Source organism: Thalassolituus sp. ST750PaO-4 (assembly GCF_020320405.1).
Taxonomy (GTDB): Bacteria; Pseudomonadota; Gammaproteobacteria; order Pseudomonadales; family Oceanobacteraceae; genus Venatoribacter; species Venatoribacter alkanivorans.
The window spans coordinates 474,091-521,385 of the sequence record NZ_JABVCB010000008.1 but is presented as its reverse complement, the minus strand read 5'-3'; the positions used below and the strand labels follow the sequence as shown (position 1 = coordinate 521,385).

General features: G+C 52.6%; 43 protein-coding genes and 1 tRNA gene (1 of these 44 only partly in view). 19 read left to right on the top strand and 25 right to left on the bottom strand.

All coding sequences use genetic code 11. The features are described 5' to 3' along the window. The 10 genes from HUF18_RS11915 to hemA form a co-directional block, all read right to left on the bottom strand. On the bottom strand, positions 1-1,995 hold a 1,995-nt coding region (locus HUF18_RS11915; RefSeq protein ID WP_225692342.1), incomplete at its 3' end, for an Ig-like domain-containing protein. Positions 1,996-2,068: 73 nt separating this feature from the next. Beyond that, positions 2,069-2,647: a phage tail protein gene (locus HUF18_RS11910; protein WP_225692341.1), complete on the bottom strand. Its 579-nt coding sequence runs from the start codon at positions 2,645-2,647 to the stop codon at positions 2,069-2,071. A 15-nt stretch (positions 2,648-2,662) separates the two neighbouring features. Further along, a complete protein-coding gene (locus HUF18_RS11905) occupies positions 2,663-3,241 on the bottom strand; it encodes a phage tail protein (protein ID WP_225692340.1) in 579 nt (192 codons plus the stop codon). Further along, positions 3,201-4,190: a methionyl-tRNA formyltransferase gene (locus HUF18_RS11900; RefSeq protein WP_225692339.1), complete on the bottom strand. Its 990-nt coding sequence runs from the start codon at positions 4,188-4,190 to the stop codon at positions 3,201-3,203. Before HUF18_RS11900 ends, HUF18_RS11905 begins: the two co-directional genes overlap by 41 nt. Then, the gene (locus HUF18_RS11895; RefSeq protein WP_225692338.1) at positions 4,187-5,413 is read right to left on the bottom strand and encodes a class I SAM-dependent methyltransferase; all 1,227 of its coding nucleotides are present in this window, start codon (positions 5,411-5,413) and stop codon (positions 4,187-4,189) included. Before HUF18_RS11895 ends, HUF18_RS11900 begins: the two co-directional genes overlap by 4 nt. A gap of 272 nt (positions 5,414-5,685) precedes the next feature. After that, the gene (locus HUF18_RS11890) at positions 5,686-6,966 is read right to left on the bottom strand and encodes an NAD(P)/FAD-dependent oxidoreductase (protein ID WP_225692337.1); all 1,281 of its coding nucleotides are present in this window, start codon (positions 6,964-6,966) and stop codon (positions 5,686-5,688) included. Positions 6,967-7,165: 199 nt separating this feature from the next. Beyond that, positions 7,166-7,942, bottom strand: coding sequence for a HesA/MoeB/ThiF family protein (locus HUF18_RS11885; protein WP_225692336.1), 777 nt, complete (start codon positions 7,940-7,942; stop codon positions 7,166-7,168). After that, a complete protein-coding gene (prmC, locus tag HUF18_RS11880) occupies positions 7,943-8,812 on the bottom strand; it encodes a peptide chain release factor N(5)-glutamine methyltransferase (RefSeq protein WP_274704267.1) in 870 nt (289 codons plus the stop codon). Continuing rightward, positions 8,812-9,897: a peptide chain release factor 1 gene (prfA, locus tag HUF18_RS11875; RefSeq protein WP_145469545.1), complete on the bottom strand. Its 1,086-nt coding sequence runs from the start codon at positions 9,895-9,897 to the stop codon at positions 8,812-8,814. Before prfA ends, prmC begins: the two co-directional genes overlap by 1 nt. A 3-nt stretch (positions 9,898-9,900) precedes the next feature. Then, positions 9,901-11,187, bottom strand: a complete 1,287-nt coding sequence (gene hemA / locus HUF18_RS11870; RefSeq protein ID WP_225692335.1) for a glutamyl-tRNA reductase — start codon at positions 11,185-11,187, stop codon at positions 9,901-9,903. A 264-nt stretch (positions 11,188-11,451) separates the two neighbouring features. On the opposite strand from hemA, the gene HUF18_RS11865 reads away from it, so the two are divergent. The 12 genes from HUF18_RS11865 (at position 11,452) to HUF18_RS11810 (ending at position 23,719) form a co-directional block, all read left to right on the top strand. Further along, entirely contained in the window at positions 11,452-13,305 is a 1,854-nt protein-coding gene (locus HUF18_RS11865; RefSeq protein ID WP_145469547.1) for a tetratricopeptide repeat protein, read from the top strand. A gap of 11 nt (positions 13,306-13,316) precedes the next feature. Beyond that, positions 13,317-13,910 (top strand): lipoprotein insertase outer membrane protein LolB, encoded by a 594-nt coding sequence (lolB, locus tag HUF18_RS11860; protein ID WP_145469548.1) that lies wholly within the window; start codon positions 13,317-13,319, stop codon positions 13,908-13,910. After that, positions 13,903-14,784, top strand: a complete 882-nt coding sequence (gene ispE / locus HUF18_RS11855) for a 4-(cytidine 5'-diphospho)-2-C-methyl-D-erythritol kinase (RefSeq protein ID WP_145469549.1) — start codon at positions 13,903-13,905, stop codon at positions 14,782-14,784. The genes lolB and ispE overlap by 8 nt, the downstream gene beginning before the upstream one ends. Positions 14,785-14,791: 7 nt before the next feature. Beyond that, positions 14,792-14,866, top strand: a tRNA-Gln gene (locus HUF18_RS11850). Between the two features lie 47 nt (positions 14,867-14,913). Beyond that, positions 14,914-15,855, top strand: coding sequence for a ribose-phosphate pyrophosphokinase (locus HUF18_RS11845; RefSeq protein ID WP_145469550.1), 942 nt, complete (start codon positions 14,914-14,916; stop codon positions 15,853-15,855). 91 nt (positions 15,856-15,946) lie between these two features. After that, the gene (locus HUF18_RS11840; protein ID WP_186435951.1) at positions 15,947-16,573 is read left to right on the top strand and encodes a 50S ribosomal protein L25/general stress protein Ctc; all 627 of its coding nucleotides are present in this window, start codon (positions 15,947-15,949) and stop codon (positions 16,571-16,573) included. A gap of 78 nt (positions 16,574-16,651) precedes the next feature. Further along, a complete protein-coding gene (gene pth, locus HUF18_RS11835; protein WP_225692334.1) occupies positions 16,652-17,239 on the top strand; it encodes an aminoacyl-tRNA hydrolase in 588 nt (195 codons plus the stop codon). Positions 17,240-17,296: 57 nt separating this feature from the next. Then, a complete protein-coding gene (gene ychF, locus HUF18_RS11830) occupies positions 17,297-18,388 on the top strand; it encodes a redox-regulated ATPase YchF (protein WP_145469553.1) in 1,092 nt (363 codons plus the stop codon). Between the two features lie 194 nt (positions 18,389-18,582). Next, a complete protein-coding gene (locus tag HUF18_RS11825) occupies positions 18,583-21,393 on the top strand; it encodes a PKD domain-containing protein (protein ID WP_225692333.1) in 2,811 nt (936 codons plus the stop codon). Between the two features lie 144 nt (positions 21,394-21,537). After that, positions 21,538-22,788, top strand: coding sequence for a multidrug effflux MFS transporter (locus HUF18_RS11820; protein ID WP_225692332.1), 1,251 nt, complete (start codon positions 21,538-21,540; stop codon positions 22,786-22,788). 70 nt (positions 22,789-22,858) lie between these two features. After that, positions 22,859-23,452 (top strand): TetR/AcrR family transcriptional regulator, encoded by a 594-nt coding sequence (locus tag HUF18_RS11815; RefSeq protein WP_225692331.1) that lies wholly within the window; start codon positions 22,859-22,861, stop codon positions 23,450-23,452. A 102-nt stretch (positions 23,453-23,554) separates the two neighbouring features. Then, positions 23,555-23,719: a hypothetical protein gene (locus HUF18_RS11810; protein ID WP_186435952.1), complete on the top strand. Its 165-nt coding sequence runs from the start codon at positions 23,555-23,557 to the stop codon at positions 23,717-23,719. Between the two features lie 26 nt (positions 23,720-23,745). Here the strand turns inward: HUF18_RS11810 and HUF18_RS11805 are convergent, their stop codons facing one another. After that, positions 23,746-24,342, bottom strand: coding sequence for a hypothetical protein (locus HUF18_RS11805; protein ID WP_145469557.1), 597 nt, complete (start codon positions 24,340-24,342; stop codon positions 23,746-23,748). A gap of 265 nt (positions 24,343-24,607) precedes the next feature. On the opposite strand from HUF18_RS11805, the gene HUF18_RS11800 reads away from it, so the two are divergent. Continuing rightward, positions 24,608-25,555, top strand: a complete 948-nt coding sequence (locus tag HUF18_RS11800; protein WP_225692330.1) for a hypothetical protein — start codon at positions 24,608-24,610, stop codon at positions 25,553-25,555. An 81-nt stretch (positions 25,556-25,636) separates the two neighbouring features. On the opposite strand, the gene HUF18_RS11795 is transcribed toward HUF18_RS11800, so the two are convergent. Next, the gene (locus HUF18_RS11795; protein WP_225692329.1) at positions 25,637-25,981 is read right to left on the bottom strand and encodes a DUF1820 family protein; all 345 of its coding nucleotides are present in this window, start codon (positions 25,979-25,981) and stop codon (positions 25,637-25,639) included. 181 nt (positions 25,982-26,162) lie between these two features. Here HUF18_RS11795 and miaB point away from each other — a divergent pair, with 181 nt between their 5' ends. The 5 genes from miaB (at position 26,163) to lnt (ending at position 31,596) form a co-directional block, all read left to right on the top strand. Continuing rightward, positions 26,163-27,512: a tRNA (N6-isopentenyl adenosine(37)-C2)-methylthiotransferase MiaB gene (miaB, locus tag HUF18_RS11790; protein WP_145469560.1), complete on the top strand. Its 1,350-nt coding sequence runs from the start codon at positions 26,163-26,165 to the stop codon at positions 27,510-27,512. A 71-nt stretch (positions 27,513-27,583) separates the two neighbouring features. Next, complete coding sequence (locus HUF18_RS11785) at positions 27,584-28,693, top strand: PhoH family protein (protein ID WP_436317749.1); 1,110 nt, start codon at positions 27,584-27,586, stop codon at positions 28,691-28,693. Then, positions 28,690-29,169 (top strand): rRNA maturation RNase YbeY, encoded by a 480-nt coding sequence (ybeY, locus tag HUF18_RS11780; RefSeq protein WP_225692328.1) that lies wholly within the window; start codon positions 28,690-28,692, stop codon positions 29,167-29,169. The genes HUF18_RS11785 and ybeY overlap by 4 nt, the downstream gene beginning before the upstream one ends. Continuing rightward, positions 29,166-30,008, top strand: coding sequence for an HlyC/CorC family transporter (locus HUF18_RS11775; RefSeq protein ID WP_145469563.1), 843 nt, complete (start codon positions 29,166-29,168; stop codon positions 30,006-30,008). The genes ybeY and HUF18_RS11775 overlap by 4 nt, the downstream gene beginning before the upstream one ends. A 43-nt stretch (positions 30,009-30,051) precedes the next feature. Then, entirely contained in the window at positions 30,052-31,596 is a 1,545-nt protein-coding gene (gene lnt / locus HUF18_RS11770; RefSeq protein WP_225692327.1) for an apolipoprotein N-acyltransferase, read from the top strand. Here lnt and HUF18_RS11765 read toward each other — a convergent pair. Further along, a complete protein-coding gene (locus tag HUF18_RS11765) occupies positions 31,537-32,340 on the bottom strand; it encodes a FadR/GntR family transcriptional regulator (protein ID WP_225692326.1) in 804 nt (267 codons plus the stop codon). The two genes, lnt and HUF18_RS11765, sit on opposite strands and share 60 nt — an antisense overlap. 315 nt (positions 32,341-32,655) lie before the next feature. On the opposite strand from HUF18_RS11765, the gene HUF18_RS11760 reads away from it, so the two are divergent. Continuing rightward, positions 32,656-33,021, top strand: a complete 366-nt coding sequence (locus HUF18_RS11760; protein WP_225692325.1) for a DUF6164 family protein — start codon at positions 32,656-32,658, stop codon at positions 33,019-33,021. A gap of 10 nt (positions 33,022-33,031) precedes the next feature. On the opposite strand, the gene mutT is transcribed toward HUF18_RS11760, so the two are convergent. The 12 genes from mutT to ftsW all read right to left on the bottom strand — a co-directional run. Next, positions 33,032-33,442 (bottom strand): 8-oxo-dGTP diphosphatase MutT, encoded by a 411-nt coding sequence (mutT, locus tag HUF18_RS11755; protein WP_225692324.1) that lies wholly within the window; start codon positions 33,440-33,442, stop codon positions 33,032-33,034. Next, positions 33,442-34,659, bottom strand: a complete 1,218-nt coding sequence (gene argJ, locus HUF18_RS11750) for a bifunctional glutamate N-acetyltransferase/amino-acid acetyltransferase ArgJ (RefSeq protein ID WP_225692323.1) — start codon at positions 34,657-34,659, stop codon at positions 33,442-33,444. Before argJ ends, mutT begins: the two co-directional genes overlap by 1 nt. 28 nt (positions 34,660-34,687) lie before the next feature. After that, positions 34,688-37,423: a preprotein translocase subunit SecA gene (gene secA, locus HUF18_RS11745; RefSeq protein WP_225692322.1), complete on the bottom strand. Its 2,736-nt coding sequence runs from the start codon at positions 37,421-37,423 to the stop codon at positions 34,688-34,690. 99 nt (positions 37,424-37,522) lie between these two features. Further along, the gene (locus tag HUF18_RS11740) at positions 37,523-38,449 is read right to left on the bottom strand and encodes a M23 family metallopeptidase (protein ID WP_145469570.1); all 927 of its coding nucleotides are present in this window, start codon (positions 38,447-38,449) and stop codon (positions 37,523-37,525) included. A 163-nt stretch (positions 38,450-38,612) separates the two neighbouring features. Next, positions 38,613-39,521, bottom strand: coding sequence for a UDP-3-O-acyl-N-acetylglucosamine deacetylase (gene lpxC, locus HUF18_RS11735; RefSeq protein ID WP_145469571.1), 909 nt, complete (start codon positions 39,519-39,521; stop codon positions 38,613-38,615). Positions 39,522-39,613: 92 nt separating this feature from the next. After that, positions 39,614-40,777: a cell division protein FtsZ gene (ftsZ, locus tag HUF18_RS11730; protein WP_225692350.1), complete on the bottom strand. Its 1,164-nt coding sequence runs from the start codon at positions 40,775-40,777 to the stop codon at positions 39,614-39,616. A gap of 61 nt (positions 40,778-40,838) precedes the next feature. Next, positions 40,839-42,074, bottom strand: coding sequence for a cell division protein FtsA (gene ftsA / locus HUF18_RS11725; RefSeq protein WP_225692349.1), 1,236 nt, complete (start codon positions 42,072-42,074; stop codon positions 40,839-40,841). After that, entirely contained in the window at positions 42,074-42,832 is a 759-nt protein-coding gene (locus HUF18_RS11720) for a cell division protein FtsQ/DivIB (RefSeq protein WP_225692321.1), read from the bottom strand. Before HUF18_RS11720 ends, ftsA begins: the two co-directional genes overlap by 1 nt. Continuing rightward, positions 42,825-43,751 carry a D-alanine--D-alanine ligase gene (locus HUF18_RS11715; RefSeq protein ID WP_225692320.1) on the bottom strand — a complete coding sequence of 309 codons (927 nt, stop codon included), beginning with the start codon at positions 43,749-43,751 and terminating at the stop codon, positions 42,825-42,827. The genes HUF18_RS11720 and HUF18_RS11715 overlap by 8 nt, the downstream gene beginning before the upstream one ends. Beyond that, positions 43,748-45,157, bottom strand: a complete 1,410-nt coding sequence (murC, locus tag HUF18_RS11710; RefSeq protein WP_225692348.1) for a UDP-N-acetylmuramate--L-alanine ligase — start codon at positions 45,155-45,157, stop codon at positions 43,748-43,750. Before murC ends, HUF18_RS11715 begins: the two co-directional genes overlap by 4 nt. 34 nt (positions 45,158-45,191) lie before the next feature. Then, complete coding sequence (murG, locus tag HUF18_RS11705; protein WP_225692319.1) at positions 45,192-46,274, bottom strand: undecaprenyldiphospho-muramoylpentapeptide beta-N-acetylglucosaminyltransferase; 1,083 nt, start codon at positions 46,272-46,274, stop codon at positions 45,192-45,194. Then, a protein-coding gene (gene ftsW / locus HUF18_RS11700; protein ID WP_225692318.1) for a putative lipid II flippase FtsW crosses the window boundary here: on the bottom strand, positions 46,271-47,295 show its 3' portion. It continues 136 nt past the right edge of the window; only the last 1,025 of its 1,161 coding nucleotides appear in the window; its start codon lies beyond the right edge, outside the window; its stop codon occupies positions 46,271-46,273. The genes murG and ftsW overlap by 4 nt, the downstream gene beginning before the upstream one ends.

Below are 47,295 nucleotides of genomic sequence, written 5' to 3'. Positions count from 1 at the left end.
ACTGATAGCCACTGTCGGGGCTGTGCCGTCATAAGTAACTGCCAGCTGAGTCGCCGCCGTGTTGTTATTGCCAACGCCATCCTGGGCAACAGAGCCTGCAACATCCACCGTTACCGAACCATCTGCAGTTGGCGTAATTAACGCGGTATAAACCGATGCACTGGTCGCACTGAATGCACTGACGGAGGCATTACCGGCAACAATGTCGCTAACCGTAAAACCGGTAACATTTTCACTGAAGGTAAAGGTCGCGGTAAACGGAGCATTAATACTGCCGCTGGCACCGCTGATAGCCACTGTCGGGGCTGTGCCGTCATAAGTAACTGCCAGCTGAGTCGCCGCCGTGTTGTTATTGCCAACACCATCCTGAGCAACAGAGCCTGCAACATCTACTGTTACTGCGCCATCCGTGGTTGGCGTAATTAACGCGGTATAAACCGATGCACTGGTCGCACTGAACGCACTGACGGAGGCATTACCGGCAACAATCTCGCCAACGGTAAAGCCGGTAACATCTTCACTAAAGGTGAAAGTTGCGGTAAAAGCCGCATTGATAGTGCCACTGGCCCCGGATATAGCAACGGAAGGAATTGTCTGATCATTATCAACAATGGTTATCGTCTGTTGCTGCGTGCCGGATTCAGTGCCATTACTGACCGTCGAAATATCGACGATAATTGTTTCGTTAACTTCTTCTGTTGCATCTTCGCTGATACTCAGCGCTGAGGTTTTCGTCGTATTTCCTGTGGTAATCACAAGACTGCTGATCTGGGTATAGTCAACACCACTGGTTGCTGTTCCTGAGTAAATCAGATTAACCGTAATATCCTGATTAAAAGCATGACTGGCGGTTGCAGTTAAATTAACACTGCCGGCAGATTCTGCGGGACTCGTACTGCTGGCTGATAAGGTGATGGATGGGTAGGCTGTTACTGTCAGCGTGGTTGTATAAAAACCCGCACTGTAGGCCGTACCATCATTAACATCAAAAGTGAAACTGGAAGATGAACCTGTAGTGTTCAGATATTTAAGATAACCGGCATCAATATTGGCTTTACTGACCGGCGATCCATTACTCAGAGCGGATTCACCACCATTAATCGTATTGCTGCCATCACTGTCAAGCCAGAGACTTCCCTGCGCAGGAACAGTGACAATACGAATATGATTTAAAGGATCACCATCAGTGTCGGAATATGAAAAATCCGACGTTGAAAAAGCATAAGGTGTTCCCTGATAAACGGGGCTCGCAGTAAAGCTTGCAGCTGTTGGAGCGTTATTGGTAGAAAATAACGAGCCGGTAAAAGTATCCGGAAGATTGCTGGGATAACTTGGGTTATTAGCGAACGTCCAGTTTGCACTGTTATATATTTGAGTTAAACAATCGCTAAGTGTTGAATTACATATCGTTGATCCTTTGGCTGTATCGTAATAACCTTCTTCTTCTCTTATCAATGCAGTCAACCCATCGCTTAGACCAGTCCCATCCAGAGTAATCCCACTCGCTATTCTTCCATAAAATGCCAAAAATCCGCCTGTAGGATCACGTTCAGAGCCTAGATAAGCATAAAGTTGATCAGGGGGATTCATACCAAAACCATCATTAGTCTTTTGTACACTTCCCTTATTAGCAGATACAGGATAAGCAGGCAGACCTGCTCCTGGATTTTCAGGTTCATCTGCTACGTTAATAATTTTTATAACAGTCCCCCTGCTAATAGTAGAACCCGTATCATTTGTCCATTTGACAGCGCCTTCACTAATCAAAGATGAAAATGCAGTACCGTTCCACTCGTCATCATCAAAAAATATCGAAGTGTTATCAGGGCAATCATCAAGCAAAAGGAAAGTAATTCCTTCATCTCGAATAGCGGAAGATTCCTGAGCATTATATGCAAGAATCGCAATATCGCCCGGAGAGTTAATCACACCATCCTGGGTTGCGGCTGAAGCAACTAACGGCAAAAAAAACAGTAAAAATAAAAATTGCTTCATACCAATCTCCATTCGTTATTCAGATTTCCTTACGTGCAAAAAATACCGGACCGGTTTATCGGTCCGGTATTCATCAACCACGCGAAGGAAATATCCCTTGTGTACAGATAATGTAGCTGATTGCCAGTGATGGTTGCATATTATTGAACGACTGGTTGCCGCCCATTAAGCCGGTTTCTACCTGCAGGCCCGCAACAGGCAGCGGGCTACCTGAGTACATAGCGTTGGCTGTCGGTGCACTGGCATAAACATCTTCACCACTGTTAGTAAGAACACCAGCCCCCGGACTGACTTCATCTGCTTCACCTGTCTCAGTATTAACAGGCACCACAACATGACCGGCACTTTGCACAATCACCGCGTGGTTGTGAGAAGGCAGATTCAGACTGGTAAGGGTTACTGTTTCAGTACCAAAGTGCTGCCCAGTCGCACGCGGGGTCAAACCAGGACCGACACCAGTACCCAGCGCACAACGACCACGTAAGTCGGGCAAAGCAAAAGTCGTCCGGCCATCGCCACCGTACATAGTGCCGATAATAGAAAACAGTGCAGTATTGCTTGAAATAGCAATCAACTGGCCACCACAAAATGACCAGGCTCGCGGAGCCCAGTTAGCGCCGAACTGGGTAACGGTTGCAATTGTTCCTTCCATTTTTATTCTCCTTGATTAGCTTCGGGATGGGTAAATACCAAACATGCAAATGATGGCGGGCAGTGCCAGAGAAGGCTGCATATTATTGAACTCTTTCCCTGCTCCGGTGTTGGTCGCCACGGCTTCAAGACCATAAACCGCCAGCGGGCTGCCGGAATAAACAGCATTCATACTTGCGGAGCTGGCATAAATATCTTCTCCATTATTCGCCAGAACACCACTGCCCGGATTGGCTTCATCTGCCTCACCTGAAGCTGTATTAACCGGAATTCCGATATGCCCGGCGTGATCAACACGCACCGGATGATTGTGTGCTGGCATATGGGCAATGGTGAGAGTTACATCCTCACTCCCGACCCACTCTCCGATTCTGCGATCACTTAAACCCGGACCATGCCCGGTACCTATGGACGTCCGGCCCGACAGGTTTGGCAAAGAAAAACTTGTGCGCCCATCACCACCAAAATTCGTACCGAGCAATGAAAACAGAGCATCATACTGACTGATCGCCAGTAATTGCCCCTGACAATATGCCCAGTTTCTGGGGGCAAAATTACCGGCAAAGTTCGTTATATTGGCTATTGTTCCTTCCATCCTGCTTCTCCCGTTTTGTTATTGGATAACTGTCAAAGCTTTGTCCGGCCTGAAGTTGATAACGCTCAGCGAAGCGCAGTCCACTGAATATCCCTGCCGATAAATAAATAACATCAAGGCGTAATACACCATCGTGACAGGCAACCAATAAACCTTCCGGTTCACCGATGTGCACAATGGTTCCTGCTTCTAACCCATAGGATGGATGCCTGACCGGAGTTGCCTCCAGCAAGTACAACACCTCCTGATTAAAACTGAAAGCTGCCCCACCCAGGTTTGGGTTACAGGCACGGGCAAGATTAAAAATATCCAGACATCCTGATTGCTGCCAGTTGATACCCGCCGAATTAATGTCAGGGCGTGTGGCAGGCTTATCTGTATTTTGCACAACACGCTGCGGCTGCGGTTTAAGATCCATACCGCCTGATGACCACCATTGCGCTATAAATAATGGCATCTGCTGCGACAGATAAAGATTAAGCCCCTGATGAGTATCGTATGGGTGGATAGCAAATTCCTGCTGAAAAAGAATGTCACCACTATCAGCCTGCTCTGCAATCTGATGCAAAGTCAGACAACTGCTTTCAGCACCTGTTGAAATTTGCCAGAACAAGGGGTCTGCACCACGCCACTGTGGCAGATCGCTGGCATGAATATTAAGGAGTTTACCCTGCAGAGCCTGCACCATCGCCGGTGGAAATAAGAAGGATAAATAGCAGGAAACGATGGCATCAGCCTGAACATCACGCTGGTGTTCAATCAGGGCTTGCGGATTGTCCGGATGCATATACTGGACAGGAATTCCCAGCATCGCGCACTGTGCTGCCAGCTGCCGGCTGTCTTCCCCCGTCACATCGTAAAGCCATACTGCCGCCAGTTGCTGACGGGCATAGAGATCCTGAATCAATGGCAGGGCAAGGCTGGTCTGAGTGGCAATAATCAGCTTCATACCGGCTCCACATACACCGGCAGAAAACCGGGTAACCCCTGCTTACGGTAATAAAAAAGAATACTGTCGCCAGGTTTTATCAGCAGGTCACCGGGCTGAGGATTGCGCGGTTCAAAACCAATACAGACACTTAAATCCGGCAGCGGATGAGTGATACCGGATGCATACTCAGGCAGTGATAAATCCTGATGAACCTGAATCTCAGTGGTCAGCAACAGAATATGTTCAACAGAGGTATCCAGATCTTCAGGGATCTTAACCTGAAGGCAGCGGATCAGCTCACTGCCATCGTCCAGACGGAGCAGATCCAGCTGTCGCAGAGTGTCACGACTCAGCTCCAGCACAGGGCCGATATCAATCCGGCGTGTATTTTTTTCGCCCTCTGCTCTTGGCTCTGCCGGAAATTCATCTTCGGCCTGAGTAAGAACAGCACGGACACTGACTTTTTCCGGTAACAACAATGCGTCTTCGGCCAGCAGAGGGGCAAAATGCTGACATATATTCAGATGCCCTTCCCGGCTCAGACCATGCTGCATGGCCTCCACCAGCAAAATATCCACACTGCCATGTTCGGCGCGGTAGTCACAGGCATCCTGACATAATACCTGCACAACAGAATCAAGCTGAGTGGCTTCCACCAAAGCCTGCAAACTCTGAGCAGCAGCCGGATGAATATCAATCAGGGTAACTTCCAGCTTCTCCGGTAACTGTTGTTGTTCACGCAGAAAATGCAGTACCGGCAGAAGAAGTGGTGCAAAGGGGCCACAGGCAGGATAAACAAGATGACATTCGCGCTCTGCATACTGCGGCAGAATGTTACTGAGCGCCTGCCAGAAAGTGCTGACACGGACACTGTCCAGTACTGTACGGATAGCATAATCCGGCGACATCACTAAGCCATTTTTATTAATAAATTGACGCTGACGTAAAGGAGCAGGAATATCTAGCGAGCAATAAAACCCCGTAAGTTCCTGAAAACATTGCTGAAATACCGGCAGAGCCGGAGAATCATTAATTACCTGACAGACACTTTCAGAAAATACATTTGTTATACGTTCAGGCCATTCCCCTGCAGAAATTTTCGCTGGCGTTTTTAATGACGTGCGTAATTGCTGATTAAGAGAAGCTAATAGCGAAGGGTGATATGAATATTGTTGCTCAGATGAATTGTCTTCCGGCATAAAAGTTATCTGAGTATTGGGGTTCGGCACTGCTGTATCCATAACCTGATTCTCGTTCGACATCCTTGATATAAAGCGCAGCATGATCTATCGCCCCACAAAAATCAACGGCACCAGGAATATCAGACGATATTAATATAAGTAATATTTTCTTGGATTGAAGTAACCTATTAAAAACTATACTTTTGGATATACACGATAAAATTTATTTGTGTTAACGCCCCACGTTCAAAATGGGGCGTTTAGTAAATCATCCTTTAATATTTACCTGTAATAAAAAGCATTTGTGAATTTAACTCCGGCTATATCTGTCATTACTCATCCTTTAGACGGTTGATACCCAGTGCTTTTAATGTGTATTTTTCATAAATCGGTTCACTGGAACCGGTTTTCATCTTGCGGATAAAGTATTTTTCGAAAGCAATTTTCGCCAGATGCACCCACTTACCTTTTTTGAACCAGGTGATATTGCGTGGCGGAATCTGCGGGATGGCAACAAAGGCCGCGCCAGTGTCTCCCATATCCGCCAGACAGATTGCATTCCAGGTTCCGCGGGCATTAGCTTCACCTTTGCCATCCAGGTCAGCCGCCAGATTATGCGCAATCGCAGTCATCATGGATTCGATCATATATCCGGTTTTCGGCGTACCGGTCGGAACCGGCGTTTCCTCTACAGGAGGAATGGCAACACACACACCCGCCGAGAAAATATTTTTAAAGGTCGGGTTACGCTGGAACTCATCGATAATGACAAAGCCTTTCGGATTCACCAGCCCCTCCACCGCAGCCACCGGGTCAACCCCGGCAAAGGACGGCAACATCATGGAGTGCTTAAACGGCAGCTCATGCTGTTTTTTCAGCGAACCATCGTCATTCATCTCATCGACATACATCATGCCGTCGGCCACGCGGGTGACTTTGGCGTTGGTAATCCATTTGATATGACGGTTACGCAACTCGCTTTCCAGCATCGATTTGGAATCCCCCACACCGCCTAACCCCAGATGACCAATGTAAGGCTCACTGGTCACATAGGTCATAGGAATACGGTCACGGACTTTTTTGTTACGCAGTTCTTTATCAAGAATAAAGGCGTACTCATAAGCCGGCCCAAAACAGGAAGCGCCCGGCATGGCACCGACAATCGCCGGGCCCGGTTCGGCGATCATGGCTTTAACATTGTCGTAACAGGTTTCAGCATGATCCAGCGAACATACCGATTGGGTAAAACCGCCATGTGGGCCAGCGCCCTCAACCGCGGCAAAATTCAGTTTCGGGCCAGTGCAGATCACCAGATAGTCATAGGCCTCAACATCGCCATTGGCTAACGTCAGCTGGTTGGTTTTGGGATCGATGGTGACCACCGCCGAAGCGATGAATTCAATGCCTTTTTTCTCCAGATGAGGGCGGATAGGAAAACTGATTTCCGGACGTTCGCGCCAGCCAACCGCAATCCAGGGGTTCGAAGGAACAAACTGAAAGTCTTCACGTTCGTTGATAACCGTAACCCGGTGTTCTTTATTCAGGATTTCGCGGATTTCATACGCGCCTGCCATACCACCGGTACCGGCGCCCAATACGATAACTCTGGCCATAGTCTGCCTCACGCTTGTTATTGTCGAAGTGACAGATAAGGAGCAAAACAGAGGCCAAATATTACTACATAAGCATAAAGTAGAATTAATGGTGCAAAGCGATTGAATTCACAGAGAATTTCAACCGCTGCTGCAGGTAGCGACCAGCGCAGAAAGCAAGACAAAAAACACCGGGTGACAGATTTGTCGGAAGGAAGCGTCAGTTCTGGCAGTCGGAACAGGAAGGATTGCGGCTGATACCCCAGCGCCGCCACTCGCCCTGTAGAGCATCGAAGGTCAGCAAACGGCCACTCAGGCTTTCGCCAATGCCCGCCAACACTTTCAGTGCCTCCAGTGCCTGCATGGCGCCAATAACCCCCACCAGCGGTGACAACACGCCACTTTCGGCACAACTGAGCTGCTGGTCATCCAGGCTGGGGTACAGGCAGCGATAGCAGGGAGCATCAGCCTGACGTGGATCAAACAGCGTGATCTGACCATTCAGCCCAACCGCCGCGCCCGAAACCCAGGGTACAGAGTGCGCGATACAGGCGCGATTCAACGCATAGCGCACGTTACTGTTATCACTGCAGTCGATGACCAGATCCACTTTCACCCGGTCTTCCTGCGCGTCACCCGCGGCGGACAGTTGCGCCATCAGCCAGTCAGCATCGGCACGCAGAGCGTGAGTGACCACCTGCACATCCGGATTTAACCGCTGCACTTCGGCCGCGGCGGATTCCACTTTCAGCAGGCCAATATCAGCACTGCCATGGGCGGTCTGACGCTGCAGATTCGACAGCTCAACACGGTCATCGTCGACCAGACTGAGACGACCAACACCGCTGGCCGCCAGATATTGCAGCACCGGGCAGCCAAGACCACCGAGGCCGATAATCATCACATGGGCATCGAGCAGCGCCTGCTGCCCGTCAATATCCAGCTGCGGTAACAGAAAATGGCGCGAGTAACGCAGTAACTGCTGATCGTTCATCATTTATCCCAACACCTGCTGCGGCCAGCGGCCACCACTGATGCGCGGCTGCCCACCGAGGTCGCGGCGATTGCTTACCTCAGCAAAACCACGTGCGCGCAATAACTCACACACCGCATCCGCCTGCTGATAACCGTGCTCCAGCAATAACCAGCCATTGGCGCGCAGAAAGTCCGGTGCACGGTCAATAATCAGCGCCAGATCACTCAGGCCATGGTTATCAGCCACCAGTGCGGAGTGTGGTTCAAAGCGCACATCGCCCTGCGCCAGATGTTCATCGTCTTCATCTATATAGGGGGGATTGCTGACGATCAGATCGAAATCGCCACTGACGGCGCTGTACCAGTCGGACTGAGCAAAAGCCACCCGTTCCAGCTGGTTACGGACGGCATTGCTCTGCGCCAGCGCCACGGCATCAGCATTAAAATCAACGCCGGATACCAGCCAGGAAGGTTGCTCCGACGCCAGCGCCAAAGCAATCGCGCCGGTGCCTGTGCCTAAATCGAGCACCCGGCTGTTGGCTGGCAAAGGTAATTCCAGTGCCCATTCCACCAGAGTTTCGGTGTCAGCGCGGGGAATTAAGGTTGAAGGGTTCACATTCAGATTAAGCGACCAGAAATCGCGCTCACCCAGCAGATAGGCCACCGGCTCTCCGGCCAGACGCCGCGCCAGTAAGGCATCCGCTGCCTGCTGCTGTTCTGCGCTTAATGGCCGGTCAGACCAGGTGTAAAGCCAGGTACGGCTCTGCTGCAGCACGTGGGCCAGCAGCAATTCGGCATCCAGCCGGGCGCTGTCGGAGCCGGCTTCCAGCTGCGTCCGCGCCTCAGCTAACCAGGCTTCAATGCTCAGCACGGATGCCGGATCAGAGATCATCAGCCGCCTGCCATCTCAGCCAGCAGATTGGCCTGATGCTCGCGGATTAACGGCTCAATCACCGGCGTCAGATCGCCCTGCACAATTTCGTCGAGCTTATACAGCGTCAGGTTGATGCGGTGATCGGTAACCCGGCCCTGCGGATAGTTATAGGTACGGATACGCTCTGAGCGGTCACCGGAACCAACCAGACTTTTGCGCGTCGCCGCCTGCTCTGCCTGGGCGGCCTGACGCTGGGCGTCGCGCAACCGGGTCGCCAGCACCGCCAGCGCCTTGGCGCGGTTTTTATGCTGCGAACGCTCATCCTGACATTCCACCACCAGCCCGGTTGGCAGGTGCGTAACGCGGATGGCCGAGTCGGTTTTGTTAATGTGCTGACCACCGGCACCGGAGGCGCGGAAGGTGTCAATGCGCAGATCGTTCTTGTTGATGTCGATTTCTTCTTCGCTCTCAACTTCCGGCATCACCGCCACGGTACAGGCCGAGGTATGAATACGGCCCTGACTTTCAGTCTCGGGTACCCGCTGCACCCGGTGCGCGCCGGATTCAAACTTCAGCTGTGAATACACATCGGTGCCGGAGATGCGGGTAATCACCTCTTTAAAGCCACCGTGCTCACCTTCGCTGGCACTCATCAGTTCGGTGCGCCAGCCACGGGTTTCGGCATAACGGGTGTACATACGGTACAGATCGCCGGCAAAGATCGCGGCTTCGTCACCGCCGGTACCGGCACGGATTTCGACAATCACGTTGCGGCCATCGTCCGGATCTTTCGGCAACAGCAGAATTTCCAGCTCATGCGCCAGCTGCTGCAGACGCTCGCCGGCGGCCTGCTCTTCTTCCTCACCCATGGCGCGCATATCCGGATCAGGATCGGCGGCCAGGGCTTTGGCTTCTGCCAGATCGGCGCCGGCCTGCTCGTAATCGCTGTAGGTCTGGGCGATCACTTCGAGATCGGCGTATTCCTTCGACAGCTTGCGGAAACGATCCTGATCGTTGGCCGCATCCGGCTCAGACAGCAGGTGTCCGACCTCTTCATAACGGTCGCGCAGGTGTTCGAGTTTATTCAGAATCGAGCTTTTCATGGTTTATTCGGTATCAGCAGAGGAGGATGGCGCCGCAGGGCTGTTCAGGCTGAACAGTTCGCGGGTCCAGTCGAGCACTTCCAGACGGCCTTCAGCACCGGCTTTGCGCAGCGCAGTGGTCGGTGCATGCAGCACCTTATTGCTGAAGGTATGGGCAAACTGGCGCAACACTTTTTCTGCGTCGGCACCGTTTTCAAGTTGTTTCAGCGCTTTGCTGAGCTGTTCTTCACGCAGCTCATCAATACTGCTGCGCAGATCGGTCAGGGTCTGCACCGCATCCAGCGCTTTCAGCTCGCGCATAAAATGGTCGACGCCGGAGAGAATCAGCTCTTCGGCCTGACGCGCGGCGTCTTCACGTGAGCGAACGTTTTCTTCGATGATGCTGCGCAGATCGTCTACCGAATACAGATAGACATCCGACAGCTCACCAACTTCTTCTTCGATATCGCGCGGTACGGCGATATCGACCATAAACATCGGCTTATGACGGCGTTTTTTCAGCGCTTTCTCGACCATGCCCTTGCCCAGAATCGGCAACGGGCTGGCGGTGGATGAAATGACGATGTCAGCACGTGGCAGCACATTGGGAATATCTTCCAGCAGCACCGCTTCGGCATGAAATTCCTGCGCCAGGTTCTGCGCCCGCGCCAGAGTGCGGTTGGCAACAATAATATCGCGCACGCCGGCCTGATACAGATGACGGGCCACCAGTTCGATGGTTTCGCCGGCACCAATCAGCAGCGCGCGGCTGTTGGCCATATCAGCAAAGATATGCTGTGCCATACGCACCGCAGCAAAGGCGACCGACACCGGGTTTTCACCGATGGCAGTATCGGTACGTACGCGCTTGGCAATGGAAAAGGTCTGGCGGAACAGGCGCCCTAACTCAGAACCGACGGTGCCGGCTTCCTGCGCCACGGCAAAGGCCGATTTCATCTGGCCGAGAATCTGCGGCTCGCCCAGCACCAGCGAATCCAGACCACTGGCAACACGCATGGTGTGCTGCACCGCCTGCTCGCTGGTCAGGCAATAGAGGGCTGAATCGAGATCGCGGCGGTCAATATGATGATGACGGACCAGCCAGTCGACGATCACCTCTTCGCGCAATTCATCAGCCGAGCAGTAAATTTCGGTACGGTTACAGGTCGACAGGATCACCACTTCAGACACAGGGTCCAGAGCCTGCACTTCGCCCAACACCGCCGGCATAGACGCCGGATCGAAGGCAACACGCTCGCGCACAGCAACCGGTGCTGTTTTATGGTTAATCCCCAGTGCCCAAATACCCATGTCGACTGACGCTGCTCCCGCTTTCAAACTGCTCCGCTGACGATCATCAGCGGCGGAGTGCCTGACCTGCCCAAAAAACGCCAAGCGTACTGCAACTAAGCAGTCGCTTTGCACGTCACAGCAGGTGGCGGCTATGCAAAAGCGGGGATTATAAACATCTGGCCGCGGCTTTGCCGCTGAAATCTTTGACTTAAATCGCTATCTGACCCTAAATAGCATGCGCTATCTCATACTGGCATCCGAATCATCAGGTCTTCTCTTTATATGTTTTTTTACATCCGTGAGTCCCGCCGTACCTCTTCTGAGCGCCCGCCGCTGCCTGTTTTCTTACGTACAGGTCTTTGGCTGGCGCCGCTGTTTTCGGCGCTGATCGTCCTTCCGGGCTGCGCCAGTTTCGGCACCTCACCGGCAGCGGATCAGCAACAAAGCGTTCCGGCTGATAACACCCAGCCACAAAGTATTCACTATAAAACCACCCCGCCTACCGGCACCTCAGCTGAACCGGTCTACCGCCCGATTCCTGCAGCCACACTGTATTCCCTGCTGGTTGCGGAAATGGCCGGCCAGCGCCAGCGCTTTGATATTTCGCTCTACAACTATATGGATCAGGCCCGTACCACCCGTGATCCGGCCATTGCCGAACGTGCTGCCCGTATCGCCCAGTATGTTGGCAGCGACACCCACGCCATTGAAGCCGTTGCCATCTGGCTGGAAGAAGAGCCCGAAAACCCCGCGGCTCACCAGGCGGCAGCCCAGCTATTGATGGAACAGGGCCAGTTCAGCCAGGCACTGGAACATCTGGAGATATTGCAGGATCTTGCCGGCATCAGTCAGTTTGACTATCTGGCCGCGAATGCCGGACAGCTACCGGAGGAACAACAACAGGCTTTGCTGGCGAAGTTTCAGCTTCTTTCCAACAAATACCCGGAGAATGCTTCTGTCTGGTACGCACGCGGCATCATGGAACAACACCTGCGCCTCTATCCGGAAGCATTGCTGCATATAGATGAAGCGCTGAAACGTAATCCGGCGTATCTGAGTGCCGCCCTGCAGAAAGCACGCATACTGGTGCTGCTGCAACGTTCTGATGACGCTATCGACTGGCTTGAGGATATTCACGAAGACTACCCGGAGCATAAAGGTATCCAGGTTCTGCATGCCCGCATCCTGCTCGAGCAGCGTAAAATGGACAGTGCCCGCGATGCCTTTGCCAAGCTGCACAAAAATTTTCCCGAAGATTCTGCCATATTGCTGTCACTGGCCCTGCTGGAAGAAGAACTGGGCCAGCGTGAACAGGCGCGGGAGCATCTGTATCAACTGCTGGCCAACCAGTCGCATACAGACGAAGCCCACTTTTATCTGGGTAAAATTGCTCAGGAAGAAGAAGACTACGACACCGCCATTGAGCAGTACGCTCAGGTCAGCAGTGGCCGTGAATTTCTCGCGGCTCACCTGAAAGCTTCTTATCTGCTGAATGATACCCAGGGGATTGATGCCGCCCGCAGTTATCTGAATGACCTGCGCGGAGATTTTCCACAACACTCAAGCGAACTGGTACGGATCGAGGTCGACCTGTTATCCGCTGCCGGTCAGCCGGAAGACGCCATGGTACTCATCAGCCAGGCACTGAGCGTTGCACCGGAAGACATCAATCTTCTTTATACCCGCGCTATGCTGGCTGAACGTCTGGGGGATCTGAATAAACTGGAGCAGGATCTGCGCACGGTTATCCGCCTCAGACCAGACCATGCCGAAGCCCTGAATGCACTGGGCTACACCCTCGCCGACCGTACCGACCGCTGGGCTGAAGCTCTGCCGTTAATTGAGCGTGCACTGGAACTGACACCGGAAAATCCGGCGGTTATCGACAGTCTGGGCTGGATCTACTTCCGCATGGGCAATATCGAACGCGCCCGTCCACTGCTGAAAAAAGCTTTCGATATGATGAAAGACCATGAAATTGCCGCCCACTATGGTGAACTGTTATGGCTCAGCGGTGATCAGAATGAAGCGCGCGACATATGGCTGCAGGGGCTGGAACAAACCCCTGACAGCGAGATTATTCTGCGTACCCTGCAACGCCTGGACATTGATCCGGAAAGCCTGAGCCAGAATTGACCAGACCTGCCATGACCATCAGAACCACGCTTACAACACTGCTCCTGCTGACGCTGCTCAGCGGCTGCAGCAGCCTGCTGCCGAAGCCAGAAGGCGGCAAACAGAACCTGCAAAGCAGCCTCAATCACCTGCAACAGTGGCAGGTGCGCGGTAAATTATCGGTAACCTCACCCGATGACAGCGTTACCGGCTACCTGACCTGGGAACAGGATAAACAAAGCTACGATCTGTTTATTTCCGGCCCCTTCGGTTCCGGCGCTTCCCGTCTGCAGGGTAATGCCCGCCAGGCTGAGCTGACATTACCCGGTTGGGACAAACCACAGCGCGCGCGCACTCCCGAGCAACTGATGCTGGCTCATATGGGCTGGAATTTTCCGGTTACCGACATCCGCTACTGGGTAAAAGGCCAGGCCAGCCCCAACGCAGCGGCAACCGGCAAGTACGATGAGCATGGCCTGCTCACGCATCTGCAACAGCATGGCTGGGATATCCGTTTCTCCCGCTACCAGCAGCATGGCGATTACTGGCTGCCCGGCCTGATTAAAATATCCGGCCACGATTTCCGTTTTGTATTTTCGATCAAAGAGTGGACTGTTAATGGCTGAACTGCCTGAAAACACTGGCTGGCTGAGCGTACCAGCGCCGGCCAAACTGAACCTGATGCTGCACATCACCGGGCGCCGGGATGACGGCTACCACAACCTGCAGACTCTGTTTCAGTTCGTTGACTATGGTGATGAGCTGCACTTTAAATTACGCAACGATGGCGACCTGACACTGAGCCCGGCCATTGAAGGTGTCGACTTCGAAGACAATCTGATCATCCGCGCCGCCCGCCTGCTGCAAAAAAAATCTGAAAAAACATCCGGAAAAACACTGGGTGCCGATATCCGGCTGGATAAAAAATTGCCCATGGGTGGCGGTCTTGGCGGTGGAAGTTCTGATGCAGCAACGACCCTGCTGGCATTGAATCAGCTATGGAATCTGCAACTGTCTTTCGACGAACTGGCGTCACTCGGACTCACTCTCGGAGCCGACGTTCCAGTGTTTGTGCGGGGTGAAGCGGCCTTTGCCGAAGGCGTGGGGGAGATACTGACCCCGGTACCGGAGCTGGACGAACCCTGGTATCTGGTGGTGTGCCCGCAAGTCCATGTTAATACAGGAAAAATTTTTTCACATAAGGGTTTGACAAGGGATACGGACCCCATTAATATTCGCACCGCGCTGAGGCAAGGGGGCAGAAATGACTGCCAGGCAATAGTCTCAATGTTGTATCCAGAAGTTGGTAACACATTGAATTTGCTAAATAAATTTTCCTTTGCTAAGATGACGGGCACTGGAGCTTGTATATTCTCAAGCTTCGGCTCTGAAACAGAAGCCATCAGTGTTTCTGCGCAGTTACCGGCCGAATATAAAGTCTTTGTGGCTAAGGGTGTTAACCAATCCCCTGCACATAAGGTATTATTCGGACCGTCTTAAAAGTTGCTGGGGTGTCGCCAAGTGGTAAGGCAACGGGTTTTGATCCCGTCATTCGTAGGTTCGAGTCCTACCACCTCAGCCAATTCTCTTTCCTTCCATCATTGAACAATTACATCAAAGGGGACAACTGTGTCTAAGTTGATGGTTTTTACCGGTAACGCTAACCCGGAGCTCGCTAAGCTCGTTGTTGAGCGTCTCGATATTCCCCTTGGCGAAGCCACTGTTGGCAAGTTCAGTGATGGTGAAATAACCATCGAAATCAATGAGAACGTGCGTGGTAAGGATGTGTTTATCATCCAGCCTACCTGTGCACCGACTAACGATAACCTGATGGAAATCCTGCTGATGGCCGATGGCCTGCGCCGCGCATCAGCCAGCCGTATCACTGCGGTTGTTCCCTACTTCGGTTATGCCCGCCAGGATCGTCGTCCGCGTTCTGCCCGTGTACCTATCAGTGCCCGTGCAGTTGCCGACATGATGTCGACTGCCGGCATCGACCGCGTTCTGACCGTTGACCTGCACGCTGACCAGATTCAGGGCTTCTTCGATGTTCCTGTTGATAACGTCTACGGCTCTCCGGTACTGATTGATGACCTTGAGCGTCAGGCTTACGAAGACCTGATCGTTGTATCTCCGGACATCGGCGGTGTTGTTCGTGCCCGCGCAATCGCTAAGCAGCTGAACGTTGACCTGGCGATCATCGACAAACGTCGTCCAAAAGCCAACGTTTCTGAAGTTATGCATATTATCGGTGATGTTTCCGGCCGTACCTGTGTACTGGTTGATGACATGGTAGATACCGCCGGCACCCTGTGCCACGCAGCCAAAGCTCTGAAAGAGTTCGGTGCGAAAAAAGTTGTCGCCTACTGTACACATCCTGTACTATCCGGCCCCGCTGTTGAGCGTCTGGCCAGTGCTGAACTGGATGAGCTGGTTGTTACCGACACCATCCCGCTGTCTGAAGCTGCTAAATCCATTGGCCGCATCCGCCAACTGACCATTGCTGGTCTGCTGGCTGAAGCTGTACGCCGGGTAAATAACGAAGAATCCATCAGTGCGATGTTTCGTTAAGCCATAACAGCATACAAAACGATTTTTCGGGCCGTTTGAGCTGGTCGCAAGCTCAAACGGCTTTTTATGTCAAAACCATGAGGAAATACCCATGTCAGAATTTAATCTGTCAGCTGAACTTCGCGAAGATGCGGGGAAAGGTGCGAGCCGCCGCCTGCGTCGCGAAAACGCCGTACCAGCCATCGTTTACGGTGGTAAAGCCGGTGGTAACGATCGCAAGCCACAAGCCATCGTTCTGAAAGCTAACGAGCTGAACAAAGTACTGGAAAACGAAGCGTTCTACAGCAGCGTGATCACCCTGACTATCGGTGAAAAAGCCGAGCAGGTTGTTCTGAAAGATCTGCAGCGTCACCCATCCAAAGCTCTGATCTGGCACGCTGACTTCCTGCGTGTAAGCAAAACCACCAAGATCAAAGCTCACGTACCTCTGCACTTCATCAATGAAGAAAGCTGCGTAGGCGTGAAAACCGGTGGTGGCAAGATCGCTCACCAGCTGACCAGTCTGGACATCATCTGTAACGCTGGCGACCTGCCTGAGTTCATCGAAGTAGATCTGGCCAACGTTGAAGCTGGCTCCGTGATCCATCTGTCTGATCTGAAACTGCCAAAAGGCGTTGAGTCTCTGGCTCTGTCTCACGGCCCAGAGCACGACACTTCTGTTGTTACTGTTATCGCTCCTAAAGGCGGCGACAGCGAAGAAGAAGCAGCTGCCGAGTAATTCCGGTTGCTGTAGCAAAAAAGCGGGGCTGGTCCCCGCTTTTTTATTGGTGATTCTTTATCATCGGATATCGACATCATGTCTGACCCTATTCAATTGATCGTAGGCCTGGGCAACCCCGGCGCCGAATACGAGCATACCCGTCACAATGCGGGCGCCTGGCTGGTTGAACGCCTGGCGCAGAACGAACGCATCAGTCTCAGCCCGGACAAAAAATTCTCCGGTCGCGCCGGTAAAGGCCGCCTCGGCGGGCAGGATTGCTGGTTGCTGATTCCCACGACTTTTATGAACCTCAGCGGACAGGCCGTACAGGCGCTGGCCAACTTTTATAAGCTGAAACCGGAACAGATTCTGGTGGTTCATGACGAGCTGGACTTACCTCCCGGCACAGCCAAATTCAAATTTGGCGGCGGTCACGGTGGCCAGAATGGCCTGCGCGATATCATCAGCAAGCTTGGCAACAATCAGAATTTTCACCGCCTGCGTATCGGTATTGGTCATCCTGGTGACAAATCCCAGGTCACCGGCCATGTACTGGGCCGCGCCAGCAAGAGCGACCAGCAGGCCATTGATGCGGTGATCGATGAAGCCTTACGCGTTCTGCCCGATGCACTGGGCGGCGACCTGGCCAAAGCCATGAATCGACTTCATTCATTTAAAGGGTAAAATACCCGCCAAATTTTAACGCTGTTACGGCAGCAGTACGGATCACAGGATACTTTTATGGGCTTTAAATGCGGTATCGTTGGCTTACCCAACGTCGGCAAATCCACACTGTTCAATGCACTGACCAAATCCGGTATTGCCGCCGAGAACTTTCCGTTCTGTACCATTGAACCCAACTCCGGTGTGGTTGCCATGCCTGACAAGCGCCTGGATGAACTGGCGACCATCGTAAAACCTGAGCGTGTTGTGCCAACCTCAATGGAGTTTGTGGACATTGCAGGTCTGGTTGCCGGCGCGTCCAAAGGTGAAGGCCTGGGCAACCAGTTCCTCGCCAATATCCGCGAAACCGACGCCATCGCCCACGTTGTGCGCTGCTTCGAAGACGACAACGTGATCCACGTTGCCAACCGTGTCAGCCCGGCCGACGACATCGACATCATCAATACCGAACTGGTACTGGCCGATCTGGAATCCTGTGAGAAGCAGCTGCAGCGCATTACCCGCGTTGCCAAAGGTGGTGATAAAGACGCCATTGCGCAGAAAGCACTGCTGGAACGTCTGATCCCGCATTTCGAACAGGGCAAAACCGCCCGCATGCTGGAACTGAACGATGACGAGCGCAAGCTGGCGCGCACCTTCCACCTGCTGACCATCAAGCCAACCATGTACATCGCTAACGTGGCGGAAGACGGCTTTGAAAATAACCCGCACCTCGATGTGGTACGTGGTATTGCCGAGTCAGAAGGCGCCTCCGTTGTGGTGGTCTGCAACAAGATCGAAGCCGAAATTTCCGAGCTGGACGATGAAGACAAACTCGAATTCCTGCAGGAAATGGGCATGGAAGAACCGGGGCTGGATCGTGTAATCCGTTCCGGTTACGAGTTGCTGGGTCTGCAGACTTACTTCACCGCCGGTGTGAAAGAAGTACGCGCCTGGACCATCAAAATCGGTGATACCGCACCACGCGCGGCTGCCGCGATTCACACCGACTTTGAACGTGGTTTTATCCGTGCCGAAGTGATTGGTTATAACGACTTTATCCAGTACAAAGGCGAAGCCGGTGCCAAAGAAGCCGGTAAATGGCGTCTGGAAGGTAAAGAGTACATCGTTAAAGACGGCGATGTAGTGCACTTCCGCTTTAATGTGTGAAGCCTGACAGGAAAAACTCCTGCACACATATACTGCAAAGAATAAAAGCGCCTCAGGGCGCTTTTTTATTATCTGCAGCAATATAGGCCAACCTGAATCAACCATCTGGGCAATCCGGTGGATGACTGTCGCACTTTACCCAAATCTCTCACTATACTCTTTCAACTGAAACTTAAGTCGACCCGGAGCCCTGCATGAAATTGCATCCCCTCGCATCGTCTATCTCTCTGTTGTTAGCAGCATCACTCGCCGCCTGTAGCGGCTCAAGTACCAGTTCCAGTGACGAACCCAGCGATAACGGTTCAGGTGGCGATGGCCAGGCCGGCGAAGCAGTGACTGTTGAACGTGTCAGCCTGACAGGCCTCGCCGTCAAAGGAACCGTCATAGGTGCCAAGGCGGAACTCTTCCGTCTGATCAATGGAAATATTGAAGAGGCAGCATTCGCAACCGGCGCAACCGATTTGGAAGGTCGCTACAATCTGACAGCAACCTCAGAAGAGGCTTATAACGGCCCAGCTCTGGTAAAAATAAGCTGGCAGGAAGGCGCTGAAATGATCTGCGATGCCAGCTCCGGTTGTGGTGATTACCCTGTTATTCCTGACGACCGCAATACGAATAATCCCGGCTCCGCAGCCATCGACTTCGGTGAAACCTTCGATCTGGCTACCGACTTTGAAATGTCCGCCCTGCTGCCCTCGATCAGCACTTCATCCCTGGAAGACAACAGCTATACCGCCAACATCACGTCACTGACACACATCGCTGCCCAATACAGTGCCGCTCAGAGTGATGTTAACGCGGATCTGATACGCCGCCTGAATAACCGGGTACGGCAACTGTTCGGACTGAGTGCAGATAAAGTCGGCGCCGTGGATCTTCTGCTGACCTCCCCTCTGGATCCGACCTCAGCACAGAACAGCGATGATCCATCCGGCATCGCCTATGGTCTGATAACCGCCGCCCTCGCCGAGCTGGCCGGGCAGCGTGGTGAAAGCATCCAGCAGGTGCTCAGCACTTTTGCCCAGAATTTTACCGCCAATGGTGGTCAGCTCTACTGGAACGGCACCGATACCGGTGAGCTGAATATTGCCGCTATTCTCGCCGCTGCCAATGCCGTTGCTGCGGCTAACGGTAATGTTCCGGGAACCATCACCACCGGCCTCAGCAACCAGAAAGACAGTGCCGATAGCAACAGCGGTGTCAGTAATATTAATCCGCCGGAAATTGATGCCGGCGCAGACCTGAGCGCCACACCGAATCAGGCCGGCGTAACACTGACCGGCAACCTGATCAGTGGCACGAATCTCACCTACCAATGGACTCAGGTATCCGGCACTCCCGTCAGCCTGAATACTCCCACGGCCTTAACCACCAGTTTCACTGCCCCACAAGCCAGCGGCGATCTGGTTTTTGCTCTGCGCGCCAAGGATGCTGCAGGCTACGATGACATAGACAGGGTTACAGTAAAAATCCGGGCCGCAGCCGGGGCCGCAGCCGCTCTGGCCGGTAATTACCGGATTTATATTCCTAACCAGATGTTCAGCAGCAGCGCTTTCAGTAATCAGCAGACGGAGTTTGATTTTGATCTGAATCTGGTTTCCGGACTGAGTGTAACGGCGTCGGCCAGTGATCCATCCGCCTTCAGCTTAAACATCAAAGGTTCGGCCGAAAGCTGGCGGCTGGAAAACCGTTATCCCTACGGCAGTTTCTTTAACGGCCCCGGCAGTGCAGCCCAGTCTGTTACGGACGGACAACTGGTACCACAAGTCGATAGTGAAAACTTTACCCTGGACGGCAAGGTCGATGCTCAGGGCGTGATTACTATCAACGATCCAACCTCGGTTGAACAGGATACGGATGGTCAGGGTAATGAAGTTGTCCGTTACGATTACTCCAACATCCTGACCTTTATGCCCGTCGATACCGGCAGCTACCTGGCGCTGAATATGAACCACAGCGAAGGCTTTGCTGCCAAGGCTGACGGCAGTGCTGATACCAGCCAGCTAAGGTACCGTGACTTTGATGTCGAAAACCTGCTGCTTGTTAAGAACAGCGGCAACTTCAGCCAGGACAGTTTCCAGAACGATTATGGGGTGATTGTCCTGTCTCAGGCGACGGATGAAACCTTTGCACATGCGCTGGTCTCAGAGCTGCAGCGCTGGAACATCACGAAAGACAGTGGTACGCCGTCCGTCATCACCGCCACCATGGAGTCTGACCCCGGCCTCAGTGGTTCCGGCCGGGTTGGCAGTCGTTACAGTCATGACATAGAACTGTCTGGCGGCGTCTACTCTGAGAGTCTTGGCAGCTTTTCCGTTCTCTCAGGCGAAGAATCTCCCAGCAATGATCCGCAGACTCCTGCCAGTGAACGCCAGGCAATTTTTGCTATCGACGGCAGCAAGAGCGGACAATTCCGTATTCCAAGCAGCCTTTCAGCAGCCCTGTTGCCTGACGGTGGTAATGCCATTATGGAAGGGATAGCGACTCCCAATGGAGCGTTATTTATGTCGACATTAATGGGGACAACATCCAAAGGAAGCTATAACAGCACACCGGTAAAAACCCTGGTCAATGAGCGCTATATTGGTCTGGCCATCGACAACTCGACCCTCATAGCGGCTGACTTTACCGGTAAAACCTATGAATTGCGCGGCGTTGAATACGCTGTTGATGCCAATGACCGTGGTTCTTCCGCCAATATGATCCGCGGCACCCTGAGCTTTGGCAGCACTCCGGCAGCGCCGGTGGTTACGGTCAATAACCAAGAGGTCAGACTACGTAATACCAACTTCACCGTTGTCCGCAGCAGCGAAGACTATAGCTCCAGTGATGACCCGCTGGCGGCTGAGTTCGGCTCGGCCTCCGCCATAAAACTGTACGACAGCGAAACAACACTGGACGGTTATGTCAGTGCCAATGGCAAGCTGGTACTACTACGCCTGCTTAACACCACAGAAAGCGATCGTGGTGCACACGGTTTCCTGATCGGGCGCCTGATTGAATAATCGCAACACTCTGCAGTAAAGCCATATAAGGGCCTTCCACGGAAGGCCCTTGTTATGTCCGCCGACAGATAACCTGAACAATCCGTTCCACCCCGCCTCTCACTGTAGCAAGGCATTAGGGCTAAAATACTCATTCTGCAGACCATGTCTGACATTATCTTCGCCGAGCAGCGCCCGGCAGCCTCTATCGGTAACACTATGCCCGCACTTACACTGCCACTTCCTCTGCTGTTGGCCTTGCTGACAGCACTTTCTCCTTTGGCCATTGATATGTATCTTCCGGCGATGGAGGCAATGGCCGGCGATCTGCAAACCAGCATCCACCTGGTGGAGTTATCCGTCAGCAGTTACCTGCTGGGCTTTGCACTTGGTCAGCTCGGTGGCGGACCTCTGTCTGACCGCTACGGCCGCCGTCCCCTGATCATCACCGGCCTGATTCTGTTTGCCCTCAGCAGCGCTGCACTGATGCTGACAACTTCGCTTGAGGCACTGCTGGCACTGCGCTTCCTTCAGGCCATCGGCGGTGGGCTGGCAACGGTTAATTCCAGCGCCATCGTCCGTGACCGTTTTCAGGGGGCGGATGTCGCCAAAACCTTATCACTGGTGTCCATGATTATGATGCTGGCACCGCTGGTAGCGCCGATGCTCGGCGCCCTGACCTTATCCTTTGCCGGCTGGCGCACCATTTTTCAGACACTGACCATCTATGCGGTGCTGGTACTGATCATTCTCGTCTGGCAGCTGGAAGAAAGTCATCCGCCACACAAACGTCAGCAACGTCTGCCAGTGCGTGACTACCTGCGGGTCATCAGACATGTCCGTGCTCGCCGCTTTATTCTGGCTCAGGCACTGGCATCCACTGGCATGTTTGTCTTTATTACCGCCTCGCCTTACCTGTATCTGGATTACTTTGAGCAGGATGCCGAACACTTCCCCTGGTTGTTTGGCGCCAACGTTCTGACCATGATGGCAATGAACCGCCTGAATATACTGCTGCTGCGCCGTTTCGACAGCCAGCAGATACTCAGGGCCGGACTCAGTCTGCAACTGAGTAGTGCGCTGCTGCTGGTTCTGCTGTTTAGCGCATATCCCCAGCAGGCCTCATTGTCCCTGACCTTGCCTTTAATGATGCTGTTTATTGGCTCACTCGGCCTGATTTCAGCCAATGCCACGGCAACCATCCTGCATTATTTCCGTGATATCAGTGCAACAGCCACTGCTCTGACCGGCGTCAGTGTTTTCTGCAGTGGCGCTTTGTTTGGCCTCATCTGGGGCCACCTGCATAACGGCACACCACTGCCGATGATGGCGGTCATGCTGTGCACGGCACTGCTGGCCAATCTGGCGCTGTGCCGCATTCCGGCAGAGCAGAGTGACGCGGTTACAACATCCTGATTATGAGAACAACAGACTGGTGCATCAGTGGGACAAATCTGACTTGTCTGCGCGCCGGAAGAGGAACAGAATGAACGTTCAGTCCGAAACACGAAAGAACATGGATAAACGCCAGCAAATTCTGGAAGCCACCGCCGATCTGATTGCAGAGCAGGGATTACACTCCTGCCCTATGGCGATGGTCGCAAAGCATGCCTGTTGCGGTGCTGGTACCATCTACCGCTATTTCGAGACCAAAGAAGAATTAGTGCAGCAGTTGTTTCTGCATCTGACCGAAGTAATGGCGAGCCACTGTATGACCGGCTATGACGAAAGTGCCTGTATCAAGAAAAGGTTTTATAGCTTCTGGGGAAATTTTTACCGTTACATGCGTGAGCATCCCAGAGACCGAGCCCTGATGGAACAGCTGTCAGCCTCGCCAGCCATCAGTGAGCTGCAACGGGAAAAAGCACTGGAGCCGATGAACAAAGCGCTGACCCGGCTGCTGGCCGAGGGCAAAAGCCAGATGCTGATCAAAGACCTGCCGGATGAAATCATCACCACCATGACTTTCGGCAGTCTGACCATGATGGCCAAGAAACAACAGCTGTCACCGCAGATGTTTCCACAGGCGGTGAAAGCCGAAGATTTGCTGAATCTGTGCTGGGACGCCATCAAAGCGTAACCACAGGATGAACAAAACAGGCCCACAAGGCCTTTTTTTAAACGCCAGACCCTGAATGAACGTTCACTCTCGTTGATTCAAATCTAACTAAGGAGACATATCATGTCGAACAGCTTACCTCAGGCGTCAGAATCAACCACCACGATGCCAGCCAGTGCCGCAATGACACCAGCAGTACGTAACAGCGGCAGTGATTTTTATTCCATGCTGACTCAGCTGACTCTGACCCAGAAGCGCAACCGCGCCACCGCACGACAGAGCGCCTGAGTACCACGATCCGGGCGAGCCATCAGTTAATGAATGATGGCATCTTCGCCCAGATCGGCCTCCGCAAAAGACGCCGGTAATACACACAGACGATTCACCATCAGCAGACTGTGGTCCGGAATCAGCAGCTGGTCGTTATCCATCAGCGCATCCAGCAGCACACAGGTTGCATCAATCGAATCCAGTCCGACGATAATCGCCAGGGCAAAGCCATATTTGGTATTGAGCGCCACCAGATCCCCAACTTCCAGTTCTTCCCGCTCGGTAATAATATCGTCACCTACCAGCTCATCGGTCGGCCACGGCGTTTTAAAACGTGCCAGCGCAACCAGCTGCACGATCCCCTGAATCACTCCATCGCTGATATCTACCTCAATGTCCCCCTCTTCTTCCGGTTCCATAAGGCGATCAAGCAGACTCATAAACAGATCGGAGTCTTCTTCTGACCAGCGAAGGTCGACAGGATGATGGCTGCTGCGATTGGAACGGAAACTGACTTCGGTGGGAAATTCTGCCGGATCTTCACCGGCGGTACCGGCAGGCATTAACAGGCTTACGGCTTCGAAACCGCTCTGGTCCTGATCACTGATACGCCAAAACAAGGGTTGCATCTCTGCATTCATAGGGATCACTCCGTATTCACCATGATTAAATGGAGCCTGCGTGGCAATGAGTCTGACGGACCTCCCTTATGCTTGGCTATATCCGTTATATAGCAGGGCTGCATGATAGTGACAAGACGCAGCCGTACAATAACGCCGGGCAGTGATGACAAATGCTGTATTTACCCTTTGGCACCGATTACGCCGTAAACGTTCAGTCAGCGTGAAAAATGGTGTTAACATCAGGATCTAATAACAAACACTGACAGAACCCCGGGGAATTACCATGTATCCACTGTTTACCCGCACCCTGCTCACCGGCTGCGGTTTGTTACTGCTGTCCGGCTGCGCCACGCCAATCGCTAACTTTGATGCCATCAGTCTCGATGCCAAGCGCGACGCAGCCATGGCCGACGAATCTGCATCACGCACCATTCAGCACGCACAATCCAAAATTGAGCTGGGTAAAAGCGAAAACCTGCGTTTTTACGCCCCCCGTCATCTTGAGCAGGCGCAGAAACAATTACTGGAAGCACAGGAAATGCTGACCAGCGGCGAACCTGATGGCGTGGTAAAAACCGTTGCCATGACCTCGCTGAAAACCGTTGAGGCCGGCCTGAATGTAAAAAAAGATATTCTCAAACAGCTGAAGCCAACCCTGGATCACCGTCAGGTACTGAAAGATATCAAGGCCGATCAGTACTTCCCGGCCGACTATCTGGCCATTGAAGACGAGCTGGTAAAACTGATTGACCTGATGGAAGACCATCAGACCATCAAAGCCGATGCCAGACAGAAACTGCTGTTAGCCGAGATGCACCGCGTTGAGGTGGCTACGATTGAATACATTCAGCTGCAGCCGGTAAAAGACCATCTGGAGCGAATCAAAAACAAAGGTGGCGCTTCTGTTGCCCCGATCAGCTGGGATACCGCGCAGAAATCCCTGCTGCAGGCTCAGGCTTTAATCAGCAAAACACCGCGTGCCAAGGGGGCCATCGCCAAGGCGACCGTAGCTGCCACAAAAGCCGCTCAGCATGCCGAAGTGATCACCAACCTGAGTAACGAAATCCTGGATGCCAGCAAAGATGACGCCGAAGCCATTGCCCTGCGCATGGAACGCTGGCTGTACCGCATCAGCGTGGCACTCAAACATGAAGACATCCGTCACCTGCCGCTGGATCAACAGGCCGGCGAATATGCAGCGTCAATTGAAGCCCTGATGCGTAACCGTTAATCCGGCCGCATTAACTCTGGCCACTGGCCACAAAAAAGCCCGGAAACCCGGGCTTTTTTCTGCACTATTGCCGCTCAGATTTTACTCGTCTTCGTCACGCGGTGGCAGAAAACGGGTCGGAAAGTGCGAAATATTCGAACCTTCACCCTTACTGATTTTCGGGCTGCCTTCTTTTTCCACCTCATCAATGCGCACGATGCAATGCATCGGGATAAAGGTGCGTTTTACATCGGCAAAGGTGGCTTTCAGCTTCTCGGCATCCGGATCAACCACCAGAGAAGAACGCTCACCAAAGAGCAGCTGCTCCACCTCAATAAAACCATGCAGATCGCTCTGATAGATGTAGCGGGCGTAAATTTCGACCACATCGCCCTGCTGCTGATACACAATACGGTAAGTCGGTTCCTGCTTGTCTTTACTGCTCATGGTGCCTGCTTGTCGACCTTAAATGCCGGTTAAAGCACCGGACAAAGAAAAAGAGAGCAATTGTAACACGGGCGGGCAAGACAGGATGCAGACAGCCGACGGATACTGGTGACTAACTGAGCAGGGACAGTATAATGTCGCCCCTTTTGTATAAACCGCTGACGAGGCCGGAAACTCCCTCATGACTGACCAGGTGAAAAAGCTGTACATCAAGACCCACGGTTGCCAGATGAATGAGTACGATTCTTCACGCATGGCCGACATGCTGGGCGAAAGTCATAAGATGGAGCTGACCGATAACCCGGAAGAAGCGGACGTTATTCTGCTCAATACCTGCTCGATCCGTGAAAAAGCCCAGGAAAAAGTGTTCCATGAGCTGGGTCGCTGGAAAGGCCTGAAGACCAAGAATCCGGATCTGAAAATCGGCGTCGGCGGTTGCGTCGCCTCACAGGAAGGCGATGCCATCATCAAGCGTGCTCCATTCGTGGATATGGTGTTCGGCCCGCAGACCCTGCACCGTCTGCCGGATATGGTGAACAAGGCCAGCAACGCCATCCAGGTGGTGGACGTTACCTTCCCTGAAATCGAAAAATTCGATCATCTGCCGACCCCGAAAGTAGAAGGCTGTTCTGCCTTTGTCTCGATCATGGAAGGCTGTTCCAAATACTGTACTTTCTGTGTCGTGCCTTACACCCGCGGCGAAGAAGTCAGCCGTCCGCTGGCCGATGTGCTGAAAGAAGTTCAGGCGCTGGCCGATCAGGGCGTACGTGAAGTTAACCTGCTGGGTCAGAACGTTAACGCCTACCGCGGTGACACCAGCGATGGCGAAGTGGCCGATCTGGCGGAGCTGATTACTCTGGTGGCCGATATCGACGGCATCGACCGTATCCGTTTCACCACCTCGCATCCGCTGGAATTCAGTGACAGCCTGATCAACGTGTACGCCGAAGTGCCGGAACTGGTCAGCCACCTGCATCTGCCGGTACAGAGCGGCTCCAACCGCATTCTGGCGGCCATGAAACGTGGCCATGAAATCGATATGTACATCGATAAAATCGAACGTATCAAAGCACTGCGTCCGGACATTTCGATTTCTTCAGACTTTATCGTCGGCTTCCCGGGTGAAACCGCCGAAGATTTCGAAGACACCATGAACCTGATCAACCGTATCGGCTTCGACACCTCCTTCAGCTTCATTTACAGTGCGCGTCCGGGAACACCGGCCGCCAATCTGGAAGATGACACCCCGGAAGAGCTGAAGAAACAGCGTCTGCAGATTCTGCAGGCCCGTATCGTGCAGCATGCGCAGCAGATCAGCCGCCGCATGGTAGGCCGTGAAGAAACCATTCTGGTTACCGGCGTATCACGTAAAGATCCGGGCGAATTACAGGGCCGTACCGAAAACAACCGGGTGGTGAACTTCAAGGCCGACGATCACAGCCTGATCGGCAAATTCGTTAAAGTCAGCATCGAAGATGCGTACCCGAACAGTTTGCGTGGCATCCTGCTCAATCCAGAGTTAGCCTACTAACCTCATTCGTGATTTATGTGGCCAGGTCAGAGCCGGGCCACATAAACAAAAGTCCACAGAGAGAGTTCTCATTGACCCGCAAAGATACTGAGCAACCAGAATCCATTGAACCTGTCCAGTCTGCCGAGGCTGAAGCAGCCACACCAAACCGCCACAGCACCAGCTTTGCACTGGAACCTGATGATGCACAGCGTCTGGCCAATCTGTGCGGCCATTTTGACAGCCATATCGAGCAGATTGCCGACCACTTCGAGCTGGAAATCTACAACCGCGGTAATAAATTCACCATCGAAGGTAAGGTGAAGCTGGCACAGCGTGCCGCCCTGCTGATTCAGCGCCTGTACCGCGAAACCGCCAATGGCACGCCGATCACGCCGGATCTGATCCATCTGTTGTTGCAGGAAGACGGCAGCGAGCAGGCCGCCGGACGTAAAGCCAAATCCGATTACGACAGCCGCACCATTAAAACGCCACAGGCCATCATCAAGCCGCGCGGTCCGCACCAGCTTGACTACCTGCAGCGCGTGCGTGAGTTTGATATCAATTTCGGCGTAGGCCCGGCCGGTACCGGTAAAACCTTCCTCGCCGTTGCCGCCGCCGTCGAAGCACTGCAGCGTGACGAAGTAAAACGTATTCTGCTGGTACGTCCTGCGGTTGAAGCCGGTGAAAAACTGGGCTTCCTGCCCGGCGATCTGGCACAGAAAATCGACCCTTATCTGCGCCCGCTGTACGACGCGCTCTATGAAATGCTGGGTTTTGAACAGGTTGCCCGCCTGCTGGAACGCAATGTGATTGAAATTGCACCGCTGGCCTATATGCGTGGCCGTACCCTCAGCCACTCGTTTGTGATCCTCGACGAATCGCAGAACACCACCAAAGAACAGATGAAGATGTTCCTCACCCGTGTTGGCTTTGGCTCCAAAGCGGTGATCACCGGTGACGTTACTCAGGTCGACCTGCCACGTGGCGTCTACTCCGGCCTGAAGCACGGTCTGGAAGTGCTCGATGGCGTTCCCGGTATTGGCATTACCCGCTTTACCAACGCCGACGTGGTTCGCCATCCGCTGGTACAGCGGATCGTTGATGCCTATGACCGCTTCGACGAAAAAGAAAAGCAGGCCGACGAAGAACGTAAGGCCGCCCGTCTGGCTGCACAGCAGAACGACGAGGATGCGGTATGAACCTGTTGCTTGATGTGCAGCTTGCCGACGAACTGGAAGGCTATCAGGCCTGGCTGCCCGGCGAAGAACAGCTGCAACTCTGGGCAAGCGCCGCGCTGAGCGGCCGCACCGATTTCGCCGAGCCGGAACTGACGATTCGTCTGGTCGCAGAAGAAGAAAGCCAGGAACTGAACAACGAGTACCGTGGCAAAGACAAACCCACCAATGTGCTGTCTTTCCCTTTTGAAGCGCCACCGCAGGTACCGATCGAACTGTTGGGCGATCTGATCATCTGCGCTCAGGTGGTACAGCAGGAAAGTGAAGAACAGCGTAAAGCCGCCGAAGCTCACTGGGCCCACATGGTCGTGCATGGCTGCTTGCATTTGCTGGGGTACGACCATATAAAGGACGACGAAGCAGAAGTTATGGAAGACCTGGAACGCCAGATTATGGCCGGACTGGGATTCCCTGATCCTTATCCAGATGAGGCACCATGAGCGAAGACCGATCGGGCCAGCATCGTAGCTGGCTGGAAAGACTGACTGATTTATTCTCCGACGACCCGCAAAGCCGTCAGGACATCAAGGTTATTGTGCGCGAGGCTGCCGAGCGCAGCATTGTCGATAACGAAACCCTCAATATTCTCGAAGGCGCTCTGCAGGTATCTGAAATGCAGGTGCGGGACATTATGATTCCGCGCTCGCAGATGACTTCCATCAACGTCAACGATTCGCTCAAAGATTATCTGCCGCAGATCATCGAATCTGCGCATTCACGTTTCCCGGTGATGGGTGAAGGCCAGGACGAAGTGCTGGGCATTATGCTGGCCAAAGACCTGCTGCCATTAATCCTTAACGAAAATCGTGAAGAATTCCGCCTGAAAGAGGTGTTACGCCCAACAACCTTCGTTCCGGAAAGTAAGCGCCTGAATGTGCTGCTGCGTGAATTCCGTGCAACCCGCAATCATATGGCGATTGTGGTCGATGAATTTGGTGGAGTTGCCGGTCTGGTTACCATCGAAGACGTGCTTGAACAGATTGTCGGTGACATTGAAGACGAACACGACTTCGATGAAGAAGACAGCATGATCAAAGAAGTGGAAGACGGCATCACCATGGTCAAAGCCCTGACCCCGGTGGACGACTTCAATGAACACTTCAGTGCACGTTTTCCGGACGATGAATTCGATACCATTGGCGGCATTGTGGTACATCACTTTGGCCGGGTGCCGGAATGCAATGAAAGCATCCGCATCGAACAATGGCAGTTCAAGGTGGTCAACGGTACCAGCCGACAGATCAACCTGCTGGAAGTAACGCCCATCGACGCCGGCTGAGCCGGCGCATTAACCCTCACACATCTAATAATCAGGTAAAGCTATGGCAGGCTGGGCTGCGCGGGCGTTGTTATTGTTGGCGGGTGCGCTGTTTCCACTCGCCCTGGCTCCCCTTTTCTGGTGGCCGCTTGGCCTGTTAAGTATTGCGGTGTTCGTGCATTTTCTGTTGCAGACGGACAATGCACGTTCTGCCTTTGCCACCGCCTGGTGGTTCAGTCTGGGAAAATTCTCGGTCGGCATTTCCTGGATTTACGTCAGCATGCACGACCACGGCGGAACACCTGCAGTACTCGCCGTGCTGATGATCGGCCTGTTTGCCGCCTTTCTCGCCACCTTCCCCGGTTTCTGGTTTGCCCTGCGCCAGCGCTTTCTCGGCCAGAGTCTGGCCTGGCTGACGATTCCGGTATTCTGGTTTCTGCACGAATGGTTCCGCAGCTGGTTTATGACCGGCTTCCCCTGGCTGTTTGCCGGTGATGCCCACCTCGGCAGCTGGCTGTCCGGCTGGGCACCGGTATTCGGCAGCTATGGTTTATCGTTTATCTGCGTTCTGACCGTGACCGCACTCTACCGTTTCTGGCAGACACATCAGCCGGCATTCCTCGCCGTGCTGCTGCTATGGCCGGCCGGCCTGTTGTTACAGCAACAGGACTGGACCCATAAAACCGGTGAGCTGACCGTCAGCGCGGTACAGGGCAATATTCCGCAGGATCAGAAGTGGCTGCGCGAGTCCATCAGCCCGACTATCAACGCCTACTTCCAGCAAACCAGCGAACACTGGGACAGTGATCTGGTTTTATGGCCGGAAACCGCCATGACGCTGCTACTCGATCAGTTCCAGCCTTATATGGATGATATGGCGATTGAAGCACAGGAAACTGGCACTACAGTGATCACCGGCATTCCCTACCGCTATCCCCGTGGCCACGAACTGGCCGGACAGTTTCATAACAGCGTGATCGCTTTCGGCAACGGCGAAGGCATTTATCACAAACAGAATCTGGTGCCGTTCGGTGAGTATGTTCCCCTGCAGGCGCTGATTCGCGGACTGATTCCGTTTTTTGATCTGGATATGTCCAGCTTCCTGCATGGGCCGGCGAATCAGCCACTGCTGAAAGTCGGTAAGCATTCAGAAAGCACAGAAGAGCTGTATCTGGTCGCACCTTATATCTGCTACGAAATTGCCTATCCACAGCTGGTCAGCCGTATGGCACAGGATGCCGATTTTCTGATTACCGTCAGCAACGATGCCTGGTTCGGCGACTCTCTGGGACCGAAACAGCATATGGCGCTGGCGCAGATGCGCGCGCTGGAAACCGGACGCTGGCTGCTGCGTTCGACCAATACCGGCATTACCGCACTGGTCGATAACAAAGGCCGGATGATGTCACGTTTGCCTTATGAACAAAGGGCGACCCTGACCGGAACCGCAGAAATGCGTCAGGGCAAAACGCCTTATATGATCTGGGAGTTGTGGCCGCTGTATATCCTGAGCCTGCTGATTATCAGCGCAGCCCTGTGGCTGCGCCGTTCAGGCAGAACCCGTGAGATGGCGCAGGCTGATGATATTGCGCCCATTGTGGAGCGGTGAACGCAATAATCTCGGCTGCTCCGGGATGTTATTCAGGTGCTCACGTAACGGTTTAGTCAGGGTATCGATGTACTGTTGATACTGCTGAATCATCTCTTCCAGCCGGTAATCCCCCTGCTGGGTGCGCATCAGCATCTGCACCTGATGATCCAGATGAGCACGCACATCAATCTGTTCAAACAATTTCTGGGTCAGCAAGCTGCGGATGCGGCGGGAGCTGGTTGATGAGGCCTGCAGCACCAGATTGCCGGTTGCTGTCATAATAGTGTCGATCATCTCCACTTCCAGATCAGCCAGTTCACTCATCGGCACTCCCTCGTTCAGCCCCTGATACATACGCTGTACCAGCTGCGGAATAACCGCATCCTCCGGGCTTCCTCCGGAGCGCTCACGTTTCTCCAGCGCCAGGCGAATAGCCGTCGGAATCGCGCGGTTAAATAATTCCAGACCAGCCAGCAACAGTTCACCGCCCAGCTCCAGCTCCGGTATGCGGTACAGGTTATCAAGAAAATCCAGCCCCATATCGCGGCGCACATCACCCACGCGGATACCTGAGCCCTGCACGCTGCGCACAGCATTCATACGCCCCAAAGTACGCAAAGCCATGCGCAAAGATGTACGGTCAACGTCGAGATATTCAGCCAGCTGGCGTTCAGGCGGCAGCTTTTCGCCCGCCTGCAGATCGCCGGTAAAAATAAGGGCGATCAGCAGATCAGCAATCTGATCCGGTAGGGTTTTGCTCATTATTCTTATACTTATTTTGATCGGTTGGTGAGTCTGTCACAGCTCCGCGGAGCTGACCGGCTCAGTCTGGCTAAAATCCGGCAGCGGTGCAATAGCCAGCACATCAAGTAACTGACCAGATCTTTACTTGCGCATCTGCAGATCCTGAACTAGCATTGGATTATCCAATTTGAGAATTGCACACTCTCAGAGCTTCAGCCGCCACCTACGGGTCTGGCGGCTTTTTTATGCCCGCCATTCCGCTGCCTGATTTAGCCGGAAGTTATGCTGTGACTTTGGGTACAATAGGCACAAATTTCAAAACTGAAGATCACTATGGCCAAGCTGCTGTTCCGCCTCAATGGCGTTAATGAAGATGAAGCCGAGGATGTCCGCACCCTGCTGCAGGATGCTGACATAGAATTTTATGAAACCGATGATGGCCGCTGGCGTATTTCTGTGGCCGCTATCTGGCTGCGTCATAATGAAGACTACGAACAGGCGCGCAGCTTACTCGATCAGTATCAGCAGGAACGGCTGCAGCGCGTCCGCGATGAATATGAGCAACAACAGCAGCAAGGAAATACCCAGAGCATGCTGCAGCGCTGGCTGGAGCAACCCGCTGAGCTGATCATGACGCTGATTGCGGTACTTCTGGTTCTGGGCCTGACCCTGTGGCCGTTTCTGTCACTGGGTCAGTGATAAGAGCCTGTCAGCCCAGACGGGCGCAAACAGCATCGAGAATTGGCTGGTTAGCCGCGGGGAATTCAAACTCTGCCAGGCGGGTAAAAGGCAGCCAGCGAACTTCCTGACCTTCTGCTCCGTGAGCCAGCAAGGCGGAGTTCATATCCGCCTCAACCCAGTACACATCCAGCAGCACGCTTTTATCCGGATAATCGAAAGGGATCTGCAGCAGCGGCGACATAGATTGCTCAGTCACACTCAGTGCAACTTCTTCATCCAGCTCGCGCACCAGAGCCGCAGTGACACTTTCACCGGCTTCTACTTTTCCGCCGGGAAACTCCCACAACCCGCCCTGATGTTTATCATCCGGGCGACGGGCAATCAGGATGTCGTGGTCATTAACGACCACGACAGCCACAGCAACATGTACGCTTTTCATCAGGAACGGTAGTTGGCGTTGATGGTGACGTACTCGTGCGAGAAATCACAGGTCCACAGCTCTTCGCGGAAGTCTCCGCGCGCAAGCTCAATACGAACACGGAACTCGGTCAGGGCAAAAACAGCAGCGCCGGCTTCTTCGGTGTAAGACTCACAGCGGCCACCGTTTTCGACGATCTGCACGTCATCGATAAAGATCTGCACTTTTTCCAGATCAAAATCCTGCACACCGGAACGACCGACCGCAGCCAGAATACGACCCCAGTTCGCATCGGATGCAAACATCGCGGTTTTAACCAGCGGCGAGTGCGCCACGGTATAAGCTACGTCCAGCGCTTCTTTCTGGCTGGCGGCACCACCGACTTCGATGGTCACAAACTTGGTGGCCCCTTCACCGTCACGAACAATAGCCTGAGCCAGAATCTGGAAGGCTTCTTTCAGCTTGGCAAAGACCAGTTGTGCTTCCGGGCTGGCAACATCATTGATCTGCACACCAGAACGGCCGGTTGCCATCAGCATGCAGGAATCGTTGGTTGAGGTATCACCATCAATGGTCACGCGGTTAAACGAACAATCAGCCAGCTCTTTACACCAGGACTGCAACAGCGCCTGGGAGATACCGGCATCGGTCGCGATATAACCCAACATGGTGGCCATGTTTGGCATGATCATACCGGCACCTTTCGACATACCGGTGATGGTGACGGTTTTACCGTTAACCTCAAACTGGGTGCTGTAGCCCTTTGGCAGAGTGTCAGTGGTCATGATGCCTTTGGCTGCACGGGCCCAGTTATCAGCACTGAGATTGTCCAGCGCCGCCGGAATACCACGTTCAAACGCGGCCATGTTCAGCGGCTCACCAATCACACCTGTCGAAAACGGCAGAATCTGAGCCGGCTGTACAGCAGTTGCTGCCGCCAGCATTTCGCAACTGCGGACCGCATTGGCGTAGCCCTGTGGACCCGTACCGGCGTTGGCATTACCGGTATTGATCAACAGGTAACGCGGAGCGGTATCGGCCAGATGCGTTTTGCTGATCTGCACCGGCGCCGCACAGAATGCGTTGGTGGTAAATACGCCGGCAACGGTTGTTCCCTCGGCCAGCTCAATGACCACCATGTCGTCACGGTTGGCATAGCGCACATGCGCCTGAGCCACACCAAGACGAACACCATCTACCGCTTTAAAGTCTTCAAAAACTGTGAAGTTAACTGCCATTTTTTTGCTTACGCCTTCCGACTTTTGCTTACGACAACGTGCCGTGACAATGTTTGTATTTTTTACCTGAACCGCACGGGCATGGCTCGTTACGGCCGACTTTCTTTTCATCGCGAACAAAAGGCTGCGCCTGTTCGTCGCCACTATCAACCTCTGGCTGACCACCTGACAGAGACTCAGCCGTTTCATGCTGATATTGCGCACGCTGTACCTGGGCTTCCACCGCCGCACGGCGCTGTTCTTCCATCGCCCGGACTTCTTCTTCCTGACGCACTTTTACGTGGGACAGAATACGGATGGTTTCGTGCTTGATATTACGCAGCAACTCCTGGAACAGACCAAAAGACTCACGCTTGTATTCCTGCTTCGGATTTTTCTGACCATAACCACGCAGGTGAATACCCTGACGCAGGTGATCCATGGTCGCCAGATGCTCCTTCCACAGGTTATCGAGAATCTGCAGCATCACCTGCTTCTCGAACATGCGGATTGGCTCGGCACCAACGGTCGCTTCTTTTTCCTCATAGGCTTTCTGAATTGCATCCAGAATACGCTCACGCAGAGTTTCTTCGTACAGTTTGTCTTCGTTATCCAGCCATTGCTGAACCGGCAGATCGACGTCGAACTCGGCTTTCAGGTGGCTTTCAAGGCCAGCAATATCCCATTGCTCTTCCAGACTTTGCGGTGCGATATAACCATCGATAGCTTCATTCACAACGTCTTTACGGATATTAGTGATGATTTCAGAAATATCTTCCATCGCCATAATATCGTTACGCTGGTTGTAAACCACACGACGCTGATCGTTAGCCACATCATCGTATTCAAGCAGCTGTTTACGGATATCGAAGTTACGGCCTTCTACTTTACGCTGAGCTTTCTCAACAGCATTGGTCACCATCTTATGCTCGATGGATTCACCGTCTTTCATACCCAGCGCCTGCATCATGGCGCGCATACGCTCAGACATGAAAATACGCATCAGGTTATCTTCCAGCGACAGGAAGAAACGTGTGGAACCTGCATCCCCCTGACGACCAGCACGGCCACGCAGCTGGTTATCGATACGGCGGGATTCATGACGCTCGGTACCGATAATGTGCAGGCCACCGGCTTCCAGCACGGCATCATGACGTTTCTGCCAGTCGGCTTTAATCGCTGCAATCTGACTGTCGGTCGGATTTTCCAGGGCCGCGACTTCAGCTTCCCAATTACCGCCCAGCATAATGTCGGTACCACGACCGGCCATGTTGGTGGCGATGGTCACCGCCCCCGGGCTACCGGCTTCGGCAATAATCTGTGCTTCGCGCGCGTTTTCTTTGGCGTTCAGAACATTGTGAGCAACTTTCGCCTGCGTCAGCAGATGCGAAATATATTCTGATGATTCAATAGACGCAGTACCCACCAGAACAGGACGGCCCTGTGCGGTTACTTCACGGATTTCTTCAATAACGGCATCAAATTTTTCTTTCTGAGTGGCGTAAATAACGTCGTTATAGTCGATGCGGCGCACGGCTTTATTGGTTGGAATAACCACCACATCCAGACCGTAAATCTGATGAAACTCGAAGGCTTCGGTATCGGCCGTACCGGTCATACCGGCCAGTTTTTCATACAGACGGAAGTAGTTCTGGAAAGTGGTCGAAGCCAGGGTCTGACTTTCGTTCTGAATATTCACACCTTCTTTCGCTTCAACCGCCTGATGCAGACCTTCGCTCCAGCGGCGGCCTGGCATGGTACGGCCGGTGTGCTCATCGACGATGACCACCTGACCGCCCTGCACGATATAGTCGACATTTTTCTGATAAACCGCATGAGCCTTCAGCGCAGAATGCACATGGTGCAGGAGATTGAGATTGCCGGCGGCGTAAAGGCTTTCACCTTCTTTCAGAATGCCTTCGTTGGTCAGCAGTTCTTCAACAAACTCATGACCTTCTTCAGTCATCTCAATAGAGCGCTGTTTTTCATCCACGAAGTAATGACCGGAAGCCGCCTCATTACCTTCATCCGCAGCCTGACCACGTTCCAGCTTAGGAATCAGCTTGTTGATTTTACGGTACAGCTCAGAGCTGTCTTCCGCCGGGCCAGAAATAATCAGGGGGGTACGGGCCTCATCGATCAGGATCGAATCCACCTCATCGACAATGGCAAAATACAGTTCACGCTGCGCTTTATCGGCCAGAGAGAAAGCCATATTGTCGCGCAGATAATCGAAACCAAACTCGTTGTTAGTACCGTAAACGATATCAGCTTTGTACTGTTCGCGCTTTTCCAGCGGGTTCTGCCCGGGAACAACAATACCCACACTCATACCCAGAAATTCGTACAGCGGACGCATCCACTCGGCGTCACGACGGGCCAGATAGTCGTTCACGGTTACCACATGAACGCTTTTGCCGGTCAGGGCATTCAGGTAAGTCGGCAGGGTTGCCACCAGGGTTTTGCCTTCACCGGTACGCATCTCAGCAATCCGGCCTTCATGCAGGGTGATACCACCGATCAGCTGAACGTCGAAATGGCGCATCCCCATAACCCGGCTGCCGGCTTCACGACACACGGCAAAAGCTTCGGGTAGCAGGGAATCCAGTGACGCACCATCGCTCAAGCGCTGGCGGAATTCCACTGTTTTTGCTTTAAGCTGCTCATCAGAGAGGGATTTTACAGATTTTTCAAAGGCATTGATCTGGGATACCAGTTTGCCCATGCGCTTGAGTTCGCGGCCGTTTTTACTGCCAAAGACTTTACGAAAAAGGTTACCAATCATGGAATTATCATTATCCGGGAAACAAAATAAGGCGCTGGGCCAAAGTGCTAAAGGCTACTTATAACCCAGAATGATGACAAGCGTGTTGAAACAGAAAGATTACTGAGGAGTGCGGTGAATGTACGCCGCCGGGTCGACTGTGCGACCGTTTTTATACACTTCGAAGTGAACGTGAGGGCCGGTTGAACGTCCGGTACTTCCCATTAATGCAACGACATCACCTTTGCGGACAATATCACCAAGAGCAACTTTCAGCTCTTTGCAGTGTGCATAACGGGTTTTATAGCCATTGCCGTGGTTAACTTCGACCAGATTGCCATAGCCGTAACGCGGACCGGACCAGGTAACAACACCTGAGGCAACGGCAACGATGTCTGCGCCCATTTTGCCGGCAAAATCGACTCCGCCATGCCAGGCAAGACGCCCCGTAAACGGATCCGTACGTTTACCATAGCGAGATGACATCCAGCCTTTAGTAATCGGACGCCCGGCTACAAAGGTATCGGCACTGAGCTTGTTGGCCGACATCAGATCATCCAGCACTTCGAGCTGCTGCTCACGGCTGTCGATACGTTCAGCGAGCTCATTCAGCACTTCGTTGATTTCAGGAACCTGATAGGCTTCACCAAGCGTACCCGGGCCGCCAACGGCCGGTTGCATACTGAAATCAAATTCTTCGGAATTAAGATCGGAAACATCCACAAGACGCTCACCAAGAGCATCCAGACGAAGCAACTTGGCCTGCAGCTCAGCCAGACGCAGAGTCAGCGCTTCCAGCTCCTGATCGGTCTGTTTGCGGATTTGCTGCAGCTCCTGACGCTGCATATTGAGGTCACGCTCCCAGGCTTTGGCAGCGTTAAGATCAAGAATACCTTCATCAGCCAGACGTTCAGCCAGCCAGTAGCCCGCGACTCCCATCGCAAAAGGCAAAGCGAACAGGAACCCAAACATCACTGTGCGTGCAGAAGCACTCAGTGTGTAGGTTCTAGATTCACCATGGCGGCGGCCAACAATAATGATATTCATAGTTAAGCTATTTACTTCCTAATCGGCTGTGCAATCTCTCTGGCACTGACTTCCTGCCTGCCTGACCCGTATAAACGAATCACCAGCCACCCACAAAACAAAGGCCATAAATCAATTATGGCCTTTGTATGAGGATACTCAAACGTATTACTGTTTCAATAAGTTAACCAGCAGCGGCCGGACGCATGTAGGAGATTGGCGAGCTTTCTTCAGCAAATTCGACAAATTCCCAGGCATCTTCCTGCAACAACAGCTCACGCAGCAGCTTATTATTAAGGCCATGACCCGACTTATAGCCGATGAATTCACCAATCAGACTGTGACCGAGCAGGTATAAGTCACCTACCGCATCCAGTATTTTGTGCTTCACGAATTCATCATCGTAGCGCAGACCGTCTTCATTCAGCACACGGTACTCATCAACCACGATGGCGTTCTTAACGCTGCCACCCAGTGCCAGATTTTTGGAGCGCATGTATTCCAGATCTTTGGTAAAGCCAAAGGTACGGGCACGGCTGACTTCTTTTACATAAGAAGTGGATGAAAAATCCAGGCTTGCCTTCTGTACGCTCTGTTTAAATACCGGATGATCGAAATCGATCTCAAAGCTGACTTTAAAGCCATCGTAGGGAACAAAAGAGGCAACTTTATCGCCTTCACGCACTTCAACACGACGTTTGATACGGATAAAGCGCTTAGCAACATTCTGCTCAGCAATACCTGCGGACTGTACCAGGAACACAAACGGACCAGAACTGCCGTCCATGATCGGCACTTCCTGCGCGCTGAGTTCAACAATCGCATTATCGATACCCAAGCCCGCCATCGCTGACAACAGGTGTTCAACGGTGTCTACGCGTGCATGATCTTTGACCAGCGTTGTGGACAACGTTGTCTCGCCAACATTCAGCGCGTGAGCAGGGATATCCACAACCGGATCAAGATCGATACGTCGGAACACGATACCGGTATCAACAGGTGCCGGTTTCAGCGTGAGATACACCTTCTCACCTGAATGAAGGCCAACCCCAGTCGCCCGGATAGCGTTTTTTAACGTTCGTTGTGGAATCATCTGAACAATCCTGCCATTACTGAGCAAATTTCATACAAAAAGACTAGTCCGGCATTATAGCAATAAATAAAGAATGCGCTAGTGCGCATTCTTTAATCAGCCTGACGGCGCAAAAAGGCCGGAATGTCGAGATAGTCCATATCCGGACGAGCTGCGACATCCAACTGCTTCGCGGCGTTACCTGCCTGACGTTTTACGGTCGGCTGATCCAGCTGGCTATAATCTGTCGTGCCATCAGCCTTACGTGCGTTGACCGTGTTATCGACCACCTTGGTCGGCTTTGGTTCCTCAACCGCGTCGCGGCGTCCCAAACCGGTAGCAACAACAGTTACACGCAGCTCATCCGACAGATCCGGATCAATTACAGTACCAACAACAACGGTTGCATGCTCAGAGGCAAACTCTTCGATCACGCTGCCGACTTCGCTGAACTCACCCAGAGACAGATCAAAACCTGCAGTTACGTTAACCAGAATGCCACGGGCCCCCTGCAGATCAACATCTTCCAGCAGCGGACTGCCAATTGCACGTTCTGCAGCTTCACGGGCACGGTTTTCACCACTGGCAACACCCGTTCCCATCATCGCCTGACCCATTTCGGACATCACTGTACGCACGTCAGCAAAGTCGACGTTGATCATACCCGGGCGGGTAATCAGATCGGCAATCCCCTGAACAGCTCCCTGCAGAACATTATTTGCTTCTTTAAAAGCATCCAGCAGGGAAGTATTTTTCCCCAAGACAGAGAGCAGCTTCTCGTTTGGAATAGTAATCAGGGAGTCGACATGCTCGGCCAGTTGCTTAAGACCCTGGTCAGCAATCAACATCCGTTTTTTACCTTCAAACGGGAACGGCTTGGTAACCACAGCAACAGTAAGAATACCTAATTCTTTCGCCACCTCAGCAACAACCGGAGCACCGCCGGTACCTGTACCACCACCCATACCGGCAGTGATAAATACCATATCAGCACCTTTCAGTGCTTCGGCGATACGTTCACGATCTTCCAGAGCAGCCTGACGGCCCACTTCCGGATTCGCGCCTGCACCCAATCCTTTGGTCAGACCGTTACCCAGTTGAATAATGGAGCGGGAACTCACATTACGCAGTGCCTGTGAATCGGTGTTAGCACAAATAAAATCAACACCTTCAATGTTGCCAGCCACCATGTGCTGAACAGCATTGCCACCACCACCACCAACGCCGACGACTTTAATGACCGCCGATTGTTGTAAATCATCTGCCAGTTCGAACATATCCCCTTCTCTTTGCTGAGACATAGCGTTATCTCCTTAGCGCGCTGAATAATATTTAATCTTAAAAGTTGACTTTAATCCAATCTTTTATTTTGGAATAAAAGCCATCCGGACGATCTTCATTGCGGGTATTATTTGTTTTATTCCTGTGCTGTTTTGCCGCATACAACAACAAGCCCACAGACGTCGAATAAATCGGGTTATTAATCACATCGGTCAACCCTGACACACCATATGGTTTTGCCAGCCGAACCGGCATGTGGAAAATTTCCTCAGCCAGATCCACTACGCCTTCCATCTTTGCGGTACCACCGGTCAGAACAATGCCTGCAGCAACCATATCTTCAAAACCACTGCGACGAAGCTCTGCTTGAATCAGGGTAAACAATTCGTCATAGCGTGGCTCAACCACTTCTGCCAGTGCCTGACGGGAAAGGTCGCGTGGAGGGCGTTCGCCAACACTAGGAACCTTAATTGTCTCGTCGGCTTTAGCTAACTGAGTTAAAGCACAGGCATATTTAATTTTGATTTTTTCGGCGTGCTGAGTCGGAGTTCGCAGCGCCATCGCAATATCATTGGTGACCTGATCACCGGCAATCGGAATCACTGCGGTATGACGGATTGCACCTTCAGTGAAAATTGCAATATCCGTTGTACCGCCACCAATATCCACCAGGCAGACACCCAATTCGCGTTCATCGTCTGTTAATACGGCATAACTGGAAGCCAGCTGCTCAAGAATAATGGCATCGGTCTGCAGACCGCAGCGCTGAACGCAACGCTCTATATTCTGTGCTGCATTAACGGCGCCGGTAACCAAATGCACTTTCGCCTCAAGACGGACACCAGACATTCCCACCGGTTCTTTAATACCTTCCTGATTGTCGACTACATATTCCTGCGGCAAAACATGCAGAATACGCTGATCCTGAGGAATGGCCACCGCCTGAGCCGCGTCAATAACGCGGTCGACATCCATAGGCGTTACTTCACGATCCCGAACAGCAACAATCCCATGAGAGTTCATTGAGTGAATATGGCTGCCGGCAATACCGGCATAAACTGAATGGATCGTGCAGCCCGCCATTAATTCGGCTTCTTCCACAGCACGCCGGATAGACTGCACCGTGGATTCAATATTGACCACCACGCCTTTTTTTAGCCCACGACTCGGATGAGAACCCAGACCAACCACCTCGATAGTGCCGTCCGCCCCCAACTCGCCAACAATGGCCACAATTTTAGAGGTGCCAATATCCAGGCCAACCAGCATATTTTTTTGTTGTACCTGACTCATCATCCCATCTCCTGCACTGTGCGCCAGCCAATGGCGGCACCTTTTCCGTAGCGTAAATCAACACTCACAACCGCAGCTTCCGGCAGTTGCGCGATCAATAATTCCAGACGCTGAACGCGTTCTTCAAAATACTGGCGACCAAAACGAACCTGCCAGCCATTACTTAATTCCACATCAACCGCACCAACAGAAGAAACCGTCAACCGGCTGATTCCAATATTCAAATGCCCCAGCGATTGCTGGATACGGCGAAAATGTCGTACTGCCGCTTCAGCGTAATTACGGTCACCATCAATTCGCGCCAGATTCCCGGCGTTCAGGTGTGCCGGAATTTCGCTTAAACGTCCATTTCCGCTCAGCAGCTGATCCCCATTCCAGATTGCCATCGGCACATCTTCATAAAGATTTACCTCTAACGTGTTCGGCCAGCGTTTACGCACAGTCACCTGCATAATTAATGGCAACCCGGAAAGCTGCTGATAAACGCGCTGCAGATCCAGCGAGAAAAAACTCTCGTCTTTTACCCAGACAATTTTTCCGGCGATATCCTCTGCATTCCAGACCGACAAGCGCCCTTTAACATCAACACTGGTAATAGGCCAGCTGTGATACGCCCAACGGACTCCAGCTGCCAAAGCAATCACGATTAATGGCAACAACAGCCACTGCCAGGCAATATCCGGCATCGTTATCCGCCACTGCATGGGCTCTTTAACCACCAAAGGGGTTGCGCCGCGTGGAGCTGCTTTTTTAGCCACGAATTCTTTCCCTGGCTTCCGTTAATAAATGCACAACCAATTCAGGAAAGCGCATGCCGACAGCCGCAGCAGCCATTGGCACCAGACTGTGATCGGTCATTCCCGGACTGGTATTTGCTTCCAGCAACCAGAACTGTTCGTTCTGATCCTGCATCACATCGATACGCCCCCAACCCTGACCGCCAATAACATCAAACGCTTTCAGGGCCAGCTGCTGTAATTCCTGCTCCTTTTCCGCGGACAGACCGCAAGGCAACAAATACTGAGTGTCATTTGCCTGGTATTTGGCGTCGTAATCATAAAAAGCATGACTGGTTTTTAACTGAATAGCCGGCAATGCCTTACCATCAACAATAGCAACCGTGAACTCTGCGCCTTTCACCCAGGACTCAGCCAAAACCAGTCCGTCGTATTCACGGGCAAAGTCAAAGCTGTTTTGCAGTTCTTCCGCAGTGTGAACTTTACGCATACCGATACTGGAACCTTCACGTGCTGGTTTCACAATGGCATCGGCGTTCAGTTCTGCAATCAGCTGACTCCAGTCACTGTTCTCATTCAGCAAAAACGCTTTTGGCGTCGGCAAACCTGCTGCCTGCCAGATGAGTTTGGTACGCCATTTATCCATTGCCAGGGCAGATGCCATGACACCACTGCCGGTATAAGGTTTATTCAGCCACTCCAGCACACCCTGAATAGTACCGTCTTCACCACCACGGCCATGCAGTGCAATAAACGCCACATCAAAATCAACATTGGTTAATTGCTCAATCGCATGCGTCTGAACATCAATAGCAATAACGTCAGCACCACTTTGCTGCAGGGCGGTATAAACAGCCTGGCCACTTTTCAGTGACACTGCACGCTCCGCCGATGTTCCGCCCATTAAAACCGCGATTTTTCCTAATGCGGCAACGTTCATACTTTTACCTCTGCCAACCATACCGGTAATTGCTGGGTTAATGTCACGGCCAGATTGCCGATATCACCGGCTCCCTGAGTCAGTAACAGGTCACCTGGTTTTAATACGCTTTTAAGCGGTGCCTCCAGGGACTCATCACGCTCAATAAAAATAGGATCTACCATGCCACGCTGGCGAATGCTGCCGCACAGCGAACGTCCATCAGCACCAGCAATGGGTTTCTCTCCCGCCGGATATACATCCATTAACAGCAGTACATCGGCACCGGATAGTACCCGGGTAAAGTCTTCATACAGATCGCGGGTCCGGCTGTAACGGTGTGGCTGAAATACCATTACCAGCCGGCGTTCAGGAAATCCTTTGCGAATGGCATCAAGCGTAACTTCAAGTTCGCGTGGGTGATGACCATAATCATCAACCAGCATCACATCACCATCACCCAATGGAAATTCACCGCAGACTGTAAAGCGACGGCCCACACCGGCAAATTTTTCCAGTGATGTAACAATTGCGTTATCTGCCACACCTTCGTCATCCGCTACCGCAATAGCCGCCATGGCATTCAGCACATTATGTTTACCAGGCATACGCAGACTGATATTCAGCGGCGCACGGCCTGCCGGGCGCTGTACGGTAAAGTGCGTGAACAATCCATCCTGGCGCAATTCGGTGGCACGATAATCAGCATCCTCCGAAAAACCATAAGTGACAGTTTGACGACTGATCCGCGGCAATAATTCACGCACCACATCGTCATCAATACAGACCACCGCCAGCCCATAAAAAGGCAGATTATGCAGAAATTCGATAAAGGTATTTTTCAGCTGTTCAAAATCACCGCCATAAGTCGCCATATGGTCAGCATCAATATTGGTAACAATAGAAACCATCGGCTGCAGGTGCAGGAAAGAAGCATCGCTCTCATCAGCCTCAGCGACTAAATAACGACTGGCTCCCAAGCGGGCATTAGTACCGGCGCTGTTTAATTTGCCACCGATAACAAAGGTCGGGTCCAGACCGGCTTCAGCCAGTACCGATGTCACCATACTGGTGGTTGTGGTTTTACCATGGGTTCCGGCCACCGCAATTCCATGACGGAAGCGCATCAGCTCCGCCAGCATTTCCGCACGACGGACAACAGGAATACGCGCCTCAACCGCGGCACGGATTTCCGGATTTTCATGATCAATCGCTGTCGACACCACCAGTACATCAGCGTGTGTTACATTGCTTTCCTGATGGCCAATATAAATAGTGGCCCCCAGAGCCTGCAGCCGCTCAGTAACTGCCGACTGACGTAAATCTGAACCGGAAATCTGATAGCCCTGATTCAGTAATACTTCAGCAATACCACACATACCGGCACCGCCAATACCAACAAAATGCATGCAGCGGATGCGGCGCATTTCCGGTATCAGATGATTCAGCGGTGTATTGGATTTATCTGTCACGGGCAAACCTCTTAATCTGTTCAGCAACCTGTGCGGTTGCATTGGTGATGGCCTGACTACGCGCCTTCTCAGCCATTTCCAGTAATAATATTCTGTGCTCAGAAAAGTACTGCCACTGAGCTGCAAGCCATTCCGCGGTTAATTCATTCTGCTGACAGATCAGACCCGCACCGGCTTTCGTCAGGTACTCTGCGTTTGCAGTCTGATGGTCATCCACCGCAAAAGGGAAAGGTACAAAAATCGCAGCACAGCCTGCGGCTGCAACTTCAGATACGGTCAGTGCACCGGCACGGCAAATCAGTAAATCGGCATTACCATAAGCGGCCGCCATATCATCAATAAAAGCAATAACCTCAGCCTGCACTCCGGCTTGCTCATAAGCAGACTGCATTTCTGCCAGATTACTTTTACCCACCTGATGACGTAACAGCAGGCGCTGATTTTCAGACAGCAATTGCATCGCCGCAAGCACCGTACGATTCAGCGCAGCAGCACCAAGACTGCCACCAACGACCAGCACTTTAAGAGGCTCATCGGCTTTCATCCGCTGCGATGGCGCGGGCAGATTCAGAACACTCTCTCGCACCGGATTTCCGGTAACCTGCGCACCTTCCAGAGCTCCCGGAAATGCCTGCATTACATGCTGACTGATGCGGCTTAATAAACGATTGGTCATACCAGCGAAAGCATTCTGCTCATGAATCAGCAGAGGCACAGCACTCAGGCGGGCAGCCACACCGCCCGGGCCTGTGGCATAACCACCAAAGCCTAAAGCCGCGACAGGTTTTATCTGTTTAATAATTTTCCGCGCCTGAAGAATTGCCTTAGCAATACGCAGCGGCGCAGTTAACAAACCCAGTTTGCCCTTACCACGCAGGCCACTGATATTAATGCAATGCAGCGGATAACCGTTGGCAGGCACCAGGTCTTTTTCAATACCGGATGCTGTGCCCAGCCAGTGAATGGTAAAACCTTCCTGTTTAAGTTGTTCAGCAACGGCCAGTGCCGGGAAAACATGCCCGCCAGTACCGCCTGCCATTAATAAAACATTACGCGAAGATGCCTGACTCATGCAGCACCTCTCGCAGCAGCGTTTTCGCTCTGATTAGCCTGATCATTTTCATGAGCAATACGCATCACAATACCAACCATAACGCAGCACACCAGCAAGCTGCTGCCACCATAACTGAAGAAAGGCAATGTCAGTCCTTTCGTTGGTAAAAGGCCAATATTCACACCCAGATTAATCACCACCTGCAGCCCTAACAACGAAGCAATACCAATGGCAACATAAGCACCATACAACTGCCCCTGCAGCTGGGCTTTCCATGACACCCACCAGATCTGGGCAATAACAACAGCCAATAATGTCAAAGCAGCTACACCACCAATCAGACCGGTTTCTTCCGCCCAGATGGCAAAAACAAAGTCCGTATGAGCTTCCGGCAGATAAAATAATTTCTGCACACTTTCACCCAGACCTACGCCAAACCAGTCTCCACGGCCAAAAGCAATCAGCGATTGAGTCAGCTGATAACCGGTGCCGTACACATGCTCTGGCGCCCAGGGGTCGAGATAAGCCATCAAACGCTCAACGCGGTAACTTTCGGAGGTCAGCACCACGACACTGATAATTAAGGTGGCGATCAACAGCAGGAAAAACTGCCCGGCTTTTACACCGCCTAAAAATAACTGAATCAGCACGGCCCCCATCAACACAACAACAGCGCCAAAATCCGGCTCCAGCAACAACAGGAAAACCATTCCGGCCAGAATACCCAGCGGTTTGAGGAAGCCAGACCACTGCTGCTGAACTTCATCCTGACGGCGAACCAGATAACCAGACACATAAAAAACCGCCGCTAATTTCGCCAGCTCTGATGCCTGAATTTTAATAATCCCCAGGTTCAGCCAGCGCTGACTACCGTTAACCTCGTGGCCGATTCCGGGCACAAACACCAGAATCAGACCCGCTACCGCCAACAGCAGAAACATCACATCAACCTTGCTCCACCAGCTCAGCGGAATCTGGCTGATGGTATAAACCACAGCAACGCCCAGCAGCAGGTAAACGGCATGACGCACAGCAAAAT

Excerpts from the sequence above, each read along its gene's own strand:
- HUF18_RS11910 (WP_225692341.1), bottom strand. The coding sequence starts at position 2,647 with ATGGAAGGAACAATTGCAACCGTTACCCAGTTCGGCGCTAACTGGGCT.
- HUF18_RS11905 (WP_225692340.1), bottom strand. The coding sequence starts at position 3,241 with ATGGAAGGAACAATAGCCAATATAACGAACTTTGCCGGTAATTTTGCC.
- HUF18_RS11900 (WP_225692339.1), bottom strand. The coding sequence starts at position 4,190 with ATGAAGCTGATTATTGCCACTCAGACCAGCCTTGCCCTGCCATTGATT.
- HUF18_RS11895 (WP_225692338.1), bottom strand. The coding sequence starts at position 5,413 with ATGGATACAGCAGTGCCGAACCCCAATACTCAGATAACTTTTATGCCG.
- HUF18_RS11890 (WP_225692337.1), bottom strand. The coding sequence starts at position 6,966 with ATGGCCAGAGTTATCGTATTGGGCGCCGGTACCGGTGGTATGGCAGGC.
- HUF18_RS11885 (WP_225692336.1), bottom strand. The coding sequence starts at position 7,942 with ATGATGAACGATCAGCAGTTACTGCGTTACTCGCGCCATTTTCTGTTA.
- prmC (WP_274704267.1), bottom strand. The coding sequence starts at position 8,812 with ATGATCTCTGATCCGGCATCCGTGCTGAGCATTGAAGCCTGGTTAGCT.
- prfA (WP_145469545.1), bottom strand. The coding sequence starts at position 9,897 with ATGAAAAGCTCGATTCTGAATAAACTCGAACACCTGCGCGACCGTTAT.
- hemA (WP_225692335.1), bottom strand. The coding sequence starts at position 11,187 with ATGGGTATTTGGGCACTGGGGATTAACCATAAAACAGCACCGGTTGCT.
- HUF18_RS11865 (WP_145469547.1), top strand. The coding sequence starts at position 11,452 with ATGTTTTTTTACATCCGTGAGTCCCGCCGTACCTCTTCTGAGCGCCCG.
- lolB (WP_145469548.1), top strand. The coding sequence starts at position 13,317 with ATGACCATCAGAACCACGCTTACAACACTGCTCCTGCTGACGCTGCTC.
- ispE (WP_145469549.1), top strand. The coding sequence starts at position 13,903 with ATGGCTGAACTGCCTGAAAACACTGGCTGGCTGAGCGTACCAGCGCCG.
- HUF18_RS11840 (WP_186435951.1), top strand. The coding sequence starts at position 15,947 with ATGTCAGAATTTAATCTGTCAGCTGAACTTCGCGAAGATGCGGGGAAA.
- pth (WP_225692334.1), top strand. The coding sequence starts at position 16,652 with ATGTCTGACCCTATTCAATTGATCGTAGGCCTGGGCAACCCCGGCGCC.
- ychF (WP_145469553.1), top strand. The coding sequence starts at position 17,297 with ATGGGCTTTAAATGCGGTATCGTTGGCTTACCCAACGTCGGCAAATCC.
- HUF18_RS11825 (WP_225692333.1), top strand. The coding sequence starts at position 18,583 with ATGAAATTGCATCCCCTCGCATCGTCTATCTCTCTGTTGTTAGCAGCA.
- HUF18_RS11820 (WP_225692332.1), top strand. The coding sequence starts at position 21,538 with ATGTCTGACATTATCTTCGCCGAGCAGCGCCCGGCAGCCTCTATCGGT.
- HUF18_RS11815 (WP_225692331.1), top strand. The coding sequence starts at position 22,859 with ATGAACGTTCAGTCCGAAACACGAAAGAACATGGATAAACGCCAGCAA.
- HUF18_RS11810 (WP_186435952.1), top strand. The coding sequence starts at position 23,555 with ATGTCGAACAGCTTACCTCAGGCGTCAGAATCAACCACCACGATGCCA.
- HUF18_RS11805 (WP_145469557.1), bottom strand. The coding sequence starts at position 24,342 with ATGAATGCAGAGATGCAACCCTTGTTTTGGCGTATCAGTGATCAGGAC.
- HUF18_RS11800 (WP_225692330.1), top strand. The coding sequence starts at position 24,608 with ATGTATCCACTGTTTACCCGCACCCTGCTCACCGGCTGCGGTTTGTTA.
- HUF18_RS11795 (WP_225692329.1), bottom strand. The coding sequence starts at position 25,981 with ATGAGCAGTAAAGACAAGCAGGAACCGACTTACCGTATTGTGTATCAG.
- miaB (WP_145469560.1), top strand. The coding sequence starts at position 26,163 with ATGACTGACCAGGTGAAAAAGCTGTACATCAAGACCCACGGTTGCCAG.
- ybeY (WP_225692328.1), top strand. The coding sequence starts at position 28,690 with ATGAACCTGTTGCTTGATGTGCAGCTTGCCGACGAACTGGAAGGCTAT.
- HUF18_RS11775 (WP_145469563.1), top strand. The coding sequence starts at position 29,166 with ATGAGCGAAGACCGATCGGGCCAGCATCGTAGCTGGCTGGAAAGACTG.
- lnt (WP_225692327.1), top strand. The coding sequence starts at position 30,052 with ATGGCAGGCTGGGCTGCGCGGGCGTTGTTATTGTTGGCGGGTGCGCTG.
- HUF18_RS11765 (WP_225692326.1), bottom strand. The coding sequence starts at position 32,340 with ATGAGCAAAACCCTACCGGATCAGATTGCTGATCTGCTGATCGCCCTT.
- HUF18_RS11760 (WP_225692325.1), top strand. The coding sequence starts at position 32,656 with ATGGCCAAGCTGCTGTTCCGCCTCAATGGCGTTAATGAAGATGAAGCC.
- mutT (WP_225692324.1), bottom strand. The coding sequence starts at position 33,442 with ATGAAAAGCGTACATGTTGCTGTGGCTGTCGTGGTCGTTAATGACCAC.
- argJ (WP_225692323.1), bottom strand. The coding sequence starts at position 34,659 with ATGGCAGTTAACTTCACAGTTTTTGAAGACTTTAAAGCGGTAGATGGT.
- secA (WP_225692322.1), bottom strand. The coding sequence starts at position 37,423 with ATGATTGGTAACCTTTTTCGTAAAGTCTTTGGCAGTAAAAACGGCCGC.
- HUF18_RS11740 (WP_145469570.1), bottom strand. The coding sequence starts at position 38,449 with ATGAATATCATTATTGTTGGCCGCCGCCATGGTGAATCTAGAACCTAC.
- lpxC (WP_145469571.1), bottom strand. The coding sequence starts at position 39,521 with ATGATTCCACAACGAACGTTAAAAAACGCTATCCGGGCGACTGGGGTT.
- ftsZ (WP_225692350.1), bottom strand. The coding sequence starts at position 40,777 with ATGTTCGAACTGGCAGATGATTTACAACAATCGGCGGTCATTAAAGTC.
- ftsA (WP_225692349.1), bottom strand. The coding sequence starts at position 42,074 with ATGAGTCAGGTACAACAAAAAAATATGCTGGTTGGCCTGGATATTGGC.
- HUF18_RS11715 (WP_225692320.1), bottom strand. The coding sequence starts at position 43,751 with ATGAACGTTGCCGCATTAGGAAAAATCGCGGTTTTAATGGGCGGAACA.
- murC (WP_225692348.1), bottom strand. The coding sequence starts at position 45,157 with ATGCGCCGCATCCGCTGCATGCATTTTGTTGGTATTGGCGGTGCCGGT.
- murG (WP_225692319.1), bottom strand. The coding sequence starts at position 46,274 with ATGAGTCAGGCATCTTCGCGTAATGTTTTATTAATGGCAGGCGGTACT.